The organism is Olleya sp. KJ81-1 (assembly GCF_055808135.1).
The window spans coordinates 115,343-173,013 of the sequence record NZ_CM147854.1 but is presented as its reverse complement, the minus strand read 5'-3'; the positions used below and the strand labels follow the sequence as shown (position 1 = coordinate 173,013).

Here is a 57,671-nt window from a genome sequence, read left to right as displayed (position 1 = left end):
AGAACTTATAGCAAAAACCACATTACTACCAATTGCTACTAACAAATAAAGTATTATAAATACAGTAATAATTCTAAAAATTCGATCGGAAATAAAAGACATGCTTATTTAAAGAAAGAATCTACAAACTCAAACTTATTAAATACTTGCAAATCTTCAATACCTTCTCCAACACCAATATATTTTACAGGAATTTGAAATTGATCACTTATACCAATCACGACACCACCTTTAGCAGTACCATCTAATTTAGTAACTGCAAGGCTTGTAACCTCTGTTGCAGCAGTAAATTGCTTGGCTTGTTCAAAAGCATTTTGACCAGTACTACCATCTAAAACTAATAATACATCGTGTGGTGCATCTCCAACAACTTTTTGCATGACACGTTTAACTTTAGTAAGCTCATTCATTAAGTTAACCTTATTGTGTAAACGACCAGCAGTATCAATAATAATAACATCTGCATTTTGATTAACTCCAGACTGTAAGGCATCAAATGCAACTGAAGCTGGATCGCTTCCCATATCTTGACGTACCATAGGTACATCTACACGATCTGCCCAAACTTGTAATTGATCAATAGCTGCAGCTCTAAAAGTATCTGCTGCACCTAAAACTACTTTTAACCCTTGTTTTTTAAATTGATAAGCTAATTTACCAATAGTGGTTGTTTTACCAACTCCATTAACACCAACAACCATTAAAACATAAGGTGTCTTAGATCCATCTTGTTGTTTAGGTAATTGCGGAATTTTATATTCTGTATCCTCACCAGAGTTAGTTTCTGACAGTAAGCCAGCAATTTCCTCTCGTAATATTCTATTAAGCTCATCTGTACCAAGATATTTATCCTTAGATACTCTAGCTTCAATACGTTCTATTATTTTTAAAGTGGTATTAACACCAACATCACTTGAGACTAATACTTCTTCTAAATTATCTAAAACTGCATCATCCACTTTAGACTTTCCAGCGACAGCTTTACTTAATTTACCTAAAAAGCTTGTACTTGATTTTTCTAAGCCTTTATCTAAGGTTTCTTTTTTTCTGAAGAAAATATTTTTTTAAAAAACTCATTTCAAATTATTGTTTTTGTTTATATACTGATCCCTAAAAAGAGATCAAGGTTTAATATACTGTAATAATTATAAGTAAATCTATCACTTATAAATGTATATTTTACAACTTTAAATTAATGTTGTATACTATTAATCACTTTATATAATAATCAACATAACAATTATGAAGCCTAATTTACAGGACTGCTACATTGTCATATTTCTATAATGTAAAGTAACGTAATATTTTAAAAACAAAAAAGCCACTTTCCAAAGGTAAGCAGCTTAATACTATATTAAAATAGAGTAAAATTATTTCTTATCTAAGAAATCTTTTACTAATTCAGGTGACATAATTGATTCAACAAACATGTAAGCTCCAGTTTTTGGAGACTTCACCATTTTAATTGCTTTTGATAATCTTTTAGACGATGTCTGTAAAGATGCTACGGTTTTCTTTGCCATGACTTATATGTTTTAGTATTCCTTAAAGGGAATATTATTTAATTTCTTTGTGTACGGTCATTTTCTTCAAGATAGGATTGAATTTTTTAATTTCCATTCTATCAGGAGTGTTCTTTTTGTTCTTCGTTGTAATATAACGAGACGTTCCTGGCTTTCCAGACTCTTTGTGCTCTGTGCACTCTAATATTACTTGTACTCTATTACCTTTCTTTGCCATAATACTTTAATTTACCTAATTGGGTAATTATTTTATAAATCCGTTTGCTCTAGCTTTTTTCAAAGCAGCAGCAATACCTATTTTATTGATTGTTTTTAATGCTGATGTAGATACTTTTAAAGTTACCCACTTATCCTCTTCTGGAAGATAAAAACGCTTTTTTATCAAATTAGCATCAAATGTACGCTTTGTTCTATTCATCGCGTGAGACACGTTGTTTCCAACCATTGCCTTCTTTCCTGTAAGTTCACAAACTCTTGACATTACTTTATAACTTTAAAAATATGTTATTAAAAATCGAGGTGCAAATATACTAATTATTTACTATTTGGCAATAGCTAAATAATTAATTTTCAAAAATTTCTTTTTGAAGCAACTCTAAAGCCTTATTTACTGTTTTATTTATGACGCGTTCTCTATGGTTTCCCATGTTAAATTTATAAGCCTTTACTCCGTTTTTTGAAGCTATTGCTATAAAAACAGTTCCAACCTCTGCGTCAGAGTCTCCTTTTGTTGGTCCAGCGTTACCTGTTGTAGCAACAGCGTAATCTGTTTTAATTATTTTTCTAATATTGGTTGCCATAGCCTCTGCAACCTCTAAACTGACCACAGAATGACGATTTATCAACGCTTCTGGAACACCTAAAAGATCAATTTTAGTCTGTGTGGCATAACTAACAATTGCGCCTTTAAAAAATTGTGAAGCACCAGAATGTGACGTAAATTGCTCTGCTAATTTTCCACCTGTACAGCTTTCAGCTAACGCTAAAGTTTGTCCTTTTTTTGTTAATTGTCTTGCAATACTTAGCTCTAAACCTTCATCATTATCCTGAAATCCGACAAAAACGTCTTGAATTAATGGTAATATTTTATCAATTTCAACTTGAATATCTAAAGCTAAATTAGCCTCGTCCTCACCTTTACCTGATAAACGCAATCTTACTTTACCTAAACTTGGTAAATAGGCCAATTTAATATGTTTTGGAAGTGCGTCTTCTATAGCTTCTATACGTTCTGCAATTACGCTTTCACCTAATCCATAGGTTAGTATGGTTTTATGCAAAATATATGGTCGTTTATACTTTTTGACTAAATTAGGTAGCACTTCATTATCTATCAATGCTTTCATCTCGTATGGCACACCTGGTAAAGAAATAAAGGTTTTATTTCCTTTTTCTAACCACATACCTGGAGCTGTTCCAAACCTATTCATTAGCACTCTTGCTTTAGTTGGCACTAATGCTTGTTTTTTATTAATTTCGGAAATGGGTTGGTTGATGTACTTTTTAAATAACTGCTCTACGTGGAGTAAAACCTCATCATTTTGAACTAAAGTATCTTCAAAATAATCTGCTAAAGTATGCTTTGTTATATCATCTTTTGTTGGACCTAATCCACCTGTTATAATGATAATATCTGCATTGTTTTCTGCTTCAGCAAATGCTTTTAACAAATGCTCTCTATCGTCTTGAATAGAGGTAATTTGATAAACAGAAACACCAATAGAGTTTAGTGCTTTACCTATAAATGCTGAGTTTGTGTCTACTACTTGCCCAATTAGAATCTCGTCACCAATGGTAATTATTTCTGCTTGCATTATAAATTAAAATCTTGAATAATCTCGTTAGTTGCATTATCAATAGCTGCTAAAACGATGTTTAATTTATCGGTAATATCGATCTCTTTTTTCTCAAATTTACCCCAATCTTGCACCTCAATTATATCGTCAAGTATACCTAACTCAAACATATCAACTGTAGGTTTCATTTTGTGTGCTGTTTGATAAGTCAATAGATAATTTTTGTTTTCTACTGCCAATTTAAGCACTTTAGCATCACTTGGTACTTCATCTATAAATGTTGAAGCTAAAGCTAAAATAAACTCTTGATCGTCGTCTGCTAATTCTTTTAGTCTATGTAGTTTGTAATGTTGTTCCATGTATTATTTAACTGTTATAGAAAATAGTTCTTTATCCTCTAGATAACCTTTTAACTTATCATTGGCAACTACCTTGCCAACTCCTGAAGGTGTTCCCGTAAATATAATATCTCCAATCTTTAAAGTAAAATATTTTGAGACATATTCTATCAATTCGTCAATTTTCCAAAGCATAAGGCTTGTGTTTGCGGTTTGAACCACACTTGAGTTTTTCTCTAACCTAAAATTTAAACTATCTACATCAGAAAATTCTGACTTATCAATCCATTTACCAATTACTGCAGCTCCATCAAAAGATTTAGCTTTTTCCCATGGTAAACCTTTTTCTTTTAACTGTTTTTGCAAATCACGAGCAGTAAAATCTATTCCTACACTTAATTGATCATAATATTTATGAGCAAATTTTTTATCAATATGTTTTCCTAGTTTGGTAATTTTAACCAAAACCTCTACTTCATGATGCACATCATTAGAAAAATCTGGAATAAAAAAGGGTTGTTTTTTTAAAAGTATGGCATTATCAGACTTAATAAACACTACAGGATCTGTAGGTTTTTCGTTTTCTAACTCTTTGATATGGTCTGTATAATTGCGACCTATGCAAATTAATTTCATGTTTTAAAATTTATTATTTAAAGCTCTTAATTTAATTGCTGTCAGCACTTTTTTAGTGTACAACGGAAAATCTGCATTAAGTAACCATCCAAAATATCCAGGCTCTTTGTCTAAAACCTCTGTTACCAATTTGCCTTTATGCTTTCCAAAAGAAAACACTTCTTGTCCTTCCTTATCATAACTTATAAAACCTGCAAAATCTGCAAATTTTTTGCGAGAACTAAATTCGGCTAAAAATTTTGTATCATTTTCAAGTTCGTCATAACGCTCTACCTGAGCTTTTAAAACCTCATATGTTGCTAACGTATCCGCTTCTGCAGTGTGTGCATTTTCTAAACTTTTATCACAATAAAACTTATACGCTGCACCTAAAGTACGTTGTTCCATTTTATGAAAAATTGTTTGCACATCTACAGCAACACGACCTTTCATGTCAAAGTCTAAATCTGCGCGCAGCATTTCTTCCGCTAAAAGCGGAATATCAAAACGATTAGAATTAAAGCCTGCTAAATCTGCATCTTTAATCATCGCATTAATCTCTGGTGCCAATTGCTTAAATGTAGGCTCGTTGGCAACTCTCTCATCAGTAACTCCATGAATTGCAGACACTACAGCTGGAATTGGCATTTCTGGATTAACTAACCAGGTTTTACTCTCTATATTTCCGTTAGGAAACACTTTTAATATAGAAATCTCTACAACCCTATCGTTGGTAATATTGATTCCTGTAGTTTCTAAATCGAAAAAGCAAATTGGTTTTGTTAAGTTTAATGACATAAAAGAATTTATTGGTATGGTTTATGCAAATATAATTCTAATCTGTTACTTTTACTTTGTAATACTTTGAAAATGATTAGAAACCTTATACAGCTGCTTATCACTTTTACTACCATGACTGTTTATTCCCAGAACAATCATAAACATGTCTCTATAAAAGAAGAGGTAAAAGGAAAACGATACGAGCTTTATATTGAAAATACCGACTCCATATCTTATGATGTTTTTTTAAAAGTTGAAACTAATGATTTTAGACGTAGTAGTGAACGTCCGATTTTAGAGACTATTCCTGGTAATAGCAAAAAACGTGTATTAACCATGGTGAAACTAAATAATACCGAAGGAAAATACACCTACATTTTAGTGGTTAACGAAGTGTCTTATAGCCTAGAGATTGATAAAGATTTTGAAATTATAGATTTTAAATTAGACAGAGCATTGCATAACAAAGAGGTCACACTTTACACTAAGGACGACTGCACGATTTGTCCTGATGCTAAACACATATTAACAAAAAATAAGATTAATTACACCGAATATAACCTAGATAAAGACACAACACATTATGATAAAATAATTAAAGAATTTAAATCCATTAATTCTAAAAGTGACTTTAGCCAAATCCCTATTTTAAAGATTGATGACAAACTTTACAACAATATCACTAGTTTAGATGAGTTTATTCAAGCTTTACGCGAAGGACTAAATTAACAAATACTGCTACCTAATTGGTTTTAAATTAATTATTCTTACCCTATTATGAAAAAAATATACTTTGACAATCTTTCTAACTTTAAGAATTCGTGGTTATCTAAAACTGTTTTTATAGTGGCACTATTATGCATCTTTTCAGGTTTTATTTTTCAAGCTACTGATGCAATTGATGGCGTTTGGATTAAAAGAATACAACGTTTTGGATACATACTTTTTGCACTTTATTTTTTGAATAAAGTTTTTAGAAAAAACTATGTGCAATGGAACAAATTAGGTATGACTATTAGGATTAATAGTTATTTTAAAGAACACCGATTGACTTTTTCAAAATTTAAATATCATACGTTTGAGAATAATAACTTAACGGTCTACCAAATAGACAACACGTTTACTGTAGACATGAGCAATAGTAACACACCTGATACTGATCAATTAATACAAATTATTACCGACAATACAACTAATAAATAAGGCATGAGGATTAACAGACTGTTTTCTAGCTTAGTCGCGTTATTAAATGTGTATTATATAGGTGCCTGGATATTTGTTTTTAATACTATTAGTAATCAAACAGATAGACAGCTTTCTTTTTTAAACGGTTGGTTTAATCTTTTTAAAAACATTAACCAACTGGACATAACGTTAGTTGTTTTAACACTAACCTCTATAGTTTCTACCATTTGGATACATAAACCAAATTTAAAACGGTTTGCCAAAATCACATTACTTATCCATCTGCTATTTTTAGCCTACATGCTATGGTCATATTTATAAGATGCTTACTATTATAACCTAATGTTATTAAACACAAAAAAGCACAATCAAATGATTGTGCTTTTTTTATAAAATACTTTATGTTATTTATATCTCTCTGTTTTTATCCCAAGACTCTAAATAATCTTTAACAGATTTAACAAATTGTCCTCCTAAGGCTCCATTTACAACTCTATGGTCATAACTGTGCGATAAAAACATCTTATAGCGGATTCCGATAAAATCTCCATCTGGCGTCTCAATTACAGCAGGCACTTTACGTATTGCACCTAAAGCTAAGATACCAACTTGCGGTTGACTAATAATTGGTGTACCCATGATGCTACCAAAAGTACCAACGTTAGTTACTGTATAAGTACCACCTTGAATATCATCTGGTGCCAACTTACCTTCTCTAGCACGTCCAGCAAGATCATTTACTTGCTTAGTCATACCTACTAAGTTTAATTGATCTGCATTTTTAATAACAGGAACAATTAAATTACCATCTGGTAAAGCTGCTGCCATACCAAGGTTAATATTTTTCTTTTTGATAATCTTATCTCCTTGAACAGAAATATTCATCATTGGATGGTCGCGTAACGCCTTAGCAATAGCTTCCATAAATATTGGAGTAAAGGTTAAGTTTTGACCTTCGCGTTTTGCAAAACTATCCTTAACTTTTTTACGCCAGTTCCAAATATTAGTAACATCTGCCTCAATAAAACTTTGTACGTGTGCACTAGTTTGAGTAGACTCTACCATATGATGAGCAATTAATTTACCCATTCTAGTCATTTCAATAACTTCATCTCCAGCAGCAACTTGCATTGGAGCCTGAGGTTTAGCTTGTTGTTTTGGTGCAGGTGCTGAAGTAGCAGGTTGTGCTGCTGCTTTAGCTGGTTGACTACTTCTATTTTCTAGATAAGTAACCATGTCATTTTTTGTAACACGACCATCTTTTCCTGTTCCTGTAATTGCATCTAGTTCTGATTGCGCAATACCTTCTGCTTTAGCCATATTTTTTACTAATGGCGAATAAAAACGATCATCGTTTGATGCTATTGGAGCTGCTGCTTGTTGCGCAACTTCAACCGTTTTAGATACTTCTTTTACTGCTTCTGTTTCTGGAGCAGGACTATTGTCTTGCTTAACAGCTTCGGTTGTAGCACCACCTTCTCCTTCTGTTTCAATTATAGCTATGGTCTGACCAACCTGAACCACATCGTCCACATTAAATAGTACTTCTACTAAAACACCGTCAACCTCACTTGGTACTTCGCTGTCTACCTTATCTGTTGCAATTTCTAAAACTGCCTCATCTGCTTCTATAGTGTCACCAACTTCTTTTAACCATGAGGTAATCGTTGCTTCTGCAACGCTCTCTCCCATTTTTGGTAATTTAAGTTCAAATCTTGCCATATTAATAATCTAATAGTCTTTTTACTGTGTTGAATTGCAAAATTAATAAAAAAATCAATCAAACGGTTAAATAAGTTTAAAACATCAACTTAAAAAAACGTTAATAGTATTTTTATTATACAATATTAAAAAATATTTGGTTTTGTTTTAAGATATTTTTAGTCTCTTTATTGGGATTTACTAAAATAACGTGTTGAGCTATCTTAATTAATGGTAAATCATCAAAATGATCCGTTATTACAGTATCAACGTGATTACTGCCTAATGTTTTTAAATAAGTGGTAACTGCCTGCTTTTTAACTTCTCTAACATTTTCAAAATCGGATTTATAGTTTTTTACTGGTGTATTAGTTGCCAAACAAACATCAAACCCTTCGTTTAAAGCAATGATTTTTGAATAGCAATTTGGCGCTGCAGTTGCTAAAATTTTAATATCAAATGTGGTGTCTTCAATTACTTTTAAATGGTTTTTATAATTTGACAAACTAGACACAAAAGCTTCATAATTTATTTTATTATTTCCTTTAATTGCCTTTAGAATAATATATTTCATTTTAGAGTGATTAATAAAGCCAAACAACCTTAAAAACATAGCTTTTACAAGATTAAAAAGCAGTATAACATTAAATGTTTTTATACTAAAACGCACCAAATATTTGATAAAAAAGTGAAAGGTATTAATGCTATACAACGTACCATCCAAGTCTACTACAATAACTTTTTTATTTGATTTATTTTCGTTTATAATCATTGGACCAAGGAAATCTTAATAATGTGTTATTATATAAATAATAATCTGGTTTTATTATTGAACTATCAATTGTCCAAGCTAATACTGCAATTTTTATTTTTGCTTTAGGAAACTTTTGCTGCAAATTACTTGTAACAACAAACATGGTTTTTCCACTATCTATAGCATCATCTAAAATAAGAATGTTTTTTATGGGTTTTGCTATTGTATTTCTTGTATCAAATGCTATGGTATTATCCTGTAATTTTTCTAAATTTAAATTAGAAATTTTAGCTTTCACACTATTAGACTCTAAAATACGAAGCCAATTTAAGATAGAATATGGAAATATGGATAAAACAGGTTTTAAAAAGCGCTGTTTAACATTTGTAGATTGTCTTTGTAAGGTTACTAATTCAAATAAACTACTTTTTACATTGGGATGCTGTTTGATAGCTTCCAACACATGACCTCCTCCTGACAATATACCAACAACTAAATCTGGATTAACTTCAAGTTTAGAAATTAATTTGAGACTCTCTTTTTCAAAAGTTTCAGTATTTAATGTTAGTACTTTCATTTATTTATAAAAAAAGTTTTTTTAAAGTATAGTAAAATACTTTTAGGTATCAAACTAGTCGCATAAGCCCTAACCAAACCTAAAGTTGCAGTAAATGTATAATTATAATTATCCTTAAGTAGTTTAATTCTGCTTTTAGTTTGCTGCTTTCTTTTTAAATTAGAAATACTATTTGGATTAACCTCATACTCTAACAATAACTCTGGCAGCACCATAGTTTTAAAATGTTTAATTACTTTAAAAAAATAAGCATGATCTTCAAGAGCTGGATAATTTTCTGGATACAACCCAATAGTTTTAACAACTTCCGTCTTATACATTACAGCAGGATGGATAAATGGATTGTATTTATAAATGGCTTCTTGTAATTTATTATGAGTTAATGGTGGTTTAAAATTAAATAAAAAGCTATTATCCTTTGCTATAAAAGTAACGTAGCTAGAGACTAATCCTAACTTGGGATCTAATTGTAATGCCTGCAGTTGTTTTACTAATCTATTATTAATACACTTATCTCCTGCGTCTAGTCTTGCTATATATTTAAAATGAGGTTGGTTAAGAATATAATTTAAACCATTATTTAAGGTTGCAGTTACACCAAGACATTTTGGTTGCTTTAATAAGGTAATATCCAACTTGGACTTAAAAGAAGCTATTACGCCATCTACTTGCTTCTGGTTATTACTACCATCGTCAATAATAATTAATGTAAACGGTTCCGTTTCGGTTAATAAAGAATGTAATGTAGCTGTTAACCCTTCAATATTATTGTAGTGAGGCAATAAAATGGCTAATTGATGCTCCATTTATTAGCTTATAATTTTAACGAAGACTCAAACGGAATTCTATTAATTATACTTCGTCCTAAGGTAATTTCATCTGCATATTCCAACTCATCACCAACTGAGATTCCTCTAGCAATCGTTGATGTTTCTATACTATAATCCTTAATTTGCTTGTAAATATAAAAGTTGGTTGTATCACCTTCCATAGTTGGACTTAAAGCAAAAATCAACTCTTTAACCTGTCCACTTTTTACTTTTTGGATCAAACTAGGGATGTTTAAATCATGTGGACCTACACCATCCATTGGCGATATTTTACCACCTAAAACATGATAAAGCCCTTTATGTGACGCTGTATTTTCTATAGCCATCACATCTCTAATATCCTCCACAACACACACGACATCATCCTTTCTTAATGGATTAGAGCAAATATCGCATAGTTCGTTATCACTTATATTATGGCATGACTTACATAGTTTTAAATCATTTACCATATTTAATAAGGCATGACTTAAATTATGTGTGTGCTCTTTAGGTTGACGCAACAAATGCAAAGCTAAACGCAAAGCTGTACGCTTACCAATACCTGGTAATTGCGAGATTTCGTTTACTGCATTTTCAAGAAGTTTTGAAGAAAATTCCATAGCCACAAAATTAAGGTTTTTACTAATGATTCACGAATTTATTTTTGTTAAGAATACACTAATACTCAACAACATTTTTAAAACAATTTTACTTACTTAAAAACTTTTAAGTGTTATAAACTAAAGTCCTTTTTAGTAATTTTGTACTTTGGCACTGATAAAACCCTTTTATGACTTCAATACAAATACTATTATTAATAGCAGCCTATTTTGGAGTGCTAATTTTAATCTCTTATTTTACAGGTAAAGACGACTCAAATGACGTGTTTTTTAAAGGTAAAAAACAATCCCCTTGGTACGTTGTCGCTTTTGGTATGATTGGCGCATCACTATCTGGTGTAACATTTATATCTGTTCCAGGTTTGATTGCTGGACAACAGTTTGCCTATATGCAAGGGGTTTTTGGTTTTTTTGTGGGTTATCTAATTGTATTACTAGTACTTTTACCGTTGTATTACAGGCTTAACGTAACATCTATTTATCAATATCTAGAACAACGTTTTGGAATAGTAAGCTATAAAACTGGTGCCTTTTTCTTTTTACTATCTCGTGTTACAGGCGCTGCGTTTAGATTGTTTTTAGTGGCTTTAGCAATGCAATATATTGTCTTTGAAAAATTAGGTGTTCCGTTTTGGATAACCGTAGTTATATCCATTGCATTAATCTGGTTGTATACTAATCGTGGTGGTATTAAAACAATTGTTTGGACAGACACCTTGCAGACCTTAGCTATGTTAACTTCTGTAATTGTGGCTATATTTTTAATTGTAAACAAATTAGACTGGTCTATAACTGAGGTTTTTAGTAAAGCATCTTTTAAATCAAAAAGTCAACTATTCTTTTTTGATGACGTAAATAGCAGTACTTATTTTTGGAAATATTTTATTGGCGGAATTTTTATTACCATCGCAATGACTGGTTTAGATCAAGATATGATGCAAAAAAACTTAACCTGTAAAAATCCTGAAGATGCTAAAAAAAATATGTTTAGCATGTCTGTACTATTGGTCTTTGTTAATGTTATATTTTTATCATTAGGTGCTTTGCTTTTTATTTATTCAGAGCAGTTTGGCGTTTCAATACCTGAGGTAGATGATAAAGTACGTACCGATTTATTGTTTCCTGAAATAGCAATGAATCAAGGGTTGGGTCTAGGATTACAAATTACCTTTTTAATTGGACTTATTGCTGCTGCTTATAGTAGTGCAGATAGTGCGTTAACCTCATTAACAACGTCGTTTTCGATAGATTTTTTAAATATTGAAAAACTGCCAATAGCCGAACAAAAACCTTTACGTAAAAAAGTACATATTGGTGTCTCTTTATTACTGATTATTGTTGTTGTTATTTTTAATGAATTAGAAGGAAGCGTCGTTAATAACCTTTTTAAATTTGCAACCTTTACATATGGTCCTTTATTAGGATTATTTACTTTTGGTATACTTACCAAACGAAGCATTAAAGACAACTATGCTTGGATTGTTGGCTTGGCTTCCATACTAATTACCTATTTTATTACAGAGCTTCCTGCAAACTTTCCGGATAGTTTTATTGGTAAATACGCCTTCCATTGGGAAATCCTTCCTCTTAATGGACTTATAACTTGTTTAGGCCTGTATTTAATTTCCGCGAAAGCGAAACCTAATACTGATTTGTAGATAATAATACCAAAGTACAAGCAACCTCATAGTCTATTCCGTTTGCTTTTAATATTTGATATAATTCTGGATTTTCTGTACCAGGATTAAATATTACGCGCTTTGGATTTAGGCTTACTATATAATTGTAGTAGTCTTTTTGTCGTGAAGGATTTAAATATAATGTTACAGTATCTAAAGCGTCATAATGTTGTAATTGCGTATCAATGGTAACACCAACCACCTCTCCTGCTTTCATCCCGAAAGCCACAGTATCATGATCATACTTAACCAATTTGCGTAACGCAATGTTGCTATATCTATCTAGCTTTAATGAAGCGCCAAGTACTAAAGTTTTCTTATTCATAAATGTTAAATTTTAAAATAAATGTTATTCAAGCGTAACAGATTACTAATTAAGGCGTCTTTATAGCATAACCAAGTTTCATCAATCAATCAAAATCAAAAATGAAAAAACTACTCACCATTGCTTTACTATTGGTAGCCTATAGTATTCAAGCACAAGACAACACAAACGATTCGCCCAAAATAGGAACCATTACTGGTACTGTATTAGACGTAACACTTGACCAACCCTTACCTTATGTAAATGTAATTGTTAAAGACACCAATAACAAATTAATTACTGGTGGTATTACAAATAACGATGGGCAATTTGAAGTTAAGCAAATCCCAGAAGGTACTAACATTGTTACTATTGAATATCTAGGTTTTTTACCTCAAAATAAAACTATTGTTATTAGTAATGACAACAAAATAATAGATTTAGGAACTATAAATTTAGAAGAGGCTGCAACCAATTTGGACGAAGTGACTATTGTTGCAGAAACCTCAACAATACAGCAAAAGGTAGACCGTAAAGTCATTACTATTGGTAAAGATTTACAGACTGCTGGAGCTACTGCTAGCGAGATTATGAACAACCTACCATCCGTTAGTGTGGACCAACAAACTGGATCTATTAGCTTACGTGGTAACCAAAACGTTAGAGTTATGGTGGATGGTAAATTGTCTAACATTCCTGCAGAGCAATTACTTAAACAAATACCGTCGTCTTCTATTAAAAGTATCGAGTTAATTACTAATCCAAGTGCTAAATATAATCCTGAAGGCATGAGTGGATTAATAAATATTGTGCTTCATAAAAACACAAAAATTGGCTTTAACGGAAACATAAATATTGGACTATCACACGATATTGAAGCTAAATTTAACAGCTCCATTGATGCCAATTACCGTAACGGAAAATTTAATGTCTATGGATCGTACAATAATAGTGTGACTAAAAACTTTAATTTTGGTGAAATAAACAGAATTGAACAGAATATTCAGCAAAAATTTGAAATTTTAAATAATAACAAATCACACTTATTTAAGGTTGGTGTAGATTATTATTTAGATGAAAAAAATACGATTTCAGTCTTTACCAATCAAAACTTATTTGATGGTTGGGTTAACGTAAATTCTGGTATTAACTATTTAGCTAATCCGTCTTTAAACGAATCTCAGTTTACAAGAAACGACAACGATAACGATTCTGAACAATACAACTTTAACTACAAGCATGACATAAATGATGAAGGTCATAGTATCGAGTTAGAAGTTGATCATGATACTTACAATGGTTTTGGATATACTAAAAACACTTTTTTTAGCTCGCAACGTCCAAATTTTGTTGAAGACACAGATACAGATAGACAAAGCACAACTATAAATTTAGATTATAGCAACCCTTTATCTGAATCTGCAAAACTAGAAGTAGGCTTGCAAGCACGATTGTTTAATACCAATATTTTTTATCAATCTGATGCCAGAGAAACTAATCAATTAGGACAATATATACCTACTACAACAACGTTTGATTACACTAGAGACATCTATTCTGCTTACGCAACATATGGAAAAACCCTAGACAAATGGAGCTACCAATTAGGTTTACGTGCAGAGACTGTTAATGTAGACTCTGAGGCTTACAAAAAAGATTTAGCGTCTAATGAGCAAACTAACATTCCGTTTGAAAATGATTATTTTAGATTATACCCTTCTGGATTTTTAACCTACACACCATCCGAGAAAAACGCGTACCAATTTAATTACAGCAGACGTGTAGATCGTCCTGGTATTAATCAGGTTAATCCACTACCAGAATGGAACACGCCTTTAATCTCTCAGTTTGGTAACCAAGCGTTACGTCCACAGTTTACAAACTCGTTTGAAACTAATTACACAAGACAATTAGAAAATGGAAGCATTACAGCTGGAGTATTTTACAGAATTATTGAAGACGAAATACAACAAGCCATATTAATTGACAGAACAGATACAAATAGATTAATTTTTACAGATCTAAACTTTGATAACTCTACTGCTTATGGTATCGAGTTATCTTCAAACTACAGACCTACAAAATGGTGGAGTTTAAATGCTAGTTTTGATTTGTTTTCGCAAACCCAAAAAAGTTTAGCCGAGTCTTTTGACACCAATCAAAATATTATTTTAAATACTGTTAAAATAGACAATGTTGTTTGGAATGTTAGAGCATTTAACAACTTTAAAGTTACAAAAGATCTTAGCTTTTCTGCTTTTGGAATGTATAGCGGAAAAAATAAAAACATTCAATTTGAAATGAATGATATGCTTATGGTAAACCTAGGTATGCGTTATAGCTTTTTACAAAACAAAGCTAGCTTTAGCTTAAGTTACAACGATATTTTTGATACTATGTACGCACAATTTGAAGGAGACAGACCTTATGCTCAAATGGGACGTTTTAACTGGGAAAGCCAACAAATTTCTGGACGTTTAGCGTACCGTTTTGGTGGCGGAAACTATAAAGCAAAAGCAAGAAAACAAAGAGATGATGACACTAAATCTGGAGGCGGATTTATGTAAACCTATAAACAATACCATCTAGAGGTTATTTAGTAGCTAATAAACAGTTAATGGTTAGTGTTTAAGTTAGTTGCTAAATAAAAACCCCAAAGCCTGATCAGCTTTGGGGTTTTGTTTTTAACACGCTTTTTAGTTTATATACTTAACAATGTTAAATACGTGTTAAATACTGATTTTCAGCGTAATAAAATTCACTTTTTGGCGTCTTAATAGTAACAAGACAGTAAATCGTTTTTATTTTTTATTTGAATTAGTCTTCACAAAAAAACCAAGACAAAGATTTATAAAGTTAAGTTTAAGTAGTTAGTTAATAGAAAAAGCCAGAAACATAAATATATGTTTCTGGCTTTTCGTTTTATATCATTTAAGTGGCTTCAAAAGTAAATTAAAGCACTTAAATTGTTACCATTTAATAATTGCACTTCCCCAAGTAAATCCACTTCCAAAAGCAGCCAACACAACATTGTCGCCTTCTTTTATCTTACCTTCTTCCCAAGCTTCCGTTAAAGCAATTGGTATGGATGCTGCAGTCGTGTTACCATATTTCATAATATTGTTAAACACTTGATCATCCGTCAACCCAAATTTTTTCTGGATAAACTGTGCAATACGTAAATTAGCTTGATGCGGAATTAGCATATCAATAGCCTCTTTATCCATATTATTTTTAGCTAATCCTTCCATAATCACTTCGCTAAAACGGACCACTGCATTTTTAAATACAAACTGACCATTCATATGCGGAAAATAACTAGTATCCTCAGGATCGTTATCTGCTATAATATCATTTACCCAACGTTTACCCATTCCTGGTGCAACTAAAACAAGCTCTTCAGCATGCTCACCTTGACTATGTAAATGTGTAGATAATATACCTTTATTAGTATCTTCTTCTCTAGTTAAAACTGCTGCTCCTGCTCCATCTCCAAAAATTACAGTCACACCACGACCTCTTGTGGTTTTATCTAAACCATGAGAGTGCAGCTCGCTACCAATTACCAATATGTTTTTATACATACCAGTTTTTATAAAATTATCTGCAACAGATAATGCATATACAAAACCAGAACATTGGTTACGTACATCCAAAGCGCCAACCGTTTTAATATCTAAAGCGTGTTGTACTTGCACACCTGGACCAGGAAAATACATGTCAGGACTTAACGTTGCAAAAATGATAAAATCTATATCATCTTTATCTATTCCAGCACGTTCTATTGCTTGTTTGGCAGCTTTTACTCCCATTGTTGCAGTGGTGTCACCAGAGCCTTCCTTTACCCAACGTCTTTCTTTAATTCCAGTACGTTCTGTAATCCACTCATCATTAGTGTCCATCATTTTGGATAAATCGGCATTTGTGACGATGTTGTCAGGTACATATTTACCTAAACCAATAATTTTTGAATTGTACATTAATTTTAATTTTATTAATTCTAAGCTATTTTTCTGTTTAAAAAAATAGTATCGCAATTTACTGCTTTCATAAATAACGAATTCACAATTATTTTTTATTCGTTATGCATGCATAATACTTTTATGGTTATTTTAAATGTCATCTTGTCACCTTTCAGCAATTGGCATTTTTGTTGTCTATTACCTAATCAGAAATTAATAGAAGGGTTTCGCTTAAGCGGGACTTAAAAAATAAACATAAAATCATGGCAAAAGGAAATATTAACGTTTCAGTAGAAAACATTTTTCCGTTAATCAAAAAATTCTTGTACAGTGATCACGAAATCTTTTTACGTGAGCTAATCAGTAACGGAACCGACGCAACATTAAAATTAAAACATTTAACTAGTATTGGAGAGTCTAAGTCTGAGTACGGAAACCCAGTTATCGAAGTTAAAATCGATAAAGAAGGTAAAAAACTTCATATTATCGATCAAGGTTTAGGGATGACAGCAGACGAGGTTGAAAAATACATCAACCAAGTGGCTTTTTCTGGTGCAGAAGAGTTTTTAGACCAATATAAAGATAGCGCTAAAGATTCTGGAATTATCGGACACTTTGGTTTAGGGTTTTACTCAGCATTTATGGTTGCTGAAAAAGTTGAAATCATTACAAAATCTCATAAAGAAGGAACTACTGTTGCACATTGGACGTGTGATGGTTCGCCTGAGTTTACTTTAGAGCCACATGATAAGGCTGACAGAGGTACTGAGATCATCTTACATATTGCAGAAGACTCGACTGAGTTTTTAGAAGAAGCACGCATTAGCAGCTTACTATATAAGTATAACAAGTTTATGCCTATTCCAATTAAATTTGGAACTAAAGAAGTAAACGATCCTGACCACAAACCAGAAACAACTACAGATGCTGAAGGTAAAGAAACGACTGAACCTCAGAAAAAAATTACTGTAGACAACATCATAAACAACCCTAATCCAGCTTGGACTAAACAACCAACCGAATTAGAAAACGAGGATTATACTAACTTTTATAGAGAGTTATATCCAGCACAACACGAAGACCCATTATTCCATATTCATTTAAATGTGGATTATCCTTTCAACTTAACAGGTATTTTATACTTCCCTAAGATGTCTCAGGATATGGCTATGCAAAAGGATAAAATTCAGTTATACCAAAACCAAGTTTACGTTACAGATAACGTAGAAGGGATTGTACCCGAGTTTTTAACTATGCTACGTGGTGTGATTGACAGTCCAGATATTCCGTTAAACGTTTCTAGAAGCTACTTACAAGCAGATGGAGCAGTTAAAAAAATTAGCTCGTACATTACACGTAAAGTAGCAGACAAACTTAAATCACTATTTAATAATAATCGTGAGGAGTTTGAAGCTAAATGGAATGACATTAAAATTGTTATCGAATACGGAATGTTATCTGAGGACAAGTTTTTTGACAAAGCAGATGCATTTGCATTATATCCAACGGTAGATGGTAAATACTATACTTACGAGGAGTTATTTAATGCTATCAAAGCAAAGCAAACAGATAAAGACGGTAAATTAGTAATCCTTTACACAAGTAACCAAGATGAGCAACACAGCTACATTGAAGCTGCTAAGGACAAAGGTTACGAAGTTTTATTATTAGATAGTCCGATTGTTTCGCATTTAATGCAAAAATTAGAATCTACTAAAGAAAACATCACCTTTTCTCGTGTAGATGCAGATAGTGTTGACAAATTAATCGCTAAAGACGAAACTGTAATCTCTAAGTTAGATGATGACCAAACTAAAGCTTTAGATGCGTTATTAAAAGACGTAATCCCATCAGAAAAGTTTATGGTACAGTTAGAGCCAATGGATAGCAACGCAACACCATTTATGATAACACAACCAGAATTTATGCGTCGTATGAAAGAGATGCAAGCGTCTGGTGGTGGAGGCGGAATGCAAATGTTTGGTAACATGCCAGAAATGTATAACCTTGTGGTTAACACAAACTCTGACTTAGTTAACGAGATTTTAAATACCGAAGCTAAAGACAAACAAGCGCATTTAATTACGCAAAGTTTAGACTTAGCACGTTTATCTCAAGGTCTTTTAAAAGGAAAAGAATTATCAGACTTTATCAAACGTAGCTACGAGTTACTAAAGTAAATCACATAATTATATCGCTTACGCGGAAATTAAAAACCACCTGTAATAGGTGGTTTTTTTATGCTTGAATATCTCGTTTTTAAAAACTAACTTCGTTATGAATCAATAACATAACAATAGCAATCAACTAATCAATCAAAAAATCAATCCAACATGAAACAGGTTCTCTTATTAGCTTATGTACTTCTTATTGTAAGTTGTAATAACACAAATACACCACCCGAAATATTAAAACAAGACCATAATGTTTCAACTAGTAACGATAAAATTAAAGTCTTAAACTTTGGAAGCTTCCATTTTGGAGAAACCACAGATGCTAACAGTACAGATTTTGATGAGACTAGTCCTGAAGCCCAAAAACAAATAAAACAAATTGCGCAAATGCTAGCTGCATTTAAACCTACCATTATTTGTGTAGAAAATTTACCAAGCTTAAATGACGCATTAAATATAGACTATCAAAAGTTTCTTAAAAACCCAGACCAACTAGACACAAGTTTTGGCGAAACTAGTATGATTGGTTTTGAAGTAGGACGATTAAATGTAGTTAGCAAATTATACGGAATTGACAATCACATGGGTTATAATTATAGCGTTGGCGATTTTTTTGAATCCAGTCCAGACTATACAAACGCTATAGATCCAAAAACCTATTTACAACTCACTAATCAGCCATTTAAAGATTATCCTGAAATGGCTAAACGTGATCAAAATTATGAGACGTTGTCTGTTTTAGAAAAACTAAAATTAATTAACGAGCCTTTACAACTGGATCAATCTATAGTTGCCAATGCAGACAAATTACTATATGTTGGTACTAAGGATAATTTTGAAGGTGCAGATAATGCAGCTAAATTTTATCATAGAAACATGAAAATATATTCTAATCTAAATAGAATACCAATGACTAAAACGGATAGGGTTTTTATTATCATGGGATCTGCGCACACAGCGTTTTTAAGAGAATTTATAAACAGAAGCCCAAAATTTGAAATGGTCAACACCTTAGAGTACTTAAAATAATGTAATAGCTATTAATTATATAGCCAACCATTTCTGGTGGTATTTTTTATACATTCAAAAAAATAATACCTTTTATTAAAATGTATTGTAAAAAAATGTATATTTGACATATGTATAGCAAAGAACTCACCAAAGGAACATTACAACCTATCATTTTAAAGCTACTAAGTCAGCATGATAAAATGTATGGTTACGAGATTACACAAAAAGTTAAAGACCTGACTAAAGGTAAAATAGACATCTCAGAAGGTGCTTTATACCCTATTTTACACAAGTTAGAAAGCAATAATATTTTAGAAACCGAAAAAGTTTACATTGGTAAACGCGTCCGCAAATACTATTCTGTAACTAAATCTGGACAGCAAGTTATTATTGATCAAAGCCATCAGATTAACGATTTTATTAAAACCCTATCGTTAATATTTAACCCTAAACCAACCGTAAAATGAGACTATCAGACCAAAATATAGACTACATAACGACCAATTTAGAGTTATATGGTTTAAAAAATCAAGACTTAAAGGAAGACATCTTGGACCACATTTGCACCTATCTAGAAAACGAAGAACAGCTTAGTTTTGACGAGGCTTACAAAATAGCAATTCAGCAATTTGGAGGCTACTTATCCATTACCCAAATACAACAAGAAACCAACGCACAACTGTATTTTAAATCAGCAAAAAACAGAAACAGAGTCCTTATTATTTTAGAGTTTATTACTGCGTTTATAATAATTACAGGTAGTTTATTTAAAATCATGCATTGGCCTTATGCAGGCATTTTAATTTTTTCTGGATTTCTATTTTTAATATGCATCACATTGCCTTTATATTTTTATAATAAGTATAAAGAACAAACACTTAAATATCAATCTTAATACGAACATTAAATCAATCAAAATGAAAAAATCAGTTTATGTTTTAGGCTTTTTAGCCTTATTTACCCTTAGTACAGCATCATTATTTAAAATTATGCATTGGCCTTATGCAGGCATTCTAATATTTGTAGGCTTCTTGCTATTTAATTTTGGATTTTTACCAACACTATTTTATAAGCTGTACAAAAAAGACGCTATTAAAAATTAAATTATCGCTTTCGCGGAAATCAAAAACCACCTAAAACAGGTGGTTTTTTTGTATTATACAAGACCCAATAACATTAGATATTAATAACCAATACGTTATAGTTTTAATAAAAACACAGGATTTTGCTAGTTAATAAAAAAGTGTAGTTTTGTTACACGTATAAAATCCCTAACTAAAATCGCTTTTACTAACCACGATTTTATGCCAAACGCTAACCAATTATTTAAACCATAATCGCTTAATTAATCTAAATGAAATCACTTCTCAGTTTTCTAATTTTCACTGTATGTATCTCTTTCAGCTATTCACAATGTAACAACAAAGTACTATTTATTGTAGACGATTCAGGCTCTGTTTCTTTTTCAGAACGTCAAGACATGGAAGCCTCAATTCAGCAATTATCTAATCAAATATTTAGTCAAAATCCATTAGCCGAAATTGGACTAGTGCAATACGGACAACCTAATTCAACATCAACCTCTCAACCAAGTTACTACCTATCCTACCCTTTTACTGTAAATCCAACCATTAGTATTCCTGATAATCCTGGAGGTAATAATTTAATACAGGACGTGTTACCAAACTCGATAAACACCATGATTAATGATGGCTTATTTACAACTGGTGGTGCATTTGAAAACACAACATCCATATTCATATTTACGGATGCACTAATCGCCTCAGATTGCTCTTCAGTATTAACAAATTGTAGTAGTTGTAACGTCCCAGCGTTGTCTTGTGGATATGATTACCTAACAGACTTAAGTAACAGTTTAGGTGGTATACCAATATCTACCTATCGTGTCATTAGTAGTTTTAGTCCAGGAACTGCAGAAGGTATTCAACAAGGCGCTGGTGTTTTGATAGAAGGTTCAAACTTTCAGTTAAACAGTACGCAAATTGATTTACTAACAGACAGTTTAATATGTATTGATGCAGATTATGATGTCTTTAATACCTGTATTGGAGACACTACACAATTCACTCTAACAACATCAGATCCAATTTCCTCAGCATTATGGGATTTTGGTGATGGTAGCCCAACATCGTCAGATTTAAACCCAACACATACCTTTCCTGCACTTGGAGACTACGTTATAACCTTAACGTTAACTAGTAATGGTGAGGTCGTTACAACCACTAACACCATAACAATAAGCGACATACCAGTTGCTAACCCAATACCAGATTACATTCTTTGTGATGACTTGTCCAACGACCAAACAGAACTGTTTGACTTAACCACAAGAGACGTCTTTATATTAGGATCGCAATCTGCAGCAGACTTTACAATTAACTATTTTGCAAATTTTACAGATGCAGACAACAATCAAAATGCATTAAGTACCAATTACTTTAACACCTCTAATAACCAAGATATATTTGCAAGAATTTACAATACAAATAATCCAGATTGTTATAGCATTACAGACTTTAAGCTAATTGTGGATGCACAACCTATTGCTAATCCAGTGTCTGATTTTATAGTTTGTGACGACGACACTAACGATGGTATTGCAACTTTTGATTTATCAAACATAGATAGTGAGGTGTTAGCAGGACAATCTGCAACGACCTTTACTGTCGTCTACTATTTAACTAATTTAGACGCTATTGGTGATAATAATCCATTACCAAATAATTATACCACCACATCAGCCAATCAAATAATTTACGCTAAGGTATTTAACACTAGTAATACAGACTGTTTTGCAATAACGACCGTAAATCTTATTGTAGATGTTAAACCTGTTGCTAATCCAGTACCAGATTTTATTAATTGCGAAAACGACCCAAGTCTAATCAATTTAAATCAGTTTAATACTACAGTACTTGGCACACAAAATAGTACAGACTTAGTGGTAACTTATCACACCTCAGAAGCTGATGCAATTGCAGGGCAAAACGCCTTATCAAACAATTACCAATTAGACCAAACAACAACACTATATATTAAAGTAGAAAACACAAATGGTATTGGCTGTTACGACATTACAACAGTAAACCTATCCATTTTTGAATTCCCTTTTTTAGACGCTAAAACTATCGAAGACTGTTTACCAAATAATTACAATATTAATGCAGATATTGGAGTCACTAACGCGACGTATTTATGGGATTCTGGTGAGACTACAGCAGCAATTAATGTTAATAGCTTTGGCGAATATAACGTGCAAATTACCATTGGTAACTGTACAAAAAATCAAACCATCACGTTTGTAAAAGCTAATAACTGTAACATACCACAAGGTATATCTCCTAATAACGATACACTTAACGACTTTTTTGATATTAGCTACCTAGAAGTAGACAATATTGTAATTTATAACAGATACGGAACCGAAGTGTACAGTAAAGCCAATTACGCTAAAGAGTGGAATGGACAGTCTAACTCTGGACAAGAACTGCCAACCGGAACATATTACTACGTTATAAAAACCAAAACAGACCCTAAGCCTTTAACTGGTTGGGTATATTTAGCTAGATAACATAACGCTTTCGCGGAAATTAAACACCACTTTTTAAAGTGGTGTTTTTTTATGTTTTTATTTAGTTAATCACTCTTAATGCAATACAATATTCCTGAGTACTAATTATTATTTAAAAAAATCTAGTGCTAAATAATTGTAAATGAATACTTAAAAAAAGCATCCAAAAACAATTATATTTTATAATCATTCTAAACAAACGCAACCTCTTAAATATCAGTACAGATAAGGCTTAACGCAGAAAATACACGTAGTTATACGTACAAAAACAATCCAAAAAAAGATATAAGTTTGCTTCACCTTTTTAACTATAATAAAGGAATATAAACAAACTAATATCAACCAAATTTTAAACAAGAATTTATGAAAAAAAGTACTTTACTAATCATGGCTATTACAGTGTCATCTTCATTTTTATTTTCCAGTTGTGGAGTAATATTTGGAGGTAGCAAGTACAATGCTCAAATTGAAGTAAAAGATCATCCAAACGCATTAATTTATGCTAATGGAGAAAAGATCGGAATGGGTGAAGCACGCTCTCAATTTAAAAGAAACCAACCTTTAAAAATTGAAGTAAAGCAAGACAACTGTGAGCCTAAAACAAAAAATTTCGAGAACAAATTCAGAACTGGTAATTTTATTTTAAGCACAATATCTTTTGGATTAATCGGAGTTGGTGTAGATTTAAGTACTGGAGCAGCATACAAACCAGATCACAAAAATGACACTAGCATTGAAAAATTATCTACTAAAAACTTCAAGTTTACAGTAGACTATTCAGAATGTAAAGAATAACAATTATAGTAAGTTATCAAAACCACCTTTTCAAGGTGGTTTTTTTATGCTCTAATTTTAGTTTACGGATTACCGTAAAAAATAATGTACCCAGAAAGGTAACTTAGCTTTTGACAAATAAATTTACGTAGTAATACGTATAGATTAATTAAATTAAAAGAACTACATTGGACTACCGAATGATTTTAAACATTAAAATGCACAACTATTAATTAGTAAAATAACCACACAATCGCTTCAATAAAAAAAACATCCCAAAGCATAACCAATTATGAAAAAAACACTTCAAATTTTATTAGTAACCTTAATTTTTTCTACAACCATTTATGGTCAATCTACTGAAAGATTCATTCGTATTATCGGAAACGCAAAAAAAGAACTAACCGCTAATAAAGCCAAAGTACAATTAACAATTACCGAACAAAAAGCAACTAAATACAAAGAGGACTCAAAGGACATCGCATTTGAAGAGGTATATAATACTACCATTGCAGAGCTTTCAAAATACGGAATCGCAGAAAGTGATCTTGAAGTAATCATTCAAAGTAAAACCTACTCTAGAGCCACCAGTAAAAGTTATTATTTTACAACAGACATAAACACCCTAGAAGATATCGCAAACATAACAGTAGATGGTGTAAAAATAACTGACATCAAATACTTGTATGATACTTCTGATGAAGACCTAGAAACAGAATTAAGCCTACTAGCTATTAACGATGCTAAGCGAAAAGCAAAAACAATTGGTGACGAGATAAATATGACTATTGGAAAAATTCTTAATATCGAAGTCAAGGAATCTTCCTTTGGAACCGATAGTGTAGAAAGCAAGAAAAACGAAATCACAAAATCGTACAGAATAGCAATTACCTTTAAACTAGTTGATTAAATGAAGTTATATATACTAATCCTATGGTTTATAACTTTTGCCCATTACAGTCAAGCGCAAAGTATAACCTTACGTATTTTAGGGCAATCCAACTATACTGAATATGCTGAAAGCAACGTAGTGTTACTATCTGTCCAACAACATGATATCACAAAAATAGAAGCTTTAAAAGACTCGCTAACAGCAAACGGATTGGACAACACAGTCGTTAAAGTGGCCACGTCAAAAAACCAACAAATAACCCATTACAAGTTTGAAAATCAAGACCTAAATACATTTGACAACGTATTGGTTTGGTGTAGTGCATTGCAAATTAATGTTTACAAAGTCTATTTTAAAATGCCAGAACACCAATTTAAAAACGAGGACGACCATGCTGTTTTGGCACTAAAAAATGCCAATACACAAGCAAAAATATTAGCCACCCATTTAGGATACAAAATTGATACTATTCTAAATATTGATGACGAAACCACCTATGCAAACCCAATATATGACACCATTGATTTTGATAGTAGTAAAGGACAAAGGATGTTAAAGTTTCTTGAGTTATTAAGTAACAGAGACGTAACCTATGACACCAAAAGTAATAGTCCATCAAAATCTGGAGGCTATAATATATGGGTAACATACAGACTAACAAAAACATAACAACCATTTACAACAAATTATTTATGCTTTTATTTTTAGTTTACGGTTTACCGTAAATTATAATGAAACAAGTGTTATAACTTAGCTTCTGACAAATAAATTTACGTAGTTGTACGTATATTATAGTTGTAAAAAATAACCTAGTTTTGGCTAGCCTTATTAAAAAATAAAAGGAATAAACTCCTTTGGGAGTTTGTTTGATTGTTGTGCAACATATGAACAAAAACGATTTCCATAAAGAACAAGAAAGAATTAAACCGATAATTATTTTATGGATTAAGCGAATTTATGTCGTAGCATTCAATATTTACGCTTGGTTTTGGTTATTTCGAGAAATATTCATTAGAAACACAACTGAATTTGAACCCTATCTGCTTTGGTTTTTTACGACAGCAGGTATGTACTATTTTGTATTGGAAAACCAAGACGTATTTATTAAATCAAAAAAATAAAAATTATGGCAACTATAACAGACTTTCAAGAATGGTTAGACAACCTTAACGAAACGAATATTGAAGAAATTTATAATCTATACGAAAGTATAATTGGAGTAACCCAAATGGGCGGATTTGAATGCTCTCAAAACAATGGAAAATTATTCATAAAAACTGACGAAAATGATTCGACTCTTATGCTTGCAAGCGGAAAAGCAATTAAAGCATTTTTGGACAAACTTGATTCTGAATATGGTGGCGACTTTGGTTGGGTTGGAGGTCATTATGAATTCGTGCGAGCGATGAACAAAGATGACTAAAACCAAACTCTGAAAATAAATACGTTGCACAACACCGTATATAATTTATTGCTGGTTTCTCGCCCACTTACGAAAGTCCTCTCGGACTTTCTTGGTCGGTAATTATTTACTAAATTAGTTGCTTGAAACACGCAACAAACTATATACAACAACGTTAGCTGCAACCAAAACCAACCAATGAACATAGAATTGAAAAATATTAAAGTTTCATACCAAGAAAAAGCTTGGTCAAGTATTTCGAAAGAAATAACCTTGAATGAAACTTTAAGCATTATCGATTCTGAATTATTGAAAGGTAAAATTGAAAAATTAAGAAAAGAGCTCGAAATTGGGAATAAAGATTACTACGATAATAATAAAAAGTCATTACCTGCTGTAACCTTTTCAGCAACATTTCATGGAAATAGAAGAAAAGGGAATCTAAAAGAATACAACCAAATTCTAGTCATTGACATTGATAAACTCTCAAAAGAAGACATGACAAATGTTGGAGAAACCTTGGAAAAAGAACCAATTGTGTTTTCTTTTTGGAAATCTCCTTCAAACAAAGGTTATAAAGGTTTAATAAAATTAAGTTTTTTAGAAAATTTCGAGGAAAATAACACCGATTTTCAACATAAAAATGCGTTTAATTTAATTTCAAATTATTTCTTAGAAACCCACAATATTGAATTAGATAAAAGTGGTAGCGATATAACAAGACTTTGCTTTCTTTCTTATGACCAAAAAATTATAATTAAAGAGAGTATTAAAGAATTTAAAGTTAATAACTCAAATATTCCAATAACAACTAAAAAAAATAAAGAAACTAATTCTACCATAAAATTCAGTAGTAATATAGATGCTTTACACAATTCATTAAACAGAAATGACCCTTATGACAGACGTTTAATGAGTAATATCATAAGACATTTAAACAACAAAAATCAGACTATAACTGAAACTTACGAAAATTGGTGTAAAGTGGCTATGGCAATTGCAAACTCTTTTACATTTGATGTTGGTAAAAACTATTTCATTAAATTAAGTAAAAGAGATTCTAATAAATTCAATGAAATAAATTGTATAAACTTCCTTACAAACTGTTACGAAAATAGAAAAGGAGAAGTATCTTTTGCAAGTGTAGTTTTTCTTGCAAATAATATCGGATTTAAAACAAAATATCAAAAAAATAATGGAGTACCGAAGGCGGAAGGTGAAAGCCTCGAGTGAATATCATTTCTCATAAACGGTAAGGTTTTGCCAGAGAAACTTAAAAGAAACCAATGACTTATATGTCAGTATCTTTGTCAATATGTGCATTTTGCACTTTATACAGGGACTCCATTATTTTAATAACTTATGAAAGAATTTAATAAATACTTTAACGAGACAGATATAATAAGACAACTGTGTAAAATAAGGGTGAAAATTGCTAAGAACAGAAACAAAAAACACTTATTACATTTACTTACTACAGATGAAGATTACAATTATCATATAGAAAATAATTCAAAAGAATCGAACGAATTTGAAATTTACCAAAAAGATATAAATGATAAATTAAAATTATTATTACCACCAAGAAGGCAATGGATAAAGGTTGGTTCTTATTCAAGAATTAAGGATAAAGAAACAAATGAGCTTCTTACTTCTAATGATAAAAATTTTTACGCACTTTTAAAGACAATTCGAACACACAAAAAAAATAAATCTAAGGAACAATGGTTTATTAATTTAATGATATTCGTTTCAGAAATTCAACAAAAAGCCTTGTCTAATTCTTATTCCGTTTCAAATCCTTTAATCTTTCCGAAACTAAAAGAACCAATAAAAAAATCTCATAAAGAGAAAAATGATTGTAGACCAATTAGTATGTTCTCAATAGAAGACAGAATAATACTGAGCTTAACAAATAAATTTCTAACATCAATACTTGATAAACATTTTAAAGATTCTTCTTATGCTTTTCGTTCAAAGAAAATAGATAACAAAACCATATCACATCATAACTGTATTAGAGATATAATAAAATACAAAAAAAGCAATCCTGCTTCAGAATTATATGTAATTGAGTGTGATATGAAGAAATTCTATGACACAGTAAATCATAAAATTGCATTTGATATTTTTAAAAAATTAATTGATAAAGTAAATCAAGAATTACCTCAATTAGATTTAAAACAACCTATTCATATTTTTAAAAGTTTCCTAAATTGCTATTCATTTAATAAAAATGTAAAAGAAGCTGACAATCCTAATTATTGGGATTCCTACGAAATACCCAATGGTTCTTTTCCTTGGGTAGACAAAGACCTTTCTCTATATTACGAGAAAGACCATAATGAAAGAATTGGAGTTCCACAAGGTGGAGCTTTATCTGGATTAATTGCAAATATATACTTAAATAAAGCTGACATTGAACTCGAAAAACTTCCTGTACTTTATTTAAGATTTTGTGACGATATGATTGTAATACATAATGAAAAAGAACAATGTGAAATAGCAAAAGAAGTTTACTTAAAATGTTTAGAAGAACTAAAACTATTTCCACATAAATTTAAGCTTCCTGATGAATTGTATACAGTCGCTATTAAAGACAGAAAAACTAATTATAAAGCATTTTGGAATGGAAAATCTAAAGGTCCTTATAAATGGACAAACTCTTTTGAACAAGGTCGTTTTCCTTGGATAGCTTTCGTAGGTTATGAAATAAATTTTGATTGTGAAACTAGAGTTAGAAAAAGGTCATTTAATAAAGAGATAATTAAACAATCTAAAATAGTTAATGAGATAACTAAGGCTATTGAAGAAGAACAAAGATGTAAAAAAGGAACAGCTATTGAATCTGCCATAAACAGATTAATTGGAATGTCTGTTGGCAGAATTGGTTTAGATAACTTTAGCGAAGTTTCAACAGATATGTGTTGGAAAAATGGTTTCCAAGAATTAGAGTTAAATAAATTTTCGAAAGTCCAAATAAAGGAATTAGACAGAAATAGAAGTAAGTTATATTATGACCTGTTCAAGAAAATAAAGGAATTAGAAAAAGAAAATGACGAAAAAATAGAACGTGGAGAAGATAATAGACAACATAAAAAATATGATAAACCATTTAGTTATTATTATCAAATTCTAGAAAGAAAGAAAAATGTCAGCAGCTAACACCGCATATAATTTATTGCCAGTTCTTGCCTACTAACGTAAGTCTTTTTAGGATTTTCTATCAGGTTTTTATTTTTTAAATTAGATTCTCAAACACACAAAAGACCATAATACAATCACGTTGTGATACTTTTTAAAATTAATATGAATACAAGATTATTACTTTTCATTTTTTCAATGATGCTCATATCATGTGCTGGAGTTAAAAAAAATTTCGTCGTACCTGAAACGTATACAAAACTACTCCCAAAATTAAATAAAATTAAAAGCTCAGAAATTGGAAGCATTGTTGTTTATAAAGAAAAAGGGTTTCAAAATGATGCTATTGAAATAGTAAATACATTTAATATTAAACCTGATGGCGTTATAAAAGTAATTGAAAAAGGTACAATCTTTATCATGCAGTATAATACCAATGATTATGATTTTTATAGTAGTGCTTCTAATTCAGAATTTGGCGTTGCTATTCCTAGAAATGGGGAAAATCCATTGATTTACTTTAAAAGCATTATTGATGGCATTTACTCAACCGGAACTAATTATAATGGACTAACCTTATTAAAACCAAAAGAACAAATAGACTACAATCACATTAAAGTAAGAACAAAGCATAAAGATTACTTTAAAGAAGAATTTATTTATAATGGTCGTGTTGGTAATGCACTTAAATTTATTTATCGAGAATACATAAATGATTATGCAAGACCTTCTTTTACACAAGAAGTGCAGTATGATTTATCAGAGAATAAAATTATTGGTTTTCGTGGTATGCGCATTGAGATTATTAATGCCACAAACACAACAATTGAATACAAAGTTTTAAATTATTTTGAAAAATAAAAACGTTGTGCAATTGTCAGTATTATCCATTGCTGTTTATAAGTGTCTTACTTAAATCCACTCGAATTTTCTGTTCTGTTTATATTTACTAAATTACGCACACAAACCACGTAACTAAATAAACACAATCACGTTTTTAACTAGCATAAAAATCAAAACTCATGAAATACAAATTTAATCGTAAAACAAAATTTGGATTCCAAAATATAATGGTCATTTCAACCATTTTTAGTGTTTTACTATGCTTTTCATGTAAGGAAGAATCTAACGCGTTGAAAACCACAGAAAGTGATTTAATGACAAAAATAAATGCTGTTCAGGAACAAGTGATGGCTCAAGGTAATATGACAGCAGAAGAAGAACAGGCTTTATTAAGTTTATGTAGCATTGTGTCGCATGATGACGGTTTAGCAACTTATACTACCGACAATAGTATGCTATTAAAAGATGTAGACCTTCCTCCAGTCTATAATGGTTGTGAAGCGCTCTCAAAAGAAGAAACTAGAGCCTGTTTTGATAATAAAATAGCGACGTTTATTAAAAGAGAGTTTAACTTAAGTGTCTCTAAAGATTTAAATCTTTCTGATCCTAAACAAGTGGACGCCTTTTTTATTATCAACGAAGACGGTAATTTAACAGGAATGAAAGTGAGAGATTCAGAAGTAACCATTCAAGCAGAAATCTTAAGAGTGCTTAGAAAAATGCCTGTAATGCAACCTGCTAGCCACAATGGAAAACGTGTTTCTGTATTATGTTCCATAGTCGTAACATATGGGAATACAATAAATGTAGACGTTGTTTATATTCCTGAAAGACCAGAATAATCTTTAATATACTAACAAAAACATATTGGCTACAATGGTTCTAGACCATGGATTGTTGCTAACTACTTTTCACAATTAAAACCTAACAAAACAACCAACTACCCAAACCAAAAATGAAAAACACCTTCACCTTAGTGCTACTTGTATTAACTGCAATGGTTACTCAAGCACAGATAACCAAAGACAAATCATTAAATGTGCAATTAGGTTATGGTATTTCTGCGCCTTATAACAGTATTACAGACGTAGCAGATAAAGGTGTTTTTGCACAAACCGAATTAGTCCTTAAAGTTAAATCTTGGTTAGAGCTAAGACCTTACGCTGGTTTAATTATAACAAACTCTAATGGTAAGGATTTAAACAACAATCCTACCTTTGAGATTTCCGAAACTAAAGCATTTTTACTTGGTGGTAAAGCCAGATTACGTGCACCAATTCCGTGGGTTGCGCCTTATCTAGAGCTAGGAATCGGAACATCCATAGGATCTTTTAAAACCTTAACTGCTTTTGATTTTGTAGACAAAGGTGGAATTATTTATCATATTCCGTTAGCGTTTGGTTTAGAACTAGGTAAAAACAACAATGTAGATTTAGGCTTCACCTATTTTTTTCAACCTTCGGTTAAACAATTTGCTGGCGCAATTGCTGTTGGTGTGACCTTTCCGCTTAATAATTAAAAGTGCAATACTACTCAGCATTAAAAAGTTAACCAATATAAAACGCAACACTCCAAGATTAGTACTATACATAGTCCTTGTTTTAGCAACCCTAATTGATTTAGTCATAAATGGATTCCCTAAAAACGATAATACTTATAAATCCATTGGATTAGTAGTTATACTTGTTGTTTTAAATTATTTAATTTTTAAAGACATTCAATCTATAGTCAAAAAAAGATGCTAAAACCTTAGGATAGCATTGGGTTTTATAACAATCCGCTATTACAAACACCCAAAATTCAGCTTTAAAACATTTACAATTCCCTTAACATTTAAGCGCTTTAGGTGTTATAAAAAATAACTAACTTGTAACCAACAAACTTTACAACCAGTTATTATGACAACATTAAGTATGACGTCAAGGCTTTTTGCAGCACTATTTTTAGTGGCTACAATGGGTTTTGCACAAGACAAAACGGTTCCTGTTTTTGAAAATGGAGAAGCGCAAATTGTCGAAGGATTTAGCAACTACAAAGATTACATAAGACATGACCTTTGGGTACAAACTACATTTAACACAGATGGAGACGACACCTTAGATCGTGTACATGTGTCTGTAACTAGACCAAAACAAACAGATACTGAAGGTTTAAAACTACCTGTAATTTATGTAACTAGTCCTTATTTTGCTGGAGTTGCACCAGATGTTCCAGGTATTATGTGGAATGTAGAGCATGAGTTAGGTGAGTTACCGACCCAAGAGCGTGCACATCCTGAGGTAAAACGTTTAGGAGAGCGTCCAATTATATCAAATTCGCATATCTCTAAATGGGTTCCTCGTGGTTATATTGTTGTACACTCGTCGTCTCCAGGTACAGGATTATCACAAGGTAGCCCAACCGTTGGTGGACCAAACGAAGCATTGGCACCTAAAGCAGTTATTGACTGGTTAAATGGTCGTGTTAAAGGATACACAACACCTGATGGTGATGAAGAGGTTAAAGCCTTTTGGTCTACAGGAAAAGTTGGTATGACAGGGACGTCGTATAATGGTACATTACCTTTAGCTGCTGCGACAACTGGAGTGGAAGGTTTAGAGGCTATTATCCCAATTGCACCTAACACCTCATCATATCACTACTACAGATCTAACGGTTTAGTGCGTCATCCTGGAGGTTATTTAGGTGAAGATATTGATGTACTATACGATTTTATACATAGTGGTGACGAGAGCAAACGTCCTTACAATAACAAAACGGTTAGAGATACCGAAATGGCTAACGGAATGGACAGAAAAACAGGAGATTTAAACGACTTCTGGAATGATCGTGATTACCTAAACCAAATGGATGGTATGAAAGCTGCATTATTAATGTCTCATGGTTTTAACGACTGGAATGTGATGCCAGAACATAGTAACCGTATTTACCAAAAGGCTAAAGCAATGGGATTACCAACCCAAATTTACTATCACCAAAATGGACATGGTGGACCACCACCAATGACTATGATGAACCGTTGGTTTACGCGCTATTTACATGGTGTAGAAAATGGTGTAGAAAACGATAAACAAGCTTGGATTGTTAGAGAAAACGATAAACGCGATCAACCAACTGCTTATGATGCTTATCCAAATCCAGAGGCTAAAGACGTGACTTTATTTTTAAATAAAGGTGGTAACCAAATGGGAATGCTAACTACAAAAGCTAGCAAACGTCAAAAAACAGAAACGTTAGTAGACGATTTTACCATTTCTGGGAAAGACCATGCGCAAGCATCAAACTCGACACACAGATTATTATACGCAACACCAACTTTAAAACAAGATTTACACTTATCTGGAGAAAGTACTATTAGCATAAGCTTATCTAGTAGTAAACCTGCTGCAAATTTATCGGTTTGGTTAGTCTCGTTACCATATACAGACGACGCCAAAGTATTAACCGATAATATTATTACACGTGGTTGGGCTGATCCTCAAAACTATAAGTCGTTAACAGAAAGTGAGCCTTTAAAACCTGGTCAGTTTTATGACTTAACGTTTAAATTACAACCAGATGATCAAATTATTAAAGCTGGTCAGCAAATAGGATTAATTATCTTTTCTAGCGATAAAGACTTTACAATCCATCCAAAACCTGGTACTGAGTTAACAGTAGATTTAGACAAAACAACACTAACATTACCTGTTGTTGGTGGTTTAGAAGCTTTAAAAGCTGCAACTGAATACTAATGACTATTGTTATTAACAGTATTGAAATCAATAAGGCCAACATCCTAAATTTATTATCTAAAGGTAAAAAGCTTCAAGCTATTAAAACCGTTAGAGAACAATTGGATGTTGGTCTTTATGAAAGTAAAATTATAGTCGAAAATTTAGAACAAAATCCTAATTTTTACGACGGAAGACCACACACGATTTCAACAGATTTCCCAGACATGGAAACCCTAGATACTGATCCTATTAAAACATCTAGTGGTCATATTATATCAGATACCTCTAGCAAATTTAAAGACACGGTAATTATCTTTTTAATTATAGCTATTGTGGTATTATTATTAATTCAATTTAGCAAGTAACCTTTTGTCCATAACCGAAAAACTATATCGCTTTTTAAACAACGAAACGGAAGAACGTGTTTGTAAAGACATTACTGATCAAGCTTGTGAAGCTGTACCAAAAAACTATTTTTTACTGATTTTTAGTAGTGTGTTTACCAAATTAGGAGACACATTAAGCAATCCAAAAACGGTCTTAACATGGTTGATGAGTTATGTTAGTGCGCCTGTATATTTAATTAGTTTAATTGTACCTATTAGAGAATCAGGTTCTATGGTTCCGCAAGTATTTTTATCTAAATATATCAAAAAGCAACCTGTTAGAAAGTGGATTTGGGTTTTTGGTTCCTTTTTACAATTTTTAGCAATTGCATCTATTGGTTTTATAGCTTTAAATTTTGAAGGCACTACTGCTGGATGGCTAATTATTATAGCTGTCATAATATTTAGTTTGTCCCGAAGTATTTGCTCGTTATCGTCAAAAGATGTGACTGGAAAAACCATTCCTAAAACAAGACGCGGAAAACTTAAAGGTTACACTGTATCTGTTTCTGGAATCTTAGTACTTGCTGCTGGATTGTTTATTTTATATCAATCTAAAAGCGAACAAACCATTACCTTTTATAGCTATTTAATCTTTTTTGCTTCGGCAATGTGGTTAATTGCTGCTGTAATTTATTCTAGAATTAAGGAGTTTCCGGAAGATACTGATGCTTCGGACAACGACAAAACGTCTTTTATTTCAAAATTAAAACTATTAAAAAAAGATGCGCATTTTAGAGATTTTGTAATCGCACGATCGCTATTATTATGTTCTGCTTTAACAGCACCTTATTACATATTATTAGCGCAAAAATACATTGGAAAGGAAGTTTATTTGCTTGGATTGTTTATTATAGCCAAAGGAATCGCATCCATTGTAAGCTCGCCAACTTGGGGAAAACTAGCTGATAAATCCAGTAAAAATGTTATGGCAATTGCTGTATTAATTGCATCAGGTTTAGGGATTATCTTATTTTTTATAATTACCTATTTTGATACTGTTAGAAGTCTAGTTTGGTTATATCCTGTAGCTTTTTTTATTTTAGGAATTGCTCATGGAGGCGTCCGATTAGGTCGTAAAACTTACATCGTAGATATGGCTAAAGGCAACCAACGTACAGACTACGTTTCTGTTAGTAATACTGTTATTGGTATAATTTTATTATTTACTGGTGGTTTAAGTGCTTTAGTATCGTCAATATCTATTGAAGGTGTGGTTTTAATTTTATCTTTATTCGGAATTTTAGGTGCTTACAAAAGCTACAAACTACCTGATGTTGAGTAATTTTAACTAATTTTAAAGGGTAAAATTTAATTCTATTCTTAGGTTTTTTAAAACCGCTAAATTCTAATTAATTGAAGGTATATTTGCCTAATTAATATTACCTTTTTTACATTTAAATGTCAATTACATTACTCTCTTCTCCTTTACAAGGTTTTACGGATTTTAGATTCCGTAACGCGTTTCATCATTATTTTGGTGGTATCGATACGTTTTACGCACCTTATATTAGACTTAACGGAAAGCTAAAAATTAAGCAATCGTATCAATTAGATTTACAACCAGAAAATAACACGACTTTAAATGTGATTCCGCAGGTCATGACAAATGATGCTGACGAGTTTATGTTTGTCGTAAATTATGTCCAAAGTTTAGGTTATAAAGAGTTAAACTGGAATTTAGGCTGTCCTTATCCAATGGTTACTAAATCCGGAATGGGTTCTGGGTTAATTTGTAATCCAACAAAAATTGACGAGATTTTAAAACGTGCACATAACGAGAGCGACATAACGGTTTCCATGAAAATGAGAATGGGTTATGAACATGCTACCGAAATTTTAGACACCTTCCCTATCCTAGATAGTTATCCACTAAAAAATATTGCGATACATGCCAGAATTGGCAAGCAATTATACAAAGGACCAGTAGATTTGGAAGCGTTTGAGCGTTGTATTACTGGCACAAAACACAAGTTATATTACAATGGTGATATTACGTCTGTAGCGCGTTTTAAAGCTATGGAAGCACGCTTCCCTAGTATTGATCATTTTATGATTGGTCGTGGACTAATTGCAGATCCGTTTTTACCAAGCATGATTAAAAATAACACCACAACATATCCTAAAGACCGTTGGGAGATTTTTAGTCAGTTTCATGATACGATTTACCAACAGTACGACGCGTATCTTTCTGGACCAACACCAATAAAAATGAAAATGTTAGGCTTTTGGGAGTTTTTCTCGCAGTCGTTTTCTAATCCTCAAAAAACTTATAAAGCCATTAAAAAAGCTAGTAATCCTGTAAAATACAAACAAGCAGTTGCTACTATTTTAAATAACGAAAAGTAGTTTTTCAATATTTACTCTATATTTACAAAAACCAACCAGAGTAATACCATGCAAAATAATTATAGATCCAAAGCTTTTAAAGCTTGGCTAGACAAACTACAACAAGAAAGTTGGCAGTTAGAATTAATTATTTCTGGGTTTTCTATTTACGGATTATCACAAGCTTTTGAACCCTTAGAGTTATATTTTAATATTTCTCAAAACGAAAGCAACTCGTATTTAACCACAATCTTAATGATTGCGCTTATCTCTTGTTCCATTTTACTATTTACATTATTACTTCATGTTATACTAAGAGGCTTATGGATTGGTGCCTTAGGATTACGTTACGTCTCAGGAGATATAGACTATAAAAAATTAAATTACAGACCTAAATTTGACCGTTATTTACGTAAAAAAGTAGGTTCTTTTGATAAGTATATCGCAAAACTAGAGGATTATTGTAGTATCCTTTTTGCAGTGTCATTCCTGCTGATTTTTTATATACTATCCGTATTTATTGTTATTGGAAGTATTGTAGCAATTGCATTTCTGTTTCTGCATAATCACGAGAGTCACCACGTTTTGTTATTTACAATTGGCTTGATATTACTATTTTTTGTGCTTATAGGCATGCTGCTTACTTTTTTAGATTTTATCACACAAGGCTATCTTAAAAAAAACAAATGGTTGGCTAAAATTTACTTTCCGTTTTATTGGGTATTTAGCTATTTAACGTTGTCGTTTTTATATCGTCCATTAGTACATAATTTTTTGGATAATCGTTTTGGCAAACGACTAAGTTTCACTTTAATTCCCATTTATTTTGTTATAATGCTATTAGCTTCCTATAATTATAATCGTTCCAACTATTTTTCAGCAGTGGATGACTCCAATAGTTTTACTGCTAATGCCAGTAATTATGACGAAAACATCACAGAAAAAGGCGTATTTATTTCAGATGCTTCTATTCCTTCTAAAATAATAAACACCAACTATTTACCTGTATTTTTAGAATACCAAAATGACATTGAAGACGTTATTTTTGAGTACAACAAATCCCTTAAACCAGAACAGGATAAACGTGGCTTAAAATCGGATATTTTCACCTCTACCAATCAAATGATTGCAAAAAACAGTCGAGACCGTCTTAAAGCAGATTACATGCAAACGTTATCTAATATTTATAGTTTTAAAATAGACAGTTTGGACTATGATAATCCTGATTTTATTTATGCTAAACACAATAATAACCAACAAGGTTTTGAAACCGTTTTATCTTTAAAAAACATTACAGAAGGTAAACACGTGTTAACTATAAATAGACTGGTTAAAAAGGATAGTGCATTTATTAAAACAACACTTTTAAATATCCCTTTTTGGTATTTTAATAGTCATTAAAGTTTATGGAAATCACGTCTACCAACATAGCAAAACCAACAACCATTGTCTGGAATGGAAAAACACAAACCACAGGAATTTATAAAAACCCAACGTCTACAGGTATTTATCTAGAAAAAGAAGACGTTAAAGGCGATGAGGTCTCTGACCGCAAACATCATGGTGGCATATTTAAAGCCTGTTATTTATTTTCGGAAGACCATTATGCGTATTGGCAAAACTTATATCCAAATTTAGATTTTAATTTTGGGATTTTTGGCGAAAATCTAACCGTTAAAGGTCTAGACGAAACTAAAATAAATGTTGGTGATATTTATAAAATTGGCACTGCTTTAGTACAAGTCACGCAACCCAGAGAACCTTGTTTTAAATTAGGCATCCGTTTTGGTACGCAAACAATTCTTAAACAATTTATTAAGCATGCACGACCAGGAACTTACGTTCGTGTTTTGGAAGAAGGCTTGATAAAACCTAGAGATAAAATGATTTTGGTACAAGCTGCAACAGAGAGCTTAACTACAGCGCAATTATTCACCTTGCTTTTTGCGAAACAAAAAGACCAATCTCAATTAGCTTTAATTGTAAATAATGATGCGATTCCACTTAAAAAACGTCAAAAACTAGCTGCTTTTATAAAAAACTAATAGAACACAAAACCGATAAGCTACATTAACTTATCTTTGCTGCAATCTATTTTTAAAGCCATTTTTTTGAAAGATCTTTTACTAATAACGCCTCCTTTTACGCAATTAAACACGCCTTATCCTGCAACTGCCTATTTAAAAGGATTTTTAAATACGATAGGTGTTTCTGCCTTTCAGATGGATTTAGGGATTGAGGTGATTTTAGAATTATTCAGTAAAAAAACATTTGAAAAACTTTTTGATTTAGCAATAGAAAATGATTCTATTTCAACTGAAAACTGTCAACGTATTTACACGTTAAAAGCAGATTATTTACAGCCTTTAGATGCTATAATTTTGTTTCTTCAAGGTAAAAATCAAACCTTAGCAAGACAAATATGTACCACAAATTTTCTACCACAAGCGTCCAGATTTGAACAATTAGAAGATATGGATTGGGCTTTTGGCGAAATGGGAATGCAAGATAAAGCCAAGCATTTAGCTACCTTATATCTTGAGGATTTATCGGATTTTATTATAGAGTGTATCGATCCTAATTTTGGTTTTAGCAGATATGCTGAGCGTTTAGGACAAAGTGCCAATGCGTTTGACGAGCTATACGATAGCTTGCAAAATAAACCAACATTTATAGACAATCTAACGATAGCCATTTTAGAAGACAAACTAAAAACGGTACAACCAAAGTTAATTTGTTTTTCGGTTCCCTTTCCAGGGAATTTATACAGCGCGTTTAGATGCGCACAATTTATAAAAGCCAATTATCCTGAAATTAAAATAGCAATTGGTGGAGGTTTTCCTAATACCGAATTACGTCAAGTCACAGACACTCGTGTTTTTGACTTTTTTGACTTTATTACCTTAGATGATGGTGAGCTGCCAATTGAGTTATTGCACCAAAACGTATGTCAACCTCACAACAATAAAGGTATTTCCGAAACCAATATAGAAAACAAAGACCAAAATAGCAATAACACCAGTCATGCTGAGCGCAGTCGAAGTACTACAATACACGTTGGTCACAATAGTAAAGAAAAACAATACAAACGCACCTTCCTTTTAGAGGATGGAAAAGTTGTTTATAAAAACAACAGCACACGTCCAGATTACAAACAATTGCAAGTTGGCACGCCAGATTACTCAGATTTATTATTAGAAGATTACATTTCGGTTATTGAAATTGCTAATCCAATGCACAGTTTATGGAGTGATGGACGTTGGAACAAACTAACTATGGCTCATGGTTGTTATTGGGGAAAATGTACGTTTTGCGACATCTCTTTAGATTATATCAAGATTTACGAACCCATTGCTGCTGCACTTTTAGTAGACAGAATGGAACAGCTAATTGCACAAACAGGAGAAAACGGATTTCATTTTGTTGATGAAGCTGCTCCTCCTGCATTAATGAAAGCCTTAGCTTTAGAAATATTAAAGCGTCAATTAACCGTTACATGGTGGACCAACATCAGGTTTGAAAAAAACTTTACACAAGATTTATGTTACTTACTAAAAGCCTCAGGTTGTATTGCAGTCTCAGGAGGTTTAGAAGTGGCATCAGACAGACTATTAAAGCTAATTGATAAAGGTGTGACTGTGGAGCAAGTTGCGCAAGTCACGCGTAACTTTACACAAGCTAACATTATGGTCCACTCCTATTTAATGTATGGTTATCCTACACAAACAGTACAAGAAACTGTTGATAGTTTAGAGATGGTTAGACAACTATTTGAGTTAGGCATTATACAATCTGGATTTTGGCATCAATTTGCGTTAACAGCACATAGTCCTATTGGGTTAAATCCATCAGATTATGGTGTTACACCCAACTACAAGTCTATTACATTTGCAAATAATGATATTGATTTTACGGACAAAACTGGCATTGACCATAACCAATTTAGCTTCGGTTTAAAAAAGTCGTTATTTAATTTTATGCATGGTATTGGTTTTGACATGGACTTACAAGAGTGGTTTGATTTTGACATTCCGCAAAGTACAATTACACCTTATTACATTGAAGATTGCTTAAACACACCAGCTAGCTTAACAACTAAGCCAACTGCCAAAATAGTGTGGTTAGGTCATTTACCTTTAGTTAGAGAATACACAAAAACTAAAAAAGGATTTGTAAATGAATTGCTGGAACTAACGTTTCATGATAAAACGGATCGACTTCAAATTACAGTCAATAAGCCTGAAGGCGAATGGTTGCTAGATACGCTTGAAACCTTAAAACCAACCACAGGACAAGCGCTTTCATTTTCAGCATTAAAAAAAGATTTTGAGTCCCAATTTGAAGATTTTGAACTCTTTTGGTTTTCTAAACAAATGCAAAAATTAAAGGACTTTGGATTGCTTCAATTATAATTAACACAAGATTAATCTAGCCAATTCACATTAAAAACTACCTTTGCTTAAATGCAAAACAAGCTAAAGACACAGTTAAAAACAATCGAATTGTTCCTTAAAGGCTCAAGCTTTTACAGAGGCGTTGTGCTTACCATTGCTGCTGTGTTACCTTTAGTGATCTTTAGTGCTATAGACTTATTTGTCTATGCACCTTCCATAGCTGTTGGTGCTTTTTTAAATGCGCCAAGTGATGTTCCTGGTAGTTTAAGACGTAAAATTAATGGGATACTAATTAGTATAGTGCTAACGATGTTAGTGACGTTTATTATTTTTATTACTAAACCTGTTTTTGTCTTATTAATTCTTGCTATTGCAGTGTTAAGCTTTGCAATTAGTTTAATATCTGTCTATGGATTTAGAGCCTCTTTAATATCGTTTTCTGGACTATTATCTATTGTTTTAGCATTAGCTATTAGTAAACCAGATCCTGCAGCTATTTTTTTACATGTTGGCTTAATGGGTCTTGGAGGTTTATGGTATTTATTTGTGTCACTGTTTTCTAAATGGATTGCACCTAAAAAAGATGACGACCAATTACTATCAGACACCTTAGCTTTAACTGGTCAGTATTTAAAAATTAGAGGTAAACTTTTAACTAAATCCAATAAACGAGAAAAATATGCTAAAAAAGCACTTATCCTACAAACACAAATAAGTGAAAAGCATGAAACTTTAAGAGAACTACTACTGGAAGGCCGAAAACGTTCTGGACGCTCCTACTCTAATGAGAGACGCCTTTTAATTTTTATATCGCTTGTTGATATTTTTGAATTAGCATTAGCAAATACCTTAGATTATTCTAAAATAGATACGTTATTTGGTCTTCAAAAATCATACTTAACACCTTTTAAAGATTTAAATAAAGCACTAGGAAATCACCTAATTACTTTATCAGAACTTTTAATTAAAAAAGAAACACTTTCTGACTTTGATTCCATTTCTAAAATAACAGATAAAACCAATAGTGCTATTGAAGATTATGTAACAGAAATCACCTTACCAAAAGCTAGAGAAGGTGCAATAACACTAAGAAATCTTCAAGATTACCAAAAACAATTATTGCAAGAAGTTAAAGCAATTAGACGCGTTTTAAGTAAAGTTAAAGACAACACTAAAGCGTCTTTAAAAACACAGGATTCTAAACAGTTTTTAACCTCTCAAGATTATAGACTAAATATTTTATGGCAACATTTTAGCTTAAAATCACCTATGTTACGACATGCGTTTAGGGTGAGTTTAGCTATGGTATTTGGTTTTTTATTAGGAAGTCTTTTTGATTTAAAAAACGCCTATTGGATTGTATTAACCATTGTAGTTATTATGAGACCTAATTATGGTTTAACTAAAGAGCGCTCTAAAAACCGAATTATAGGGACTATTATTGGAGCAATTATAGCAACAACTGTTGTATTAATTACTCAAAATACCGTAGTATATATGGTATTGGCAGTCATATCTTTAACCTTTGCATTTTCGCTAATCCAACAAAGTTATAAAGCTGGAGCTGCATTTATTACACTTAATATTGTTTTTGTATATGCTTTAATTGATCCAAATGCATTTGATGTCATCCAATACAGAGTAATTGATACTGTGATTGGAGCAACCATTGCTGTTTTGGCTAATTACCTATTGTTTCCAAGTTGGGAATATAAAAATTTAGATGCAGTTATAGTTAATGCCATTACATCTAACAGTAATTATTTAAAGGCTACTAAACAGTTATACCATAATAAAGAAGCTAAAAACTTGGATTATAAAATTTCTAGAAAAGAAGCCTTTCTAGCTATGAGTAATCTAAATGCAGCCTTTCAAAGATTAACGCAAGATCCAAAATCTAAACAAAAAGAATCGGTTTTAATTTACGATATCGTTACTTTAAATCATACCATATTATCTGCTGTAGCGTCTATTGGTAGTTATATTTTAAATCATAAAACAACATCTGCTTCAGAAGAATTTGATACCATTATCGATGGTATTACAGACACTTTAAAACATGTAATTTTAAAATTAGAACAAGATAAAACCATTCCTTTTACAGAAGTAGATGATGTAAATAAAGCACATCAAACGTTACAAAACAAATATGCTAATCTTTCTGAAAAACGAGATATAGACATACAAGCAGGTCAGACTGAGATTGATACTAACACCTTATTAGATCTTCAAGAAGCACATTTAATAAGCAACCAATTACTATGGTTAAAATCGTTATCTGCTAATTTAATAAATGCAACGTCTAAATATAAATCTGTTTTTAATTAACTTGCTTAAGCAATTTAAAACTAAGCATTGAAAACGACTGTATCTGACCAAATACGTTTTATTAAACAAGCCTTTAAACCACACTTCGGGATTTTAGGTATTGGTTTTGCTATAATTTTATTTGGTGTTTTTTTGCTTTTATAGGCTTTAAAGTTGAAAATGGCTTAGGATTTATACTATTTGGAGGCCTTTTTATTGTGCTTAGCTTAGCCTTTATGCTATATACTTTACCTTCTAGTTTTATGTATTATTATGAGCAAGCCGAAATAAAAAAATACGGTAGCTATACGACTGCTAAAGTTATAAATAAGCGTGTGGATGATTATTCGCATAGTAACTCCACGTTTAATGGAGGATCAAAAAAAACTATTGAAACCTCCTTGTACGTTATCGCGTTTGAATTTACTTATAACAGTACCATTTATAATAGCGAATGTTTTTTTGAGCATAAATCCACTTTTGATGCTATTACAATGCACTCAACATTACCTATTAAGTTTTTAAAAACTAAACCTCAAAATGTTACTTTACGTCGCAAAAAGCTAGCTAATCAATTAGGTATTACTGCTAAAATGTGTCAATAATCAACCAACTACAATTTTGCTTCCTTTGTAAAAGACATGGTTTACTCACCCAAAAGGAGGATTAACTAAGTGTCGGTTTTATTACTTCTATGGTTACCATAGGTTTGTTATATAATAATGTATTAAACCTATATATCATGAAAAATCAAATAAATTTAAACATCACAACGCCTTGCAATCAAAATTATAATCAGTTTACGCCTACACCTAAAGGTGGTTTTTGTAACGCTTGCACAAAAGAGGTTATCGATTTTACTAAAATGACTACTGAAGACATCGGTCTTTACTTCAACTCTAAACAAACCACTAACGTCTGCGGAAGATTTAAAAACACACAATTAACAACACGTCCTGTTAAAGCTAAAAAAAGTAAACTTAGTTTTATAAGCGCCATTGGATTAGCTTGTTTAGCCCTATTCGCTTTAACAACTGCAAAAGCACAAGACAATCTATCTAGAGTCAAGACCTCTAAAATAAAAATTAATCAAAATCAAGCTAATATTACTGCAAAAGGAACTGTTTATGACAATGATGGTTTACCACTTCCAAGCGCAAACGTTGTTTTGCAAGGCACAATTGTAGGTGTTACAACAGATTTTGATGGACAGTTTATTTTTCCTCAAAAGTTAAAAGAAGGTGATATTTTAGTGTTTAGCTATGTTGGTTATGAGTCTAAAAAGATGGTTATTCAAAATCCAGACAGCATGTCAAACGTCCTTTTAAATGTAAGCTTAAGTAACGATTCTTATATTATGATGGGTAAAGTTGCTGTTAAATCGGTTTATTCGTCTAAAAAATAAAGTGTTTAAAAATGAAAAAAATAAGCCTACTTTTCTGTTTTTTGCTTTACACGATAGTAACAGCTCAAATTACCGATTTTGATGACATCAATTTTACCAGAGCTGATAATATTGCTAAACGACATAGCAACTTAGATTTAAAAAACCTTCCCTTACTTGCTCATAATTTGACTTTTAATTTACCTACTGAAGCAGAAAAATTTAGAGCAATATACACTTGGGTTTGCAGTAATATTAAAGGTGATTTAGTACAAGATAGTAAGGTTAGTAAAAACAGAAAAAAATTTAAAAACGATAGTATTGGCTATGTAAATTGGAATAATTCTTATAAAAATAAAGCCATAAAAAAACTATTAAAGCAAAATAAAACCATGTGTACAGGTTATGCCTATTTAATTAAAGAGTTGTGCTTTTTGGCTAATATAGAATGTAAAATAATTAATGGTTATGGACGTTCCACAACCACTAATGTAGATACCTTACAGTTAGTTAACCATTCTTGGAATGCAGTTAAGTTAAACGACAAATGGTATTTATGCGATGCTACTTGGTCTAGTGGTTATTTTATAAATGATGTCTTTATAAAAGACTATAATTTAGGCTACTTTTTAACTGAACCCATTCTATTTGCCAAAAACCATTATCCAATTAACAAAAAATGGTTACTGGATAGTACTTTAATATCAAATGATTATCAAGCATCTCCAATGGTTTATGGTAAAACGTTTACACATCAAATCACTCCTATTTACCCTTCAAATTTAAATACAACCATAAAAAGAAACGACGTTATAAATTTTAGCTTTAAAATTCCAGATGCCATTAATATCAAGGATGTCACATTAATAGAATATTCTGGTTTTAATGAAATTACTCGTGATTTAGAATACACAAAACAAGATAATGGTCAGATAACATTAGCTAGTGCATTTAAAAATGAAGGCATTTTTGATGTGCACTTAAAATTTAAAAATGATATTATCTCCTCCTACACTATTCAAGTCCTAGAAAAGTAAAGACTCACGGTTGTGTAAAAAAATATTAAGCCTTATTAAATGCTTGGAAAAAACTACCTTTGTAGCAAATCTTAATTCATGTCATTTAAAGACTTACAACTAAATAGACCTATTTTACGCGCAATTGCCGAAAAAGGATACGACAACCCAACGTTGGTACAAGAAAAAACAATTCCTGTAGTACTTAACAAAAAAGATGTTATTGTCTCTGCCCAAACTGGTACAGGAAAAACAGCTGCTTTTGCATTACCTATTTTACAGTTATTATTTGACAAACAAGACGCACCTAAAAAAGGAAGAAAAATTAAAGCATTAATTGTTAGTCCAACACGTGAACTAGCAATACAAATTGCTGAGAATTTTGAAGCCTATGCGACTTACACTACCTTAAAAAGCTCAGTAATATTTGGTGGAGCGTCTATCGATCCACAAAAAGAAATACTTCGTGATGGTGTTGATATTTTAATTGCAACGCCAGGACGTTTATTGGATTTACATAAGCAAGATGTTATTAATCTGGACTATGTCCAAACTTTGGTATTAGATGAAGCAGATTTAATGCTAGACATGGGTTTTATTGATGATGTCAAAAAAATTGAAAGGTTATGTCCTAAGACTAAACAAACCCTATTATTTTCGGCAACGATACCTTATAAAGTAGAACAATTAGCAAGTACAATATTAAACGAGCCACAACGTATAGAGGTTGCTCAAAACAGTTCGACATCTAAAAATGTCAATCAATTACTATATTTTGTTCCTAAAAAAGACAAAATAGAATTAGGTTTACATTTACTACGAAACACTATTAAGGGTAACATCATTATTTTTAGACGTACTAAATATGGTGTAGATAAACTAGAAAAAACGCTGCTTAAAAACGGTTATAAAGTGGACAGTATCCATGGTGACAAAAGTCAAACTGCAAGACAGGAAGCTTTAAATAAATTTAAGAAAAAAGAAGTCAATATATTAATTGCAACAGATGTTGCTGCGCGTGGTATTGATATTGATAATTTAGATGCAGTAGTCAATTTTGACCTTCCTAACGTCCCAGAAACTTATGTCCACAGAATTGGTCGTACTGCTCGTGCTGGACAAACTGGTATGGCATATTCACTTTGTAGTGCAGACGAGAAACCTTACCTACTAGAGATACAAAAACTGATTCATTTACAATTAGATGTTATAGATGAGCATCCTTATCCACTAGATCCAAAAGCAAAACCAATCATTCATAAATCTGCAAAAAAAGGGAGCAAACATAAAAAAGGACGTAAAAGTGAAGCGTCTAAAAAGAAGAAAAAACGTTGGTATTAATCATTATTAAATAGACTGTATGCACTCTAGATATTTCATTATTTTACTTTCATTACTATTTACAATTAATAGTTTTAGTCAAACTACAATTATTGATAGTATTACAAAAAATGGCGTCTCGTTTGCAACAGTTTCATTTGGAAATGGAAATGGAATATTTGCTGATGACGATGGTAAATTTTTCTTCACTAAAAAGCTATATTCAGATATCGATTCGCTTTTCGTTTCAGCATTAGGTTATAAAGATGTCAAACTTGCTTCAAAAACGCTAAAAGACACCCTTTATTTAACACCACAATCTGACATTTTAGACGAGGTTATCGTTACTGCTAAACCTTCAGGAAAACACAAAGAAGTTACATTAAAGCCAACAGCACATGACGACTATTATAAATGTTGGTTACCTACTATTGAAAGTGAAATTGCTGTATTTTTCCCTAACACAGACAACAAGCCAAAGCATGTCACTAAAGTGTTAATTCCTATTAAAACCGAAGCTAAAGATTGGGACAAAAGAGGTAAAAGTAATAAAGCAAAACGTCCTTTTTCAACGTTATTTAGAGTACAGTTTTACGAGAACAATAATGGACAACCTGGAGATGTTTTAACCTACGAAAAAGTAATATTTATTGCTACGCAAGACACCAAACCTGTTTTTGAATTTGATGTGTCTGGATTTGATGTTTTTATTCCTAAAGATGGTATTTACATTTCTATACAAGTTTTAGGCTTTACAGACAAAAACGGAAAATTACTTCCAAATAAAAAATATCAAGAAGTTAAAACTAGACGTGGTATTGTAAAAGTATCGACAACGTTTAGACCATTATTACCTTTTACAGACCAAATTTCTGAAAAAACTACCTTTGTAAAACGTGTTTTTCAAAACAATGGACAATGGGTTCTTTTTGATAAAAAAAACATCGATAACTCAAATCTTTTAAACGCTGGTTTAAACAATTATGGTATGGGTTTAAAAATGGAAGTTTATAAAGAACAATAGCCTTTTTACTGCAATATTTTCATCTTACAAAAAGCTTATTCAGTTTTAATCAAAATTAGACTAATGTGTGTTGTCTATTCATAATTTTGTAGTATTTTTAGTATTCATTCTATTTTAAATGAAGGAGAGCAATCTATGACAGAAATCGATATTGAAAAAGAAAATGCAGACATTGCAAAAGCCTATAAGCAACTTTTAAAAGTTAGCTATCGCACATTGTCTACAGAGGACAAAAAACTAATCCGAAAAGCATTTGATGTCGCTGTTGAAGCACATCGTCCACAACGCAGAAAAAGCGGAGAAGCCTACATCTTCCATCCTATTGCTGTTGCCAAAATTGTTGCCCAACAAATTGGTCTAGATGCCACATCTATTGCTGCTGCATTACTGCATGATGTAGTTGAGGATAACGAAAACTACAGTGTTAAAGATATTGAAGATTTATTTGGATCTACAGTAGCCAAAATTGTAGATGGTTTGACAAAAATTTCGTCTTTAAGCAAAGAAAAAGACATGGACGTGTCTTTACAAGCCGAAAATTTTAGAAAAATGCTACTGACTTTAAATGACGACGTTAGAGTTATCATTATAAAAATAGCAGACCGTTTGCACAACATGCAAACCATGGACAGTATGCGTCCTGATAAACAAGAAAAAATAGCATCCGAAACCTTGTACATTTATGCTCCTTTAGCGCATAGAATTGGATTATATAATATTAAAACAGAATTAGAAGACTTAGGATTAAAATACACAGCACCTGACACTTACAACAAAATTCTTAATAAAATTAAAGAAAGTAAGGAAGAACAAGATGCTTATATAACCGAATTTAATGATGTTATAAAAAAATCCTTAGACAAAGAAGGCTTAAACTACACTATAAAAGGACGACCTAAATCCATATTTTCCATTAAACGCAAAATGGACAAACAAGGCGTTACATTTGATGAGGTTTACGACAAATTTGCTGTCCGAATTATATACAAAAGTGATCGTGAAAACGAAAAATTTCTAGCCTGGAAAATTTACTCCATTGTAACCGACCATTTTAGACCTAATCCAACCCGATTACGTGATTGGATATCCTCTCCAAAATCTACTGGTTATGAAGCCTTACACATTACTGTAATGGGACCAAAAGGACGATGGGTAGAAGTACAAGTACGCAGTGAGCGTATGAATGAAATAGCCGAAAAAGGTTATGCTGCACACTATAAATATAAAAATGCCGAAGACAAAGAGGATAATTTAGACATGTGGATTAATCGTTTGCAGGAAGCCTTAGAAAATGCCTCTACCAATGCAGTCGATTTTGTAGAGCAGTTTAAACTTAACCTGTATTCTAAAGAAATTTTTGTTTTTACACCCAAAGGAGAATTAAAATCTTTACCAAAAGGCGCAACACCTTTAGACTTTGCGTTTAGTATCCATACAGAAGTTGGCAAAAAAACTAGAGGCGCCAAAGTAAACGGAAAATTAGTGCCTTTAAGTCACGAATTAAGTAGTGGTGATCAAGTAGATATTATCACTTCAGAAAACGCAAAACCTAATCCTAACTGGCTAGATTACGCTACCACTGCAAGAGCTAGAGGTAAAATTAAATCGCTATTAAAAGAAGACACTAAAATAATAGCAGAAGAAGGAAAAGAAATTTTAAGACGAAAACTAAAACAACTTAAAATTACGCTTAATGAAAAATCGGTTAACGAAATGGTTAGCTATTTTCATTTAAAAACTAGTTTAGACTTATTTTATCGTGTCGGTACAGGTAATATTGACAACACGATGCTTAAAGAGTATGCAGCTTCGCGTAGTAATGCTTTAGTAAGTTTCTTTAAAAATAAAATTACCAGAAAACAAACTATATCTCCAGAAGAAGTTAATAAAGATGAGATTACTAATAAATATGACCTATTAGTCTTTGGTAAAGAAGAAGAAAAACTAGATTACAAATTAGCTAATTGTTGTAATCCAATTCCTGGAGACGCAGTATTTGGCTTTATTACCATAAACGATGGTATTAAAGTGCATAAAAAAAATTGTCCAAATGCGATAAGTTTACAATCTAATTATGCCTATCGTATCATTCAGGCAAGATGGATAGACTCGTCACAACAAGAGTTTGCAGCACAGATTATTTTATCTGGAATAGACAATTTAGGACTGGTTAATCACATTACTAAAGTCATCTCATCCAACATGCACGTCAACATGAATAGTATTAGTTTTCAGAGTGATGACGGTATCTTTAAAGGAAAAATAAATGTTATTGTACGTAACAAATCCATGCTTAAAAAGTTAATGGATAATCTTAAAAAACTTAACGGTATAGACAAGGTAACTCGGGTTTAAATTAATGTTGTTAATAACTGTCTAATAACACTTAAAGTAAAGTCTAAGTTTTATGATTGCAACCTCAAAAAAAGATGTAAATTTGCTTGGTATTTATGAGCGCAAAAACAGATATAAAAAATCAAGAGATTGTAAAAAACGTATTCACTTCTTTTTTAGAAGCGAATGGTCATAGAAAAACACCAGAACGTTACGCTATACTTCAAGAAATCTATTCTAACGATGAACATTTTGATATAGAATCCCTATATCTAAACATGAAAAACAAGAAGTATCGTGTAAGTCGTGCTACGTTGTACAATACTATCGAGCTGCTTCTAGATTGCGGCTTAGTTAGAAAACACCAGTTTGGTAAAAATCAAGCACATTACGAAAAATCTTATTTTGATAAACAACATGACCATGTTATTCTTCAAGATACAGGAGAAGTTATAGAATTTTGCGATCCAAGAATTCAGGCAATTAAAAAAACAATTGAAGAAGTCTTTGATATCGAAATCTCTAAGCACTCACTATATTTTTACGGAAATCGAAAAAAAATAATAACAACACAACTAATTAAAAATGGCAGTAGATTTACTACTTGGTTTACAATGGGGAGATGAAGGCAAAGGAAAAATTGTCGACGTTTTAACTTCAAATTACAATATCATAGCACGTTTTCAAGGTGGTCCAAATGCAGGACATACTTTGAAATTTGACGGAATAAAACACGTATTACGTACTATACCTTCAGGAATTTTTCATAAAGATGCTATGAATGTTATTGGAAATGGTGTAGTAGTTGATCCAGTTGTTTTTATTAAAGAATTAGAAGGTTTAGACCAATTTGATGTTGATTATAAAGCCAAACTAATTGTATCTAGAAAAGCACACTTAATTTTACCGACGCATCGTTTATTAGATGCAGCTAGCGAAGCCTCTAAAGGTAAAGCCAAAATTGGTTCTACTTTAAAAGGTATTGGTCCAACATACATGGATAAAACTGGTAGAAACGGTATTAGAGTTGGTGATCTAGAACTAGATAGCTGGAAAGAAAAATACAGAGCTTTAGCTAATAAGCATGAAGCTATGATTGCATTTTATAATGTAGACGTACAATACGATCTAGAAGAAATGGAAGTTGAATTTTTTGAGTCTATTGAAAAACTTAAAGAATTACAATTTATAGATAGCGAAGCCTATTTACACCAATCACTAAAAGATGGTAAAACTATTTTAGCAGAAGGTGCTCAAGGGTCGCTTTTAGATATCGATTTTGGTACCTATCCATTTGTAACTTCAAGTAATACAACTGCAGCAGGAGCTTGTACTGGTTTAGGTATTGCACCAAACCAAATTAAAGAAGTCTTTGGTATTTTTAAAGCCTATACAACACGTGTAGGTTCTGGACCTTTTCCAACAGAGTTATTTGATAAAGATGGAGAAGAAATGGCTAGAGTTGGCCAAGAGTTTGGAGCAGTAACAGGTCGTGCTAGACGTTGTGGATGGTTAGACTTAGTAGCTTTAAAATACACTTGTCGCGTTAATGGTGTTACACAATTAATGATGATGAAAAGTGATGTTTTATCTGGTTTTGAAACTTTAAAGGTAGCAACTGCTTATAAATATAAAGGAGAAACAATTAAACATTTACCGTTTAACATAGAACCTGAAAATGTAGAACCTATATATACCGAGTTTAAAGGTTGGAGCGAAGACTTAACAGAAATGAGTGAAGCTTCTCAATTACCAAAAGCACTAAATGATTATATCGCATTTTTAGAAGAAGAATTAGAAATTCCTATTAAAATAGTATCTGTTGGACCAGACAGAAAACAGACTATTTTTATGTAATTAAAAAATAAATTAAAATTACCAACCTGCTATTCAATTTAATAGCAGGTTTTTTCATCTTAAATAATTCCTAATAGATAATACTAAGTCTATTAAATCGTTATTTTTGTGCCAAACAATAACATCTTGAAAATTAATAAACACATATATTTTTTATTCTTAATGCTGACTATGCAATTAGGAATAGCACAGCAAAAAACCATCGAGATTAAAGACTCTGGTGCATTTGGTGATATTGACGAAGAAAACTTTCCAGGAGCAAGTATCCTAACCAGAAGTGATCAAGGTCAAGTCCATATTTACCATGATGGTATTGATATGTTTTGCGACAAAGCCATATTTTATGGTAAAGAAGATTTTGTTGAAGCCTACGGAAATGTTAACATGAAGCAAGGTGACACCATAAACTTAACGTCAAAATACGTGGAGTATTCTGGTAAAACACAATTAGCATTTGCAAGTGGTGATGTGGTATTGACAGATCCTCAATCTACCATAACATCTGATACGCTATACTTTAACAGAGCAAAACAAGAATCTTATTATAAATCTGGAGGTAAAGTTGTAAGGGACTCATCTGGGACAATTACAAGTCGTATTGGTCGTTATTATATGAATGACAAAAAATACCGTTTTGTAGATAGTGTCAAACTTGTCAATCCAGATTACGAGCTTAACACAAAAACCCTGGATTACTATTCTGATAATGGTCATGCCTACATGTATGGTCCTTCAACAATAGTAGGTGATAGTAGCAAAATTTACAGCGAACGTGGTTTTTACGACACCACAAACGACACTGGCTATTTTGTCCGAAACTCAAGAATAGACTACGATAATCGTGTTATTGTTGGTGACAGTTTACATTTTGACAGAAGACTAAATTTTGCCTCAGCAACTAATAATATAACCGTTACAGACACTATTAATAGTAGTATCATTAAAGGACATTATGCAGAAGTCTATCGTGCTAAAGACTCTGTGTTTATTACCAAACGCGCTTTAGCAATTACTATCCAAGAAAAAGATAGTATATACATGCATGCAGACACGTTGATGGTTACAGGTAAACCAGAACATCGTATTACTAGAGGCTATTACAATGGTAAGGTATATAAATCAGATATTAGTGCCAAAGCAGATTCGATTCATGCAGACCATAAAACAGGACTAACACAGTTAATCAATTTAAAACGATTAAATAAAGGCGATGCATTTTCGGCTGCAAGAAAACCAATACTCTGGAATCTGGACAATCAAATGACAGGTGATACGATTCATTTAAAATCAAATCCTAAAACCGAAAAATTAGATTCACTCATCGTTTTTTATAATGCTTTTTTAATTAGTAAGGACACGATTAGTAAAGACTCATACAATCAAATTTCTGGTAAACGTTTAATAGGAATGTTTGATGATGATAATCAAATCAAACAAGTAGATATACTTAAAAATGCAGAATCTATTAACTTTAGTAGAAATGATAAGCAAGAGTTAATTGGAATAGAAAAATCAAAATCTGCAGATATTATTATCTATTTTGAAGAAAAAGAAGTTGTTGAGCTTAGAAAACTTTTACAATTTGAAGGTAAGCTTTACACAGAAGAAGATTTACCACTAAACGCTAGAAAATTAAGAGGGTTTGATTGGCGTGATGATGAACGTCCAAAATCTGTTGAAGACTTATTTAAAGACGATCCACCATTTACATTACCTGTAATTAAAGGACTAGAACCTTATCAAGAAGGTGAAGAGTTTTTTGGAGAGGCTTTAATTGGACGTGTTAAAAAAGCAGACGACGAAGCTGAAAAGAAGAATTTAAACAAAAAAGACGAAGCTCCTAAAGCCTCAAGGAATGTTCCTAAAAAATTTCTAAATACAAATACTAATACTCCTGCTTTACAAAAAGCAACTTCAAAAAAACAAACAGTTAATCAAAAAGTACAATCTAAGACTGATCAGGATTAGGAGTTATGAAGGATAGATTTTTTAAACACCAAGCACAAACGTCTCCATATCCTTTAGCTCTAGAAATTTCTTATGCTAAAGGAAGCTATATTTACGACACTAATAACAAAGCCTATTTAGACTTTGTTGCAGGTGTATCTGCATGTACATTAGGACATAGCCACCCAAAAGTAGTTAATGCCATTAAACAACAAGCAGACAAATATTTGCATGTTATGGTTTATGGAGAATATGTCCAAAAGCCAGCAGTAGACTTATGTAAATTTATAGCAGATCACTTACCAGAACCTTTAACATCTACGTATTTAGTTAATTCTGGTACAGAAGCTATTGAAGGTGCTTTAAAATTAGCACGACGTGTTACTGGACGTAGTCAGATTATTGCAGCCCATAATGCCTATCATGGTAATACTTTAGGATCTTTAAGTTTAATGGACTTTGAAGAGCGAAAAGCACCTTTTAGACCATTACTGCCAGATATTAGTCACATTACGTTTAATTACCAACCACATTTTAAACATATCACTACAAAAACTGCTGCAGTAATAGTTGAAACCATTCAAGGTGGAGCTGGTTTTATAGAGCCTAAAAACGATTATTTAGCCAAATTAAAAGCAAAATGTCAGGACGTTGGAGCGCTATTAATTTTAGACGAAATACAACCAGGAATTGGCAGAACAGGACAATTATTTGGTTTTCAAAATTATAATGTGGTTCCAGACATTGTCGTTACCGGAAAAGGATTAGCTGGTGGATTACCAATTGGCGCATTTACAGCGTCTAAGGCTCATATGGATGCCTTTCAGGATGGACCAAAGCTAAGCCACATTACAACTTTTGGTGGTAACCCATTAATTGCAGCTTCGGCTTTAGCCACATTACAAGAAGTTACAAATAGTGACTTAATGTCACAAGCTTTAGAAAAAGAACAATTAATCAGGCAACACTTAAAACATCCTTTAATTACCGAAATTAGAGGTCGTGGTTTAATGTTAGCAGCCATAACTACTGCAGCAAACATCACTGACCAAGTGGTACTACAAGCGCAAAATCAAGGATTAATACTCTTTTGGTTGCTGTTTGAGCCTAAAGCAATACGTATAACACCACCTTTAACCATCAGTAATGAAGAAATTATTAAAGGGTGTGGCATTATTATTGACTTATTAAATAAAATAACGGACTCTAATTAAAGAGTAAGTCTCTTTCAATCAATCAAAAACACATCAAAACCCGTAATTGTTGATTACTTTGTTAAAAACAAAAGTGGCAAATGCCATTTAAAAAGTAATAGAACAGTACATTTATTACAATAGAAACACCTAAACAGTGCCTATGGAGTTTAGTCAAGAAGAACCAAATAAAGTATCGCTTAGTAGATTTGAATCGATGTTAAAAACAAACAATGTGTTGTTTTTTGACTCGGACGAATTTGAAAATATAATACACCATTACCTTAACCAAGGTAAAGTATCTTTAGCAAAAAAAGCTATTAAGTTAGGCTTAGAGCAACATCCTACATCTACTAATCTTAAATTATTTAAGGTAGAAATTTATGTGTTTGAAAATAAGCTAAAAGAAGCGAATCAGTTACTAGATGCCTTGTATGTATTAGAGCCATCAAACGAAGAAATATACATTCAAAAAGCTAATATATTATCTAAAGATGATAAGCATCAAGACGCGATTAAAGTTTTAAATATAGCTTTAGATTTAGCAGAAGAATCCTCAGAACTACATTCTTTAATAGGAATGGAATATCTATTTTTAGATAACTTTGAAGAAGCTAAACAGAGTTTTATGCGTTGTCTAGATGATGACATGGATGACTATTCTGCGTTATACAACATTATGTATTGCTTCGATTTTTTAAATGAAAATGATGAAGCAATCACCTTTTTAAATAGTTATTTAGATAAAAACCCATATTGTGAAGTTGCTTGGCACCAATTAGGTAAGCAATATTTTACTATAAAACAATACGAAAAATCTTTAAGTGCTTTTGAATTTGCAATTATCTCTGACGACACTTTTGTAGGTGCTTACATTGAAAAAGGTAGAGTCCTAGAAAAGTTAAAGCGTTATAACGAAGCAATCGAAAATTACGCAGTAACCCTAGAATTGGAAGACCCTACATCTTTTGCTTTATTAAGATTAGGACAATGTCATGAAAAACTAGGTCAGATAGATTTAGCAAAACAATATTATTATAAAACTGTAAAAGAAGACCCATTACTTGATAAGGGTTGGATAGCCATTACTAAGTTTTATAACAAACAAAAAAACTACCAAAAAGCACTATATTATATTAATAAAGCGATTAATATTAATGCAGACAATGCAGTATATTGGAAGTTATATGCACAAATAAACCACAGACTAAACTTTTTAGAAGAATCTGAACGTGGCTATAAGCGAGCATTAGAACTTGGAAATTATGAGTTAGCCTCTTGGTTACAAAGAGCAGATATTTTAATTCAATTAGGAGAACCTGAAGCTGCTAGCTTAAACTTAATTCAGGCAGCAGAATTTTACCCAGAAGATGCAGAAATTGAATTTAGACTAGCTGGTATTTACTATGGTTTATTAGAAACTGAAAAAGGAAGCTACCACTTAAAAAATGGATTAACTTTTGATGCAGAACTAATATTTATTATTGAAGAAATTTTTCCAATGGTCTACCAATCTACCACCTTTAAAAACGCGTTAAAAAAGTTACATAAATCATAACATAAAATGATTTTTGCATACCTTTGGTTACCAACAAAACTCAAATTATGCAAAGACGCTTAAAAGATTACCTTGTTATTAGTTTAAAAGGAATTGCTATGGGAGCAGCAGATGCAGTTCCTGGAGTATCAGGAGGTACCATTGCGTTTATCTCTGGGATTTACGAAGAGTTAATTACAACTATAAGTGGTGTTAACCTATCATTAGTAAAGACCTTAAAAAATGATGGTTTTTTTGCCTTTTGGAAACAACTAAACGGTAACTTTCTTTTAGCGCTTTTAACAGGTATTATTATCAGTTTTGTTTCGTTTATGAGACTAGCAAAATACCTAATCGAGCAACACCCAGTTTTAATATGGTCGTTCTTTTTTGGTTTAATTATAGCTAGTATCTTTTTTGTTGGTAAACAAATTAATAAATGGTCTGCTA

The 57,671-nt window shown here is 31.9% G+C and carries 53 protein-coding genes and 1 pseudogene (1 of these 54 cut by a window edge); 39 read left to right on the top strand and 15 right to left on the bottom strand.

Annotated elements, in window-relative coordinates; translation table 11 throughout:
* Positions 1–104: 104 nt before the first annotated feature.
* From ftsY to AC0L3M_RS00765, 8 genes and pseudogenes are all read right to left on the bottom strand, one after another.
* Positions 105–1,060, bottom strand: a pseudogene (gene ftsY / locus AC0L3M_RS00800) (signal recognition particle-docking protein FtsY).
* A 310-nt stretch (positions 1,061–1,370) separates the two neighbouring features.
* Positions 1,371–1,523 (bottom strand): DUF4295 domain-containing protein, encoded by a 153-nt coding sequence (locus tag AC0L3M_RS00795; protein ID WP_145000347.1) that lies wholly within the window; start codon positions 1,521–1,523, stop codon positions 1,371–1,373.
* Between the two features lie 34 nt (positions 1,524–1,557).
* The gene (gene rpmG / locus AC0L3M_RS00790; protein WP_028282775.1) at positions 1,558–1,740 is read right to left on the bottom strand and encodes a 50S ribosomal protein L33; all 183 of its coding nucleotides are present in this window, start codon (positions 1,738–1,740) and stop codon (positions 1,558–1,560) included.
* Positions 1,741–1,767: 27 nt separating this feature from the next.
* Positions 1,768–2,004 carry a 50S ribosomal protein L28 gene (gene rpmB, locus AC0L3M_RS00785; RefSeq protein WP_028282774.1) on the bottom strand — a complete coding sequence of 79 codons (237 nt, stop codon included), beginning with the start codon at positions 2,002–2,004 and terminating at the stop codon, positions 1,768–1,770.
* 82 nt (positions 2,005–2,086) lie between these two features.
* The gene (locus tag AC0L3M_RS00780) at positions 2,087–3,337 is read right to left on the bottom strand and encodes a competence/damage-inducible protein A (protein WP_473431485.1); all 1,251 of its coding nucleotides are present in this window, start codon (positions 3,335–3,337) and stop codon (positions 2,087–2,089) included.
* Positions 3,337–3,678: an Hpt domain-containing protein gene (locus AC0L3M_RS00775; protein WP_145000351.1), complete on the bottom strand. Its 342-nt coding sequence runs from the start codon at positions 3,676–3,678 to the stop codon at positions 3,337–3,339. The genes AC0L3M_RS00780 and AC0L3M_RS00775 overlap by 1 nt, the downstream gene beginning before the upstream one ends.
* A 3-nt stretch (positions 3,679–3,681) precedes the next feature.
* Complete coding sequence (locus AC0L3M_RS00770; RefSeq protein ID WP_145000353.1) at positions 3,682–4,293, bottom strand: fumarylacetoacetate hydrolase family protein; 612 nt, start codon at positions 4,291–4,293, stop codon at positions 3,682–3,684.
* A 3-nt stretch (positions 4,294–4,296) separates the two neighbouring features.
* A complete protein-coding gene (locus AC0L3M_RS00765; RefSeq protein WP_473431484.1) occupies positions 4,297–5,070 on the bottom strand; it encodes a 3'-5' exonuclease in 774 nt (257 codons plus the stop codon).
* A gap of 72 nt (positions 5,071–5,142) precedes the next feature.
* On the opposite strand from AC0L3M_RS00765, the gene AC0L3M_RS00760 reads away from it, so the two are divergent.
* Entirely contained in the window at positions 5,143–5,781 is a 639-nt protein-coding gene (locus tag AC0L3M_RS00760; protein WP_473431483.1) for a glutaredoxin family protein, read from the top strand.
* A gap of 48 nt (positions 5,782–5,829) precedes the next feature.
* Positions 5,830–6,255: a hypothetical protein gene (locus AC0L3M_RS00755; protein WP_473431482.1), complete on the top strand. Its 426-nt coding sequence runs from the start codon at positions 5,830–5,832 to the stop codon at positions 6,253–6,255.
* 390 nt (positions 6,256–6,645) lie between these two features.
* On the opposite strand, the gene AC0L3M_RS00750 is transcribed toward AC0L3M_RS00755, so the two are convergent.
* From AC0L3M_RS00750 to recR, 5 genes are all read right to left on the bottom strand, one after another.
* Entirely contained in the window at positions 6,646–7,959 is a 1,314-nt protein-coding gene (locus tag AC0L3M_RS00750; protein ID WP_473431481.1) for a dihydrolipoamide acetyltransferase family protein, read from the bottom strand.
* 115 nt (positions 7,960–8,074) lie between these two features.
* Positions 8,075–8,512, bottom strand: a complete 438-nt coding sequence (locus AC0L3M_RS00745; RefSeq protein WP_473431480.1) for an HAD family hydrolase — start codon at positions 8,510–8,512, stop codon at positions 8,075–8,077.
* Positions 8,513–8,690: 178 nt separating this feature from the next.
* Positions 8,691–9,269: a phosphoribosyltransferase family protein gene (locus AC0L3M_RS00740; RefSeq protein ID WP_473431479.1), complete on the bottom strand. Its 579-nt coding sequence runs from the start codon at positions 9,267–9,269 to the stop codon at positions 8,691–8,693.
* Positions 9,266–10,075: a glycosyltransferase gene (locus AC0L3M_RS00735; RefSeq protein WP_473431478.1), complete on the bottom strand. Its 810-nt coding sequence runs from the start codon at positions 10,073–10,075 to the stop codon at positions 9,266–9,268. Before AC0L3M_RS00735 ends, AC0L3M_RS00740 begins: the two co-directional genes overlap by 4 nt.
* 8 nt (positions 10,076–10,083) lie before the next feature.
* The gene (recR, locus tag AC0L3M_RS00730; protein WP_292943880.1) at positions 10,084–10,701 is read right to left on the bottom strand and encodes a recombination mediator RecR; all 618 of its coding nucleotides are present in this window, start codon (positions 10,699–10,701) and stop codon (positions 10,084–10,086) included.
* Positions 10,702–10,871: 170 nt separating this feature from the next.
* On the opposite strand from recR, the gene AC0L3M_RS00725 reads away from it, so the two are divergent.
* Complete coding sequence (locus tag AC0L3M_RS00725) at positions 10,872–12,359, top strand: sodium:solute symporter (RefSeq protein WP_473431477.1); 1,488 nt, start codon at positions 10,872–10,874, stop codon at positions 12,357–12,359.
* Here AC0L3M_RS00725 and AC0L3M_RS00720 read toward each other — a convergent pair.
* Positions 12,343–12,705, bottom strand: coding sequence for a CoA-binding protein (locus tag AC0L3M_RS00720; protein WP_473431476.1), 363 nt, complete (start codon positions 12,703–12,705; stop codon positions 12,343–12,345). The genes AC0L3M_RS00725 and AC0L3M_RS00720 overlap by 17 nt on opposite strands.
* Before the next feature lie 101 nt (positions 12,706–12,806).
* Between AC0L3M_RS00720 and AC0L3M_RS00715 the strand changes: the two genes are divergently transcribed.
* Positions 12,807–15,251, top strand: coding sequence for a TonB-dependent receptor (locus AC0L3M_RS00715; protein ID WP_473431475.1), 2,445 nt, complete (start codon positions 12,807–12,809; stop codon positions 15,249–15,251).
* A gap of 402 nt (positions 15,252–15,653) precedes the next feature.
* Here AC0L3M_RS00715 and AC0L3M_RS00710 read toward each other — a convergent pair whose 3' ends face one another.
* Complete coding sequence (locus AC0L3M_RS00710) at positions 15,654–16,664, bottom strand: 3-oxoacyl-ACP synthase III family protein (protein WP_473431474.1); 1,011 nt, start codon at positions 16,662–16,664, stop codon at positions 15,654–15,656.
* Between the two features lie 245 nt (positions 16,665–16,909).
* On the opposite strand from AC0L3M_RS00710, the gene htpG reads away from it, so the two are divergent.
* The 35 genes from htpG to AC0L3M_RS00535 all read left to right on the top strand — a co-directional run.
* Positions 16,910–18,826 (top strand): molecular chaperone HtpG, encoded by a 1,917-nt coding sequence (gene htpG / locus AC0L3M_RS00705; protein ID WP_473431473.1) that lies wholly within the window; start codon positions 16,910–16,912, stop codon positions 18,824–18,826.
* A gap of 153 nt (positions 18,827–18,979) precedes the next feature.
* Entirely contained in the window at positions 18,980–19,849 is an 870-nt protein-coding gene (locus AC0L3M_RS00700) for a DUF5694 domain-containing protein (protein ID WP_473431472.1), read from the top strand.
* 110 nt (positions 19,850–19,959) lie between these two features.
* Complete coding sequence (locus AC0L3M_RS00695; protein ID WP_145000385.1) at positions 19,960–20,298, top strand: PadR family transcriptional regulator; 339 nt, start codon at positions 19,960–19,962, stop codon at positions 20,296–20,298.
* The gene (locus AC0L3M_RS00690) at positions 20,295–20,726 is read left to right on the top strand and encodes a GldL-related protein (RefSeq protein ID WP_145000387.1); all 432 of its coding nucleotides are present in this window, start codon (positions 20,295–20,297) and stop codon (positions 20,724–20,726) included. The genes AC0L3M_RS00695 and AC0L3M_RS00690 overlap by 4 nt, the downstream gene beginning before the upstream one ends.
* Before the next feature lie 22 nt (positions 20,727–20,748).
* Positions 20,749–20,934 (top strand): hypothetical protein, encoded by a 186-nt coding sequence (locus tag AC0L3M_RS00685; RefSeq protein WP_292943851.1) that lies wholly within the window; start codon positions 20,749–20,751, stop codon positions 20,932–20,934.
* 251 nt (positions 20,935–21,185) lie between these two features.
* Positions 21,186–23,423 carry a T9SS type B sorting domain-containing protein gene (locus AC0L3M_RS00680; RefSeq protein WP_473431471.1) on the top strand — a complete coding sequence of 746 codons (2,238 nt, stop codon included), beginning with the start codon at positions 21,186–21,188 and terminating at the stop codon, positions 23,421–23,423.
* A 363-nt stretch (positions 23,424–23,786) separates the two neighbouring features.
* A complete protein-coding gene (locus tag AC0L3M_RS00675; protein ID WP_473431470.1) occupies positions 23,787–24,218 on the top strand; it encodes a hypothetical protein in 432 nt (143 codons plus the stop codon).
* 271 nt (positions 24,219–24,489) lie between these two features.
* The gene (locus AC0L3M_RS00670) at positions 24,490–25,107 is read left to right on the top strand and encodes an SIMPL domain-containing protein (protein WP_473431469.1); all 618 of its coding nucleotides are present in this window, start codon (positions 24,490–24,492) and stop codon (positions 25,105–25,107) included.
* Entirely contained in the window at positions 25,108–25,758 is a 651-nt protein-coding gene (locus AC0L3M_RS00665) for a hypothetical protein (protein WP_473431468.1), read from the top strand.
* 457 nt (positions 25,759–26,215) lie between these two features.
* The gene (locus tag AC0L3M_RS00660) at positions 26,216–26,512 is read left to right on the top strand and encodes a hypothetical protein (protein ID WP_473431467.1); all 297 of its coding nucleotides are present in this window, start codon (positions 26,216–26,218) and stop codon (positions 26,510–26,512) included.
* A gap of 177 nt (positions 26,513–26,689) precedes the next feature.
* A complete protein-coding gene (locus AC0L3M_RS00655; RefSeq protein WP_473431466.1) occupies positions 26,690–27,724 on the top strand; it encodes a BT4734/BF3469 family protein in 1,035 nt (344 codons plus the stop codon).
* A 129-nt stretch (positions 27,725–27,853) separates the two neighbouring features.
* A complete protein-coding gene (locus AC0L3M_RS00650) occupies positions 27,854–29,656 on the top strand; it encodes a reverse transcriptase/maturase family protein (RefSeq protein WP_473431465.1) in 1,803 nt (600 codons plus the stop codon).
* A 144-nt stretch (positions 29,657–29,800) separates the two neighbouring features.
* Positions 29,801–30,496 carry a hypothetical protein gene (locus AC0L3M_RS00645; RefSeq protein WP_473431464.1) on the top strand — a complete coding sequence of 232 codons (696 nt, stop codon included), beginning with the start codon at positions 29,801–29,803 and terminating at the stop codon, positions 30,494–30,496.
* A 161-nt stretch (positions 30,497–30,657) separates the two neighbouring features.
* Entirely contained in the window at positions 30,658–31,320 is a 663-nt protein-coding gene (locus tag AC0L3M_RS00640; protein WP_473431463.1) for a hypothetical protein, read from the top strand.
* Positions 31,321–31,433: 113 nt separating this feature from the next.
* Complete coding sequence (locus AC0L3M_RS00635) at positions 31,434–31,997, top strand: hypothetical protein (protein ID WP_473431462.1); 564 nt, start codon at positions 31,434–31,436, stop codon at positions 31,995–31,997.
* A gap of 379 nt (positions 31,998–32,376) precedes the next feature.
* Entirely contained in the window at positions 32,377–34,212 is a 1,836-nt protein-coding gene (locus tag AC0L3M_RS00630) for a Xaa-Pro dipeptidyl-peptidase (RefSeq protein WP_414692207.1), read from the top strand.
* Positions 34,212–34,559 carry a hypothetical protein gene (locus AC0L3M_RS00625; RefSeq protein WP_473431461.1) on the top strand — a complete coding sequence of 116 codons (348 nt, stop codon included), beginning with the start codon at positions 34,212–34,214 and terminating at the stop codon, positions 34,557–34,559. Before AC0L3M_RS00630 ends, AC0L3M_RS00625 begins: the two co-directional genes overlap by 1 nt.
* 4 nt (positions 34,560–34,563) lie before the next feature.
* Positions 34,564–35,865 carry an MFS transporter gene (locus AC0L3M_RS00620; RefSeq protein ID WP_473431460.1) on the top strand — a complete coding sequence of 434 codons (1,302 nt, stop codon included), beginning with the start codon at positions 34,564–34,566 and terminating at the stop codon, positions 35,863–35,865.
* Between the two features lie 116 nt (positions 35,866–35,981).
* The gene (locus AC0L3M_RS00615; protein ID WP_473431459.1) at positions 35,982–36,929 is read left to right on the top strand and encodes a tRNA dihydrouridine synthase; all 948 of its coding nucleotides are present in this window, start codon (positions 35,982–35,984) and stop codon (positions 36,927–36,929) included.
* Positions 36,930–36,977: 48 nt separating this feature from the next.
* Entirely contained in the window at positions 36,978–38,309 is a 1,332-nt protein-coding gene (locus AC0L3M_RS00610) for a hypothetical protein (protein ID WP_473431458.1), read from the top strand.
* 5 nt (positions 38,310–38,314) lie between these two features.
* Positions 38,315–38,953 carry an MOSC domain-containing protein gene (locus AC0L3M_RS00605; RefSeq protein ID WP_473431457.1) on the top strand — a complete coding sequence of 213 codons (639 nt, stop codon included), beginning with the start codon at positions 38,315–38,317 and terminating at the stop codon, positions 38,951–38,953.
* A 66-nt stretch (positions 38,954–39,019) separates the two neighbouring features.
* Entirely contained in the window at positions 39,020–41,320 is a 2,301-nt protein-coding gene (locus AC0L3M_RS00600) for a B12-binding domain-containing radical SAM protein (RefSeq protein ID WP_473431456.1), read from the top strand.
* Between the two features lie 51 nt (positions 41,321–41,371).
* Positions 41,372–43,630: an FUSC family protein gene (locus tag AC0L3M_RS00595; protein ID WP_473431455.1), complete on the top strand. Its 2,259-nt coding sequence runs from the start codon at positions 41,372–41,374 to the stop codon at positions 43,628–43,630.
* 215 nt (positions 43,631–43,845) lie between these two features.
* Entirely contained in the window at positions 43,846–44,214 is a 369-nt protein-coding gene (locus AC0L3M_RS00590; protein ID WP_473431454.1) for a hypothetical protein, read from the top strand.
* Between the two features lie 137 nt (positions 44,215–44,351).
* A complete protein-coding gene (locus AC0L3M_RS00585; RefSeq protein WP_473431453.1) occupies positions 44,352–45,014 on the top strand; it encodes a carboxypeptidase-like regulatory domain-containing protein in 663 nt (220 codons plus the stop codon).
* Between the two features lie 11 nt (positions 45,015–45,025).
* Positions 45,026–46,030, top strand: coding sequence for a transglutaminase domain-containing protein (locus AC0L3M_RS00580; RefSeq protein ID WP_473431452.1), 1,005 nt, complete (start codon positions 45,026–45,028; stop codon positions 46,028–46,030).
* A 78-nt stretch (positions 46,031–46,108) separates the two neighbouring features.
* The gene (locus AC0L3M_RS00575; protein WP_473431451.1) at positions 46,109–47,350 is read left to right on the top strand and encodes a DEAD/DEAH box helicase; all 1,242 of its coding nucleotides are present in this window, start codon (positions 46,109–46,111) and stop codon (positions 47,348–47,350) included.
* 19 nt (positions 47,351–47,369) lie between these two features.
* Positions 47,370–48,353, top strand: a complete 984-nt coding sequence (locus AC0L3M_RS00570) for a peptidase associated/transthyretin-like domain-containing protein (protein ID WP_473431450.1) — start codon at positions 47,370–47,372, stop codon at positions 48,351–48,353.
* A 135-nt stretch (positions 48,354–48,488) separates the two neighbouring features.
* On the top strand, positions 48,489–50,708 hold the full coding sequence (locus tag AC0L3M_RS00565) for a RelA/SpoT family protein (RefSeq protein ID WP_292943778.1): 2,220 nt from the start codon (positions 48,489–48,491) through the stop codon (positions 50,706–50,708).
* Between the two features lie 95 nt (positions 50,709–50,803).
* Positions 50,804–51,313, top strand: a complete 510-nt coding sequence (locus AC0L3M_RS00560; RefSeq protein WP_473431449.1) for a Fur family transcriptional regulator — start codon at positions 50,804–50,806, stop codon at positions 51,311–51,313.
* Positions 51,273–52,544: an adenylosuccinate synthase gene (locus AC0L3M_RS00555; protein ID WP_145000435.1), complete on the top strand. Its 1,272-nt coding sequence runs from the start codon at positions 51,273–51,275 to the stop codon at positions 52,542–52,544. Before AC0L3M_RS00560 ends, AC0L3M_RS00555 begins: the two co-directional genes overlap by 41 nt.
* A 171-nt stretch (positions 52,545–52,715) precedes the next feature.
* Positions 52,716–54,512: an OstA-like protein gene (locus tag AC0L3M_RS00550; RefSeq protein ID WP_261375231.1), complete on the top strand. Its 1,797-nt coding sequence runs from the start codon at positions 52,716–52,718 to the stop codon at positions 54,510–54,512.
* Positions 54,513–54,517: 5 nt separating this feature from the next.
* Entirely contained in the window at positions 54,518–55,705 is a 1,188-nt protein-coding gene (locus AC0L3M_RS00545) for an aspartate aminotransferase family protein (RefSeq protein ID WP_145000441.1), read from the top strand.
* A gap of 142 nt (positions 55,706–55,847) precedes the next feature.
* Positions 55,848–57,242, top strand: a complete 1,395-nt coding sequence (locus tag AC0L3M_RS00540) for a tetratricopeptide repeat protein (RefSeq protein ID WP_473431448.1) — start codon at positions 55,848–55,850, stop codon at positions 57,240–57,242.
* A gap of 47 nt (positions 57,243–57,289) precedes the next feature.
* A protein-coding gene (locus AC0L3M_RS00535; protein ID WP_292943754.1) for a DUF368 domain-containing protein crosses the window boundary here: on the top strand, positions 57,290–57,671 show its beginning. Its footprint extends 629 nt past the window's final position; only the first 382 of its 1,011 coding nucleotides appear in the window; it begins with the start codon at positions 57,290–57,292; the stop codon falls past the right edge of the window.

Excerpts from the sequence above, each read along its gene's own strand:
- AC0L3M_RS00795 (WP_145000347.1), bottom strand. The coding sequence starts at position 1,523 with ATGGCAAAGAAAACCGTAGCATCTTTACAGACATCGTCTAAAAGATTA.
- rpmG (WP_028282775.1), bottom strand. The coding sequence starts at position 1,740 with ATGGCAAAGAAAGGTAATAGAGTACAAGTAATATTAGAGTGCACAGAG.
- rpmB (WP_028282774.1), bottom strand. The coding sequence starts at position 2,004 with ATGTCAAGAGTTTGTGAACTTACAGGAAAGAAGGCAATGGTTGGAAAC.
- AC0L3M_RS00780 (WP_473431485.1), bottom strand. The coding sequence starts at position 3,337 with ATGCAAGCAGAAATAATTACCATTGGTGACGAGATTCTAATTGGGCAA.
- AC0L3M_RS00775 (WP_145000351.1), bottom strand. The coding sequence starts at position 3,678 with ATGGAACAACATTACAAACTACATAGACTAAAAGAATTAGCAGACGAC.
- AC0L3M_RS00770 (WP_145000353.1), bottom strand. The coding sequence starts at position 4,293 with ATGAAATTAATTTGCATAGGTCGCAATTATACAGACCATATCAAAGAG.
- AC0L3M_RS00765 (WP_473431484.1), bottom strand. The coding sequence starts at position 5,070 with ATGTCATTAAACTTAACAAAACCAATTTGCTTTTTCGATTTAGAAACT.
- AC0L3M_RS00760 (WP_473431483.1), top strand. The coding sequence starts at position 5,143 with ATGATTAGAAACCTTATACAGCTGCTTATCACTTTTACTACCATGACT.
- AC0L3M_RS00755 (WP_473431482.1), top strand. The coding sequence starts at position 5,830 with ATGAAAAAAATATACTTTGACAATCTTTCTAACTTTAAGAATTCGTGG.
- AC0L3M_RS00750 (WP_473431481.1), bottom strand. The coding sequence starts at position 7,959 with ATGGCAAGATTTGAACTTAAATTACCAAAAATGGGAGAGAGCGTTGCA.
- AC0L3M_RS00745 (WP_473431480.1), bottom strand. The coding sequence starts at position 8,512 with ATGAAATATATTATTCTAAAGGCAATTAAAGGAAATAATAAAATAAAT.
- AC0L3M_RS00740 (WP_473431479.1), bottom strand. The coding sequence starts at position 9,269 with ATGAAAGTACTAACATTAAATACTGAAACTTTTGAAAAAGAGAGTCTC.
- AC0L3M_RS00735 (WP_473431478.1), bottom strand. The coding sequence starts at position 10,075 with ATGGAGCATCAATTAGCCATTTTATTGCCTCACTACAATAATATTGAA.
- recR (WP_292943880.1), bottom strand. The coding sequence starts at position 10,701 with ATGGAATTTTCTTCAAAACTTCTTGAAAATGCAGTAAACGAAATCTCG.
- AC0L3M_RS00725 (WP_473431477.1), top strand. The coding sequence starts at position 10,872 with ATGACTTCAATACAAATACTATTATTAATAGCAGCCTATTTTGGAGTG.
- AC0L3M_RS00720 (WP_473431476.1), bottom strand. The coding sequence starts at position 12,705 with ATGAATAAGAAAACTTTAGTACTTGGCGCTTCATTAAAGCTAGATAGA.
- AC0L3M_RS00715 (WP_473431475.1), top strand. The coding sequence starts at position 12,807 with ATGAAAAAACTACTCACCATTGCTTTACTATTGGTAGCCTATAGTATT.
- AC0L3M_RS00710 (WP_473431474.1), bottom strand. The coding sequence starts at position 16,664 with ATGTACAATTCAAAAATTATTGGTTTAGGTAAATATGTACCTGACAAC.
- htpG (WP_473431473.1), top strand. The coding sequence starts at position 16,910 with ATGGCAAAAGGAAATATTAACGTTTCAGTAGAAAACATTTTTCCGTTA.
- AC0L3M_RS00700 (WP_473431472.1), top strand. The coding sequence starts at position 18,980 with ATGAAACAGGTTCTCTTATTAGCTTATGTACTTCTTATTGTAAGTTGT.
- AC0L3M_RS00695 (WP_145000385.1), top strand. The coding sequence starts at position 19,960 with ATGTATAGCAAAGAACTCACCAAAGGAACATTACAACCTATCATTTTA.
- AC0L3M_RS00690 (WP_145000387.1), top strand. The coding sequence starts at position 20,295 with ATGAGACTATCAGACCAAAATATAGACTACATAACGACCAATTTAGAG.
- AC0L3M_RS00685 (WP_292943851.1), top strand. The coding sequence starts at position 20,749 with ATGAAAAAATCAGTTTATGTTTTAGGCTTTTTAGCCTTATTTACCCTT.
- AC0L3M_RS00680 (WP_473431471.1), top strand. The coding sequence starts at position 21,186 with ATGAAATCACTTCTCAGTTTTCTAATTTTCACTGTATGTATCTCTTTC.
- AC0L3M_RS00675 (WP_473431470.1), top strand. The coding sequence starts at position 23,787 with ATGAAAAAAAGTACTTTACTAATCATGGCTATTACAGTGTCATCTTCA.
- AC0L3M_RS00670 (WP_473431469.1), top strand. The coding sequence starts at position 24,490 with ATGAAAAAAACACTTCAAATTTTATTAGTAACCTTAATTTTTTCTACA.
- AC0L3M_RS00665 (WP_473431468.1), top strand. The coding sequence starts at position 25,108 with ATGAAGTTATATATACTAATCCTATGGTTTATAACTTTTGCCCATTAC.
- AC0L3M_RS00660 (WP_473431467.1), top strand. The coding sequence starts at position 26,216 with ATGGCAACTATAACAGACTTTCAAGAATGGTTAGACAACCTTAACGAA.
- AC0L3M_RS00655 (WP_473431466.1), top strand. The coding sequence starts at position 26,690 with ATGAACATAGAATTGAAAAATATTAAAGTTTCATACCAAGAAAAAGCT.
- AC0L3M_RS00650 (WP_473431465.1), top strand. The coding sequence starts at position 27,854 with ATGAAAGAATTTAATAAATACTTTAACGAGACAGATATAATAAGACAA.
- AC0L3M_RS00645 (WP_473431464.1), top strand. The coding sequence starts at position 29,801 with ATGAATACAAGATTATTACTTTTCATTTTTTCAATGATGCTCATATCA.
- AC0L3M_RS00640 (WP_473431463.1), top strand. The coding sequence starts at position 30,658 with ATGAAATACAAATTTAATCGTAAAACAAAATTTGGATTCCAAAATATA.
- AC0L3M_RS00635 (WP_473431462.1), top strand. The coding sequence starts at position 31,434 with ATGAAAAACACCTTCACCTTAGTGCTACTTGTATTAACTGCAATGGTT.
- AC0L3M_RS00630 (WP_414692207.1), top strand. The coding sequence starts at position 32,377 with ATGACAACATTAAGTATGACGTCAAGGCTTTTTGCAGCACTATTTTTA.
- AC0L3M_RS00625 (WP_473431461.1), top strand. The coding sequence starts at position 34,212 with ATGACTATTGTTATTAACAGTATTGAAATCAATAAGGCCAACATCCTA.
- AC0L3M_RS00615 (WP_473431459.1), top strand. The coding sequence starts at position 35,982 with ATGTCAATTACATTACTCTCTTCTCCTTTACAAGGTTTTACGGATTTT.
- AC0L3M_RS00610 (WP_473431458.1), top strand. The coding sequence starts at position 36,978 with ATGCAAAATAATTATAGATCCAAAGCTTTTAAAGCTTGGCTAGACAAA.
- AC0L3M_RS00605 (WP_473431457.1), top strand. The coding sequence starts at position 38,315 with ATGGAAATCACGTCTACCAACATAGCAAAACCAACAACCATTGTCTGG.
- AC0L3M_RS00595 (WP_473431455.1), top strand. The coding sequence starts at position 41,372 with ATGCAAAACAAGCTAAAGACACAGTTAAAAACAATCGAATTGTTCCTT.
- AC0L3M_RS00590 (WP_473431454.1), top strand. The coding sequence starts at position 43,846 with ATGCTATATACTTTACCTTCTAGTTTTATGTATTATTATGAGCAAGCC.
- AC0L3M_RS00585 (WP_473431453.1), top strand. The coding sequence starts at position 44,352 with ATGAAAAATCAAATAAATTTAAACATCACAACGCCTTGCAATCAAAAT.
- AC0L3M_RS00580 (WP_473431452.1), top strand. The coding sequence starts at position 45,026 with ATGAAAAAAATAAGCCTACTTTTCTGTTTTTTGCTTTACACGATAGTA.
- AC0L3M_RS00575 (WP_473431451.1), top strand. The coding sequence starts at position 46,109 with ATGTCATTTAAAGACTTACAACTAAATAGACCTATTTTACGCGCAATT.
- AC0L3M_RS00570 (WP_473431450.1), top strand. The coding sequence starts at position 47,370 with ATGCACTCTAGATATTTCATTATTTTACTTTCATTACTATTTACAATT.
- AC0L3M_RS00565 (WP_292943778.1), top strand. The coding sequence starts at position 48,489 with ATGACAGAAATCGATATTGAAAAAGAAAATGCAGACATTGCAAAAGCC.
- AC0L3M_RS00560 (WP_473431449.1), top strand. The coding sequence starts at position 50,804 with ATGAGCGCAAAAACAGATATAAAAAATCAAGAGATTGTAAAAAACGTA.
- AC0L3M_RS00555 (WP_145000435.1), top strand. The coding sequence starts at position 51,273 with ATGGCAGTAGATTTACTACTTGGTTTACAATGGGGAGATGAAGGCAAA.
- AC0L3M_RS00550 (WP_261375231.1), top strand. The coding sequence starts at position 52,716 with ATGCAATTAGGAATAGCACAGCAAAAAACCATCGAGATTAAAGACTCT.
- AC0L3M_RS00545 (WP_145000441.1), top strand. The coding sequence starts at position 54,518 with ATGAAGGATAGATTTTTTAAACACCAAGCACAAACGTCTCCATATCCT.
- AC0L3M_RS00540 (WP_473431448.1), top strand. The coding sequence starts at position 55,848 with ATGGAGTTTAGTCAAGAAGAACCAAATAAAGTATCGCTTAGTAGATTT.